Here is a 55,512-nt window from a genome sequence, read left to right as displayed (position 1 = left end):
TCGCGGTGCTGTTCCTGGACAGCCAGCACCGCCTGCTGGTGCTGGACGAGATGTTCCGCGGCACGCTGAACCAGACCAGCGTCTACCCGCGCGAGGTGGTGCGCCGGGCGATGGCGCTGAATGCCGGCGCGGTGATCCTGGCGCACAACCACCCGTCGGGCCTGGCCGAGCCCTCGCGCGCCGACGAATACCTGACGCAGGCGCTGAAGGCGGCGCTGGCGCTGGTGGACGTGCGGGTGCTCGACCACCTGGTGGTGGGCCGCGGGGCGGTGGTGTCGTTCGCGGAGCGGGGCCTGTTGTGAAGGTGCGCAGCCTCGCCGAACTGGGCGCGCTGCGCGAAGCCATGGCCCGCGCACAGCGCGTGGCGGCCGAGCACGCCGCCCGCGAGCGCGAACGCCTGCGGCGCCACAAGGCCGAGCACGATCTGTTCGCCCGCGCGGTGGGCCCCGTGCACCGCCTGCGCGACCGCGGCCTGGCCGACATCGACCGCCCGCGACCCGCCCCGCACCCGCGGCAGCGCGAACTGGACGAACAGGCGGCGATGCGCGAGGCGATGTCCGACGAGGTCAACCTCGAATCGCTGCTGCTCACCGACGACGGCCTGAGCTTCCGCCGCCCGGGCATCGGCCCCGAGGTCGTGACCAAGCTGCGCCGCGGCCACTGGGCACTGCAGGGGCAGGTCGACCTGCACGGGCTGAACCGGGACGAGGCGCGCGAGGCCCTGGGCGGCTACATCCGCGAAGCGCAGCGGCGCGGCATGCGCTGCGTGCGCGTGGTGCATGGCAAGGGCCACGGTTCGCCGGGCAAGCAGCCGGTGCTCAAGGCCAAGGTGCAGCGCTGGCTGGCCCAGCGCGCCGAGGTCATCGCCTTCGCACAGGCCAGCGGGCCGCAGGGCGGTGCTGGCGCGCTGGTGGTGCTACTGGCGGGCTGAGTCAGCCGCCCTTGTTGCGCATCCAGTCGGCGGTGCCGAAGAAGCTCTCGGCCAGGCGCTCGGCCAGGGCCGGGTCGACCGCGCGATCCTGCATCGCCTGGATCATGCAGGCCATCCACTGGTCGCGCTCGCGCAGGCCGATGGCATACGGCAGGTGGCGCGCGCGCAGCATCGGGTGGCCGAAACGCTCGATGTAGTGGTTCGACCCGCCCAGCCAGCCGCAGAGGAACCAGAACAGCTTGTCGCGCGAGCCCTCCAGCGTGCTGGGGTGCAGCGCGCGCAGCTCGGCGAAGGCCGGCTCCAGGTCCATCAGGTCGTAGAAGTGATCGACCAGCGCGCGCACGCCGGTCTCGCCGCCCAGGCGTTCGAAGGGCGTGATCTGCGGCGCTGCGGCGCCCTCGCCTGCCGATGCACTCATCGCGGTCTCAACCGGCCAGCTTGGCGGCCGCCGCCACCAGCGCCTGCGCTGCGGCGCAACCGGGCAAGGCCTCGAGCAGCAGCTGGCGGCGCTGCACGGTTTCGCGCACCGCCTTGTCCAGCGGCACATCGCCGATGTGGTCGAGCTTCACCGGGCTGGCCAGGTTGACGTTGACGAAGCGGTCCACCACCTGCTGCAGCTGTCCGCGCACGGTGCGGCCTTCGCCGGCGCGCTCGGTCTGGTTCACCAGCAGCCGCATCGGCCGCGGCGCCTGGGTCGAGGCCAGCACCTTGATGGTGGCATAGGCATCGGCCAGCGAGGTGGGCTCGGGCGTTGCCACGATCAGCACCTGGTCGGCCAGCGAGATCGTGAACAGCACCACATCGGAGATGCCGGCACCGGTGTCCAGCAGCACATGGTCGTAGCGCGGGCGCACGCGCTGGATCACGTCGAGCAGCTTGTCGCGTACTTCGGGCGTCATGCGCGAATACTCGATCAGCCCCGATCCGGCCAGCAGCACCGAGAAGCCGCCCGGGGCCGGCAGGATCGCGTCGTCCAGCGGCGTGCGGCCGGTGAAAACGTCGTGCAGCGTCAGCCGCGAATACAGGTTCAGCACCACGTCCAGGTTGGCCAGGCCCAGGTCGGCGTCGAGCACCAGCACGCGCTCGCCGCGCCGCGCCAGCGCGGCGGCCAGGTTCGCGGTGACGAAGGTCTTGCCCACCCCGCCCTTGCCGCTGGTGACGGCGGTGATGCGCCCTCCCTTGGGGCTGGCTGCCGCGGTCTCGGTGGCCGCTTGCGCAGAGTCGGTCATGCCAGGTCCTGAAACTGAGAGGTGCCGTACAGCATGCCCTTTTCCTCGGCGGTGACCGACGAGACGGTCGATGCCTCGAGGCACACGCGGTCGCGGCCTTCGGCCTTGGCGCGGTAGAGCTGCCGGTCGGCGCGCTCCATCCACAACTCGGTCGACGAACGTACCCATTGCTGCGCGAATGCGCCACCCACGCTCACGGTCACCGTGAGGGCCCCGTTGTCCTGCAACGGCACCTGCGTGCGCGCTACACGGCGGCGCACCCGCTCGGCCACCTGCGGCCCGAAGGCAGCCGGGCAGTTGGGCAGCATGATCGCGAATTCCTCGCCCCCCACGCGCGCCACCAGGTCCATCGGCCGCACGGTGACGGCCAGTGCCTCGCTGACGGCGCGGATCACCTGGTCGCCGACCGCATGGCCGTGGTTGTCGTTGACACGCTTGAAGTGGTCGATGTCCACCACCAGCAGCAGCGCCGATTCGCCGGAACGCGCGACGCGGTCGATTTCCCGCGCCACCGCCAGCTCGAAATAGCGGCGATTGGCCAGGCCGGTCAGCGGATCGCGGCTGGACAGGTCCACCAGCCGGTCGACCAGCTGCTGCAGCCAGGCCTCCGAGCCGGGCAAGCCTTCCGGTTCACCGTAGCCTGAATGCCGCAGCAAGGCCAGCGCCGACTCCAGCCGCAGGGCGGGTGTCTTGATCAGGCGCGGGTGCAGCGGATGAGCATCCACGGTGGCAGCCGCGTGCCGGGCACGCAGGCGGGCGGTGGGGGTGAGCGGCAGTCTAGCAGTGGGGGTCCGGGGCCCGAGGCGGCGAAATGCGGCCCGAACCGGGCCCACTTCCCTCGCTTGCAAGGAGGGCTTCTCGGTCAGACTTTTTCACATATGCCGGATTCCGTCGTCCAGCACCCACCGCGACCCACCGCGAGCAAGCGCCCATGTCCGAACTGATCACCGCCACCCGCCCGACCACGGCCAGCAGCGAGGCCGTCGAACAGGAGTTCAGCTTCTCGAAGACCGACTTCGACAAGGTGCGCGAGCTGATCTACCAGCGTGCCGGCATCAGCCTGCACGCGGGCAAGCAGGCGATGGTGTACAGCCGCCTGTCGCGCCGCCTGCGCGAAACCGGCCACCGCTCGTTCGCCGAGTACCTGCAGTGGCTGCAGTCGCACATGGGCGCGAACGGCGACGCCGAGTGGCAGGAATTCATCAACTGCCTGACGACCAACCTGACCTCCTTCTTCCGCGAGGAGCACCACTTCCACGCGCTGGCCGAAGACCTGCGCGCGCGCCAGGGCCAGAACCTGCGCATCTGGTGCAGCGCGGCGTCCACCGGCGAGGAGCCGTATTCGATCGCGATGACGGTGGTCGAGGCGCTGGGCAGCAACCCTTCAGCCCGCATCATGGCCAGCGACATCGACACCAAGGTGCTGGCCACCGCGCAGCGCGGGGTGTACGACGCCGAATCGCGCGGCCTCTCGCCGCAGCGTCTGCAGCGCCATTTCCTGCGCGGCAAGGGCAGCAATGCCGGCTTCATCCGCGTCAAGCCCGAGCTGGCGAAGCTGATCGAGTTCCGGCCCTTCAACCTGATGACGCGCGACTGGTCGCTGGGCGAGCCCTTCGACCTCATCTTCTGCCGCAACGTGATGATCTATTTCGATGCGCCGACCCAGCGCGCGGTGCTGCATCAGATGCACCGGGTGCTGCGCCCGGGCGGGCTGCTCTACGTCGGCCATTCGGAAAACTTCACCGATTCGCGTGATCTCTTCAAGCTGCGCGGCAAGACGATCTACCAGAAGGTCTGAACTTCGGCCCGCCAGCTGCCGACATACCGGAACGCACCGTACCAGGACCGCCCATGATCTCTCCCCCCTACTCCGGCGCCGCATTGGCGGCCCGGGCACCGCTGGTCAACAGTGCGCTCAACAGCACGCCGCGGCTGGAAAAGCTGAAGACGGCCTCGCGCAAGCCCGGTGAAGCCTCGTTCTTCTTCTGGGACGCCCACTTCAAGAACGACGCGGTGAAGGTGCTGCCCGGCGAGTACTTCGTGCACGAGGAAGACATCCTGATCACGACCACGCTGGGCTCGTGCATCGCCGCCTGCCTGTGGGACCGCGAGCGCCGCATCGGCGGCATGAACCACTTCATGCTGCCCGACGGCGCCGGCGACTCCGGCCGCTACGGCAGCTACGCGATGGAACTGCTGATCAACGAGATGATGAAGCGTGGCGCCTCGCGGCTGACGATGGAGGCCAAGGTCTTCGGCGGCGGCGCGGTGATCAGCGGCATGAACAGCCTGAACGTCGGCGAGCGCAACACCAAGTTCGTGATCGAGTACCTGCAGACCGAGCGCATCCCGATCGTCAGCAAGGACGTGATGGACGTCTACCCGCGCAAGGTGTGCTTCCTGCCGGCCTCCGGCAAGGCCATGGTCAAGCGCCTGGCGCCGACCAACACCGATGCCCTGCTGGCGCAGGATCGCGCCGCGGCGCAGAAGGTCGTGCCGACGAACAGCGGCGGCGGCTCGGTGGACCTGTTCTGACCATCCTCGACTACGGACCGACAGATCATGCCCAAGACCAAAGTGGTGGTGGTGGACGATTCCGCGCTGGTGCGCGGCCTGCTCGCCGAGATCATCAACAAGCAACCGGACATGGAATGCATCGGCGCGGCCAGCGACCCCTACGTGGCCCGCGAGATGATCCGCAACCTGAACCCGGATGTCATCACGCTGGACGTGGAAATGCCGCGCATGGATGGCATCGACTTCCTCTCGAAGCTGATGCGCCTGCGGCCGATGCCGGTGGTGATGGTGAGCACGCTGACCGAGCGCGGCGCCGACGTGACCCTGCGCGCGCTGGAGCTCGGCGCGATCGACTTCGTGGCCAAGCCCAAGGTCGGCGTGGCCGACGGCCTGCGCCAGCTGGCCGAGGACATCACCGAGAAGGTCCGCACCGCATCCAAGGCCCATGTGCGCCGCCTGCCGCCGGCTGCCACGCCCGCGGGCACGCCGGCCGGTGCCGCCAGCGCCGGCGTGCGCCCGGCAGCGCCCACGGCCCCGCTGGGCCGGCTGTCGACCGAGAAGATCATCTTCATCGGCGCCTCCACCGGCGGCACCGAGGCCACCAAGGAAGTGCTGATGAACCTGCCCGCGGATTCGCCGGCGGTGGTCATCACGCAGCACATGCCGCCGGGCTTCACTCGCAGCTATGCCGCGCGCCTGGACGGGCTGTGCCGCATCCGCGTGAAGGAGGCGGTGGACGGTGAACGCGTGCTGCCGGGCCATGCCTACATCGCGCCCGGTGGCCATCACCTGTCGATCGAGCGTTCGGGCGCGAACTACATCGCCCGCGTGCGCGTCGGCGAGCCCGTGAACCGCCACATGCCTTCGGTCGAGGTGCTGTTCGAATCGGCCGCCCGCGTGGTGGGCCAGAACGCGCTGGGCGTGATGCTCACCGGCATGGGCGCGGACGGCGCCAAGGCGATGAAGCTGATGCGCGATGCCGGCAGCTACAACTACTGCCAGGACGAGGCCAGCTGCGTGGTCTTCGGCATGCCGCGCGAAGCCATCGCCCATGGCGCGGCCGACGAGGTGCTGCCGCTGCAGCGCATTGCGCCGGCCCTGCTGGAGCGGCTGCGCACGACGGTCGGCGCAGCCATCCATCGGGTCTGACCGCGGGCGTTCAGCCCAGCCAGCGCACGCCGCCGCCGGCCAGGTCGGCGCGCGCCGCCCGCAGCACCAGCGCTTCGCGCTCGCGGTGCGCGGCTGCCTGCTCGCGCAGCCATTCGGGTACGCCGATGTCGCGCAAGGTCTGGTCGTTCAGCGCCATCGCGTCCTGCAGGCTCATCGTGGCTTCCGGCGCCATGCGGACCGTGCGCCATGCCTGCCAGGCCTGCAGCGCGGCCTCGGCCCAGCGCTGCCAACGCGGGCGATACAGCGGGATCGGCAGGGGCATCGTGCAGTCGGTGGCGGTGTTCATGGCGAGCTCCGGATCGGGGTTGGACTTCAGTGCTGGTAAGCATAGAGAGCCAATCGCGTGCTGAAAATCGATTTGTTCCGGCCAATTTGGTAAGCCATACTTACCAGCATGCCGCGCCTGCCGCTCAACACCCTGCCCACTTTCCGCACCGTCGCCCGCAAGGCCAGCCTGCGCGCGGCGGCCGAGGAACTGCACCTCACCCACAGCGCCATCAGCCAGCAGATCCGCCTGCTCGAGGAGCAGATCGGCTTCGCGCTGTTCGAGCGCAGCGGCCGGCGCCTGAGCCTGAATGCCGCCGGCGCCGCCCTGCTGCCCGCGGTGGAAGCCGCGCTGGCGCAGCTGGACGAAGGCCTGCGCGCCGCCGGGGCCACCGCATCCGGCGACGAGCAGCGCGTGCGCCTCACCCTGCTGCCCTCGTTCGCGCACCGCTGGCTGCTGCCTCGCATCGGGCGCTGGCGCGAGCGCAACCCGTGCATCGCGCTGGAGCTCGAGACCTCGCAGCAACTCGTCGACCTGCAGCGCGAAGGCTTCCATGCCGGGCTGCGCCAGGGCGCCGGGCCCTGGCGCGGGCTGGTGGCCGAGCGCATGATCGATTCGCCGCGTGTCGCGCTGGCCGCGCCCGACGTCGCGCGGCGCGTGGCCGCGCTGCCGGTGGAAGCGCTGTCGCGCGAGCCGCTGCTCGGCGACGCCGACCAGTGGCAGCAGTGGTTCGCGCTGCGCGGCCTGGCCACGCGCGTGAACCCGGTGGCCAGCTTCAACGATGCCGGGCTGATGCTGCAGGCCTGCGAGCAAGGGCTGGGCCTGGCGCTGGCGCGCGACCTGCTGGCCGCCGATGCGCTGCGCGATGGCCGGCTGATGCGCCTGTCGCCGCTGTCGCTGCCCGGCGAGGGCTTCGACACCTTCTGGCTGGTCTACCCGCCGCAGTGGGCCGAATGGCCGCCACTGCGGGCGCTGAAGGGCTGGCTCAGCGACGAGCTGGCGCAGTCCGCGCGCGAACTGGCGCGCGTGCCGAGCCTGGACCCATCGCTCAGCCCGGCGGCAGGAACAGCGACTGCAGGTCCGACAGGAAGTCGAAGCCTCGCGCGGTCGGCCACACGCGCTCGAAGTCGCGGGCGATGAGTCCCCTCGCCTCGCCTTCGGCCAGCTGCGCGGCAATCGCCGACAGCGGCAGGCCGGTGCGGGCGCTGAAGTCGGCCAGCGCAAAGCCTTCGCGCAGCCGCAGCGCATTGAGCATGAACTCGAACGGCAGCTGCGCGCGCGCCACCTCCTCGTCATTGCTCATCGCCTGGCCGTCCAGCGCCTGGTCCATGTAGCGCTGCGGCTCGCGCCAGCGCACCTGGCGCATCACGCGGTGCGGGTAGCTCAGCTTGCCGTGCGCGCCGGCGCCAATGCCGAGGTAGTCGCCGAACTGCCAGTAGTTCAGGTTGTGCCGGCAGCGATGGCCGGCGCGCGCGAAGGCCGACACCTCATAACGCTGAAGATCAGCGGCCGCCGTGCGCTCGACGATCAGGTCCAGCATGTCGCTGGCCAGGTCGTCGTCGGGCAGCGCGGGCGGCGGGGCCAGCGCGAAGCGCGTGTTCGGCTCGATCGTCAGGTGGTAGATCGACAGGTGCGGCGGCGCGAAGGACAGCGCGGTGTCCACATCCTGCCGCAGCTGCGCCAGGCTCTGCCCCGGCAGCGCGTACATCAGGTCGATGTTGAAGGTGTCGAAGGCCTCGCGCGCTTCCTCGATCGCGGCGCGGGCCTGTGCACCGTCGTGCACGCGGCCCAGGCGCTTGAGCATCTCGTCGTCGAAGCTCTGCACGCCGATCGACAGCCGCGTGACGCCAGCCGCGCGAAAGGCCTTGAAGCGCTCGCGCTCGAAGGTGCCGGGGTTGGCCTCCAGCGTGATCTCGCTGCCCGGCTCCAGCGGCAGGCGCGCGCGCACCGCCGCCAGCAGCCGGTCGATGCCCTCGGGCGAGAACAGGCTGGGCGTGCCGCCGCCGATGAAGATGCTGATGACCGGCCGGCCCCAGACCATCGGCAGCGCGGCTTCCAGATCGGCAATCAATGCGTCGAGGTAGCGCTGCTCCGGCGGCCTGCCGTCCGGCAGGGCATGGGAATTGAAATCGCAATACGGGCACTTGGCCAGGCACCAGGGCAGGTGCACGTACAGCGACAGCGGCGGCGATTCGCCCAGCCGCAGGGTGCCCGGCCGCAGGTAACGTTCGACGACGCTCATCTTGCCGCCTAGGCAGTGAGATGCCAGGCCTCGTGCAGCAGCGCGCGCAGCTGCGCGGCCGAACGCGCACGATGGCTGTGGGCGTTCTTCACCTCGGCCGACAGCTCGGCCACCGTGACGCCCAGGTCGGGGATGAACATCAGCGGGTCGTAGCCGAAGCCCTGGTCGCCGCGCGCCACGCGCAGGATCTCGCCGGGCCAGCGCCCCACCGCCACCAGCGGCTCGGGGTCGTCGGCATGGCGCAGCGCCACCAGGGTGCTGATGAAGTGCCCGCGCCGGTCGGACACGTCGGCCAGCCGCTGCAGCAGCAGCGCGTTGTTCAGCGCGTCCTGCCGGCGACGGCGATCCTCGCGCGCTTCGCCCACCACCGCCGCGACCTCCCCGGCAAAGTGAGCGGAGATGACGCCTGGCGCGCCACCCAGCGCATTGACGCACAGGCCGGAATCGTCGGCGATGGCCGCGCCGCCGCAGGCCGCCGCCGCATGTCGCGCCTTGGCCAGCGCGTTCTCGACGAAGGTGTGGTGCGGCTCCTCGGCCTCGCCGATGCCCAGCTCGCCCTGCGCGACGATCTCCAGCGGCAGCCCGCCGAGCAGCGCGCGCAGCTCGGCGAGCTTCTTCGCGTTGTTCGAGGCCAGCACCAAACGCATGTCGATCACTGCCCGGGGGATGCCGCCAGCGCGGCCCGCTGCGCCGCCACCAGTTCGCGGATGCCCTTGTCGGCCAGCGCCAGCAGGCGGTCCATCTCGGCACGCGTGAAGGCGGCGCCCTCGGCGGTGCCCTGCACTTCCACGAACCCGCCCGAGCCCGTCATCACCACGTTCATGTCGGTGTCGCAGGCCGAATCCTCGGTGTACTCCAGGTCCAGCAAGGGCGTGCCCTGGACGATGCCCACCGACACCGCAGCCACCGCGTCCTTGATCGGGCTCTTGTCGAGCTTGCCCTCGGCGATCAGCCAGTTCACCGCGTCCTGCGCGGCCACGAACGCGCCGGTGATCGCCGCGGTGCGCGTGCCACCATCGGCCTGCAGCACGTCGCAATCGATCAGGATGCTGCGCTCGCCCAGCGCCGCCAGGTCGAACACGCAGCGCAGCGAGCGGCCGATGAGGCGCTGGATTTCCTGCGTGCGGCCGCTCTGCTTGCCACGTGCGGCCTCGCGGTCCCCGCGGGTGTGCGTGGCCCGCGGCAGCATGCCGTACTCGGCCGTGACCCAGCCTTCGCCCGAGCCACGCTTGTGCGGTGGCACCTTCTCTTCGACCGACGCGGTGCACAGCACCTGCGTGTCGCCGAAGCACACCAGCACCGAGCCCTCGGCATGGCGCGTGAAACCACGGCGGATGGAGACGGGGCGCAGCGCATCGGCCGCGCGGCCGCCGGCGCGTTGAAACTCACTCATCGGACAACCTCAGTGCTTTTTTTGTTGGGACGATCGACGGATCGCCTCGTTGATCTCGCGGATCGACCGCTCGATCTCGGCATCGTCCAGCTCGTCGGGCGGCGTCTCGCCGGCCAGGCTGGCCTGGATGGTCGACGCGAAGACCTCGTCGCCCAGCGACTGGGTCGAGACGGCGATCGTCGAATCGTCTTCCTCCGCGGCTTCCCACTCCACCGCCAGCACGGTGACGTTATCGCTCTTCTCGCCGGCGTTGCGCAGCGCCTGCTCCACCAGTTCGGGCACCGCGTCGGAGATCGGGCGCAGCGCCAGCTGCTCGCTGATCACCGCGTCGCTGACGCTGCCCCACAGCCCGTCGGAGCACAGCAGCAGCTTGTCGCCGGCCTGCAACAGCATCGGGCCGGCGGTGTCGACCACCGGCTTGCCGGGCGAGCCCAGGCAGGTGAACAGCACGTTGCGGTTGAAGCGCTGGGCGATCGGCACCACCTGCGACATGGTGTCCTGCAGCTCGGTGTAGGAGTGGTCGCGCGTGCGGGCGATCAGCTTGTCGCCACGCACCATGTACAGCCGCGAATCGCCGCAGTGCGCCCAGTAGGCCGCATTGCCCTGCAGCACGCAGGCGACGATGGTGGTGCGCGGGGTGTCCAGCAGGGCCTTGTCCGTCGCGTAGCGCAGCAGCTGGTGGTGGCCCGCCAGGATGGCGTCGTGCAGGAAGCGCAGCGGATCCTTCAGGCCCGGCTTGGCATCGCGCTGGAACATCGCGGCCAGTGTCTGCAGCGCCATCTGCGAGGCCACTTCACCCTCGGGGTGGCCGCCCATGCCGTCGGCCAGTGCAAACAGCCCGGCGGAGCGGGTGTAGCAATAGCCCATGCGGTCTTCGTTCTTCTCGCGCCCGCCCTTGCGGCTGACCTGGTAGACCGAAAAACGCATGACCATGATGGTGTGCGGCGCCCCGGCCCGATCAGGGCTTTGCGCCGGTCTTCAGATTTTCGATCTGCAGCTTCAGGCGTTCGCTGAAGCTGAGCTTGGTGTAGCGGCGCTCGGTCTCGCGCGAGAGCTCCTTCTGCAGCGCGAACACGCTCTGCGGGCGCGACAGCGGGTCGAGCGACATGCACCACTCGGTGACCTCGATCAGGTTGTCCGAGTAGACATTGCGCAGGCGCGACAGGCTCAGTGCCAGGCGGTCTTTCTCCAGCCGCTGCGGCGCGTCATTCGGCGGGTAGCCCTGCATGCAGGCGTAGATGCAGGCGCCGATGGCGTAGATGTCGGTCCACGGCCCCAGCGTGCCGTCGCGCCGGTACATCTCGGGCGCGGCGAAGCCGGGCGTGTACATCGGGCGGATGAAGTTGCCTTCCTTGCTCAGCACCTCGCGCGCGGCGCCGAAGTCGAGCATCACCGCCTTGTTGTCGTTGGTGATGAAGATGTTGGCCGGCGGAATACCTTGTCGCGCTTCAAATCCCGGGCGGTGACGATGAAATCCTGCAGGGTATCGCCCTGCAGGTAGTTCATCACCATGTAGACGGTTTCGTTCTCGCGGAAGAAATTCAGCACCGAGACGACGCTCGAATGCGAGATCTGCGCGAGCGAGCGGCCTTCTTCGAAGAAGCTCTTCAGGCCCAGGCGGTACAGCGGCTGCTTCTCGGGCTTGACGCGCGGGGTCAATTCGCCCGGTGAGCGTTCGGCCAGCGAAGCAGGGAGGTACTCCTTGACCGCGACGAGATGGCGGTCGGCGTCTTCGGCCAGGTACACGACACCAAAGCCCCCGGCCGCCAGTTTCTTGACGATCGAGTAACCACCAACCACGGTGCCCGCAGGCAACGGGGCGGGTTTCGGCTTTGACATAATCGTCGTTTTCTCGAATGAAAAAGGTCGATGGCAGTTTATAGCATGACCGGTTTTGGCAGCGCCACGGCAAGCGCTGCGAGCCCCGCCAATGCCACCGGCCAGAGCAGCGACAGCGTGCCATCGAATGCCGGCACGGTGGGTGTCGAATTGCGTTCGGTCAACGGCCGCTTCCTGGACTTCAGCCTGCGCCTGCCCGACGAGATGCGCGGCCTCGAACCCGCGCTGCGCGAACTGGTCACCGCCGCGTTCCGCCGCGGCAAGATCGAGCTGCGCCTGTCCACCCAGCGCGAGTCCGACAGCGCCTGGCCGCAGCCGCAACTGGAACAGCTGAGCAAGCTGGCGCGGCTGGAATCCACCGTGCAGACCTGGCTGCCGCACGCACGGCCGTTCAGCGTGAACGAGGCCTTGAACTGGTGCCGCTCCGGCGGCGCGGCCGAGCGCCTGGACGAAGCCGCGATGGACGCCGCGCGGCGCGCGGTCGAAGCGCTGCGCGAAGCGCGGGCACGCGAAGGGGAGCGCCTGGTGGCCATCCTGCTGGAGCGCATCCAGCGCCTGCGCGAACTGGCCATCCAGGCCGCGCCACTGGTGCCGGCCGTCGTCAAGCGCCAGCAGCAACGCTTCCTCGAGCGCTGGCAGGAGGCGCTGGCCAATGCCGGGGCCGGCTCCACCGTCAGCGCCGAGGCGCTGCACGAACGCGCGCTGAACGAAGCCGCGGCCTACGCGCTGCGCATCGACGTGGCCGAGGAACTGGCGCGCCTGCAGGCCCACCTCGACGAGATCGCCCGCCTGCTGCAGGCCGGCGGCGAACTCGGCAAGCGGCTCGACTTCCTGATCCAGGAACTGCACCGCGAGGCCAACACGCTGGGCTCGAAGTCCTCGGCGCTCGAGCTGACCAACATCTCGGTGGAGATGAAGGTCGCGATCGAGCAGATGCGCGAGCAGGTGCAGAACATCGAATAGCGCCTGCGCGCGCGGGCTGCTAGGCTTGCCGCTCCGCGCCCGACGGCGCGCCATCGACGTCGAGGTTCCGTACATGGGCGACATCTCCGCCACCTCCGCCGCCAGCTCGCTGGCCCGTGCGATCGACAGCGCCGCCGCAGCGATCGAGGCCAAGGTCGTCGCCTGGCGGCGCGATCTGCATGCCAACCCCGAGCTCGGCAACCGCGAGTTCCGCACCGCCGGCCTGGTGGCCGAGCACCTGCGGGCTCTGGGCTTCGACGAGGTGACGACCGGCGTCGCGCACACCGGTGTCGTCGGCCTGCTGAAGGGGGCCCTGCCCGGCCCGGTGGTCGCGCTGCGTGCCGACATGGACGGGCTGCCGGTGACCGAGGAGGTCGACATCCCGTTCGCGTCCAAGGTCAAGGCGCAGTGGAATGGCGAGACCGTCGGCGTGATGCATGCCTGCGGGCACGATGCCCACGTGGCCATCCTGATGGGCGTGGCCGAGGTGCTGGCCGGCCTGCGCGCGGGCCTGAAGGGCACCGTGAAGTTCCTGTTCCAGCCGGCCGAGGAAATGCCGCCCGAAGGCGAGGAAGGCGGCGCGAAGCTGATGGTCGAACAGGGCGCGATGGACAACCCCCGGCCCGCCGCGGTGTTCGGCCTGCATGTCACCTCGCGCCTGCCGGTGGGCACCATCGGCTACCGGCCCGGCCCGACGATGGCGAGCTCGGACAAGCTGAAGATCACCGTCAACGGCCGCCAGACGCATGGGGCGATGCCGTGGTTCGGCGTCGACCCCATCGTCACCGCGGCGCAGGTGGTGCTGGGCCTGCAGACGGTGGTCAGCCGAGAGATGGACCTGACGCGCGAGCCCGCGGTGGTGACCATCGGCGCCATCAAGGGCGGCGTGCGCGAGAACATCATCCCCGACAGCGTGGAAATGCGCGGCACCATCCGCACCTTCGACGAAGGCATGCGCGACGAGGTGCACGAACGCGTGACCTACCTGGCGCAGGCCATCAGCCGCGGCGCGCGCGCCGGCTGCGACGTGTGCATCACCAAGAACTACCCGGTGACGGTGAACGACCCCGCGCTCACCGCGCGCATGGCGCCCACGCTGCACCGCGTGGCCGGCGAGCAGCACGCCGTGCTGGTCCCGAAGGTGATGGGCTCGGAAGACTTCTCGTTCTTCCAGCGCGTGGTGCCGGGGCTGTTCTTCTTCGTCGGCGTGGTGCCGCACGGCACCGAGGTGATGAAGGCCGCGCCGAACCACTCGCCGCGCTTCTACATCGACGAAGCCTGCCTGTTGCTGGGCGTGCGCGCGCTGGCCCATGTGGCCTGCGACTTCCTCGAAAGCTGAACTCGCCTAGAAACCGTAGCTCACGCGCGCGCTGAACATCGAGCCGTGCTGGGCGTAGGTGGAGCCCACCAGCCAGGCGGCCTGCCACTGCACCGGCTGGTCGCCCGAGGTTCGGCCACCGATCGGCAGCTTGCCGAAGACGGCCGGGCCGGCGCGGTGCGACTGCTTCTGCCACGCCGGCCAGTGGTCCCAGCGGCCGACCTCGCCGAAACCCTGCAGGCCCACATGCAGCGCCGGCATCCAGCGGTAGCGCGCCTGCCACTGGTACTTCAGCTGCGTCGGCTTGCCGGCCATCGCGCCGAAGGCGCGGGCGAAGAAGAGGTTGAAGTTCAGCTGGGTGCGGCCGACATCGGTCTGCAGCGCCGGGCCGAATTCCAGCGCATGGCCGCCGCTGTAGTCCTTGGTCACCAGGGTGTGCAGCGCCACGTCCACCGGGTAGCGGCCGCCGGTCAGCACCAGGTCGTTCTGCCAGTTCAGCGTGCTCAGGCGCGTGGCCGTGCCCTCGCTGCCGATGTAGCTGGCCAGCACGCCGGTGTACCAGCGCTCGTCCACGTTCCAGCCCAGGCCGAGTTCGGGCCACAGGGTGGCGGGCGCCCGGGGCGTGTCCACGGTCCAGTAGCGCAGGTCCACGGTCCGCAGGCCGGGGTCGCTGTAGGCCGTGACGACGTAGTAGCCGGGGTCGGCGCAGGCCGTGACGCAGGTCAGCGCCAGCAGCGAGGCGGCACACCAAATCGGGGTCTTCGAAAGCGGCATCGGGCGGCGGTGGTCTTGCCCCGCCAGCGTACGCGGCGCGGGCTGCCGGCCAAGGTCGGATAAGCGCCTGTGCAGCAGCCATTCCCGCCACCGCGCTGAAGCCGCCACAATGTTCCGATGAGCACGCACGCCGCTGATTCGCGCTACGCCTGGACCCGCCTGATGGCCACCCTGGCGCTGATGACCATCGGCAGCGCGGCGATGTACGTCGTCTCGGTGGTGCTGCCCACGGTGCAGGCCGAGTTCGGCGCGGCGCGCGCCGATGCGTCGCTGCCCTACACGCTGATGATGGTCGGCTTCGGCCTGGGCGGCGTGATGATGGGCAAGCTGGCCGATCGCCATGGCGTGATGACCGTCGTGCTCATCGGTGCCGTGGGCCTGGGCGCGGGCTTCATCGCCGCGGCTTACAGCAGCAGCCTGTGGCTGTTCGCGCTGGCGCATGGCGTGCTGCTGGGCGCCTTCGGCAGCTCGGCCACCTTCGCGCCACTGGTGGCGGACACCTCGCTGTGGTTCGTGCGCCGGCGTGGCATTGCGGTGGCCATCTGCGCCAGCGGCAACTACCTGGCCGGCGCGCTGTGGCCCCCGATCGTGCAGCGCCTGGTCGAGGCCCAGGGCTGGCGCCACACCTACCTCGCCCTGGGCCTGCTGTGCCTGCTGACGATGCCGCTGCTGGCGCTGAGGCTGCGCACACGACCACCGGTCGGGCAGCCCGCGGCGGCCAGCGTGCGCCCGGGCGGTCCGCCGCCGGTGCAGCCCTCCAACCGGCCGTTCGGCCTGAGCCTGGCGCAGGCGCAGGTGCTGCTGTGCGTGGCCGGCGTGGCCTGCTGCGTGGCGATGGCGATGCCGCAGGTGCACATCGTCGCCTACTGCGGTGACCTGGGCTATGGCGTCGCGCGCGGGGCCGAGATGCTGTCGCTGATGCTGGCCTGCGGCATCGTCAGCCGCCTGGTCAGCGGCATGATCTGCGACCGCATCGGCGGCCTGCGCACGCTGCTGCTGGGCTCGGTGCTGCAGGGCGTGGCGCTGCTGCTGTTCATCCCCTTCGACGGGCTGCTGTCGCTGTACCTGATCTCGGCGCTGTTCGGCCTGTTCCAGGGTGGCATCGTGCCCAGCTACGCGATCATCGTGCGCGAACACTTTCCGCCGGCCGAGGCCGGTGCGCGCGTGGGCACCGTGATCATGGCCACGCTGTTCGGCATGGCGCTGGGCGGCTGGATGTCGGGCGTGGTGTTCGACCTCACCGGCTCCTACCACGCGGCCTTCATCAACGGAGTGGCCTGGAACCTGCTGAACCTGACGATCGCCTCAACGCTGTTCCTGCGCTTCCAGCGCAGCCTTCATCGCCGCCAGCCCTTGCTCGATCATGCCGGCGATGGCGGGGGCCATCCCGTGCGGTAGCAGGTCGGCCGTCCACAGTGCGCGGCAGCGCTGCGGGCCATCGGCCAGCACCTGCAGCGAGGCGTTGTGGTGCGATAGCCGGCCGCCCACCGCGGTCCACGCGATGCGCCGGCGCGCGTCATCGCAATCGATGATCAGCTCCTTCACGCTCAGGCCGTTGGCGAAGCTGACGACGCGCCGCGCCCTCGTCTTCCAGCCGGCAGTCGCTGACGAAGCCGGGCACCAGCCGCGTATGCAACGCGCCGATGTCGCGTGCGGCCTGCCAGAGCCGGTCGGCCGGGGTGTCGATCGAGATCTCGCGGTGGATGCTGGCCATGGTGGATTTGCACTCGGTGAGGACATGGCCTGCAGGGTAGGCCGTCCGCAGCGGGCTCGCGCGCCGTTTTCGGACACCTTCATCCGGCTTCAGCGCGGCGCAGGCAGCGGGATGAACTCGGTCTCGCCGGGCACCTGGCCGATGCGCTGTGCCTGCCAGTCGTCCTGCGCCTGCGCGATGCGCTCCTTGCGGCTGGAGACGAAGTTCCACACCATGAAGCGGTGGCCCAGCGGCGCGCCGCCGATCATCACGACGCGGCTCTCCCTAGCGGCTGAAAGACGCGGCGTGCTGCCGGGCGCGAGCACCACCATCTCGAACGGCGGCACCGCCTCGCCGTCGAGCGCGAAGCCGGCATCGACGCCGTAGAGCGCGCGTTCCTCGGCGGCATCGGGCAGCTGCAGCGAAGCCCCGGCCTGCAGCTGGAAGTCGACGTACAGCGTGGGCGACAGGGTCTTCACCGGGGACTGCAGCCCGAAGGCGTCGCCGACCAGCACGCGCAGCTGCACGCCCGGCAGCGCCAGCGCGGGCATCGCCTCGGCGGGTGTGTGGGCGAAGCTCGGCGCGTCTTCCTCGTGCGCGGCCGGCACCGCGGTCCACAGCTGCAGGCCGTGGCTGCGGCGCACCTGGCCGCGCAGGTCGTCGGGCGTGCGCTCGGAATGCACGATGCCGCGGCCGGCCGTCATCCAGTTGATCGCACCGGGCTCGATGCGCTGCACCACGCCGGTGGAGTCGCGGTGCATCATCGCGCCCTCGAACAGGTAGGTCACCGTCGCCAGGCCGATGTGCGGATGCGGGCGCACGTCGTGGTCGTCGTCGGGTCCGGCCGTCACCGGGCCGAAGTGATCGAAGAACAGGAACGGTCCCACCGCCTGGCGGCGGGCCGAGGGCAGCACACGGCGAACGGTGAAACCGCCGCCCAGGTCGTGGCTGCGCGGCAGCAATCGGTCCAGTGCAGGCATGGCGATGCGGGGCGGCATGCCCCGTCGAAGGGGTGGTGAAGCACCGAGTCTAGGCCCCGCGCTGCCGCGCCAGTGCGGCGTCGACCCAGCGCTTGAAGGTGGCGTCGCGGTAGTGGCGGCTCTGCGTCAGGGCCTGCAGCCTAGCCCGGTCCAGGGCGCTGCCGGGCCAGCCCTCGGGCATGCGGGCCAGCGTCATCGCGATGTAGAGGTTGCGGCGGTAGCTCAGTGCCTCGTCCTCGTCGAGCAGGGCATCGATCAGCGCGCGCACCACCGCCGGCTGCTCGGCCGCGGGCCGCGCGACGAGCTCGGCGCTGGCCTGGCGCCGTTCGCTGCCGGTGAGCCGCAGGATCTGGTCGCGGTAGGCCGCATCGGCCGGCGACGGCAAGGGCAGCGGCGCCTGCGAAGGCGAGACCCAGACCTCGATGGTGCCGGGCGTGGCCGTGTACTGCGAGGACAGCGGCTCGACCACCCAGCCGCCGAAGCCCAGGCTGGGCCCCAGCAGGCGGGCGCAAGCCAACGCGTCTTTCGTGTGATAGCGAACCGCGGTGGGGTCGACCGGTACCGGCCGCGCACGACCGGCGCTGCGCGCGGTGGCGAGCACGTCCTCGACGCCCGGCACCTTGACGCCCAGCGCACGCCAGCGCTCACGATAGGCCTCGGCCGCGTCGGCCTGGGCCGGTCCGTAGATCTGCAGATACACGGTGTGGCCCTCGCACTCGCCGGCGGCCTGGCGGGCGCTGGCCTGGACCGATGCGCTGGCGGATGCGGGCGACGGAGCGGGCGACGCGGCAGGTGTCGGGACGGGTGTCGTTGCAGGGGCGGATGCCGGCGCCGCAGTGCGGGCCGTGCCGGGCGCACTCGGCAGCGCCGTGCGCGGCGGGCCGAGGACCGGCTTCGGCAACGCCATCGGCGCCTGGGCCACGATGCTCTCCGCCGCGGCGCGTGCCGCCGCGACGTCCCGCGCCACGCAGGCCTCGGGCACCGCCGCGCCGGCCCGTGCGGCGGCCGCCGCGTCGCAGGGATGGGCCTGCGCATACAGCGCATCGGCCGAATAGTCGTAGACCCCATAACGCGGCAAAGGCACGGCCACCGAAGCGTGGCTGATCGGCTTCAGGCAGCCCGGCACCGCCTCGGGCCGGCGCAGCTCCACCGCGTCGAGCAGCGCATCGCAGGGCGCCGGCAGCGGCTGAGGCAGGCGCTTGCACTCGGCCACGGCATCTTCGAGGATCCGCTGCGCCAGCCGCGAGCGCTGGAACCAGCCGGCCTCGTGGCCCGGGCACAGCGTGTCGGCCGTGCGCACGATGGCCGCGGCCAGCGCGCCCGCGGCCGCCGCCCCCGACGCCGGCAGGCCCGGCGTGGCCGAAGGCAGTGGCCGCGCCCACAGCGTCGACAACTCGGCCAGCGCCGCGCGTTCGTCGGTCACCTGCCGCGTGGCGCTGCTGCGCAGGCTGTCCAGGGCCTGCCAGGCCGAGACGCCGAAGGTGGCCGCGGCACCCAGGCCCAGCGTGGTCCGCACGGCGGTGCTGCCGATGCGTGCCGGCAGCCGGCTGGCCGGCGCTGCGGCGGCCGCCGCGGCGGCCTGCGCCTCACCCGCCCGGCGGGCCGCCGCCGCGCTGTCGAAGGGCGAGCGGTCGTCCTTCTCGAAGAAGTCTTCCGGCCGTTCGACCAGGCGCTCGATGAACGCGCGGCCCAGCTTGCCGCCGAGGAACTGGCCGAGCTGGAAGTAGCTTTCCCACTGCGCCTCGGAGAAGAACTGGTCGGCGGTGGACTGCTGCGGGAAGTCGGGGTTCTCGGCCTTGAAGTTGACCAGGTCCACCGGCAGCCCGTCGCAGACATTCGGCTTCACGACGATCAGGATGCCGCGCCCCGGCCGGCCGCCGTTGTAGCGCACGGTGGCGAAGGCCAGGCAGGCGGTGCTGGTGCTGGAGGCCAGGTCGTTCAGCGACCCGAAGGCCTTCATCGGCTCGGGCCAGTCGAGCGCGTGCTCGCCGCCCGGCACCGCCCGGCGGAAGCGGCCCGGTGGCGACGGTGGCGGCGGCGCGGGCGGCTGCCGCGGGCGCTGGAACAGCACCTCGGCCTGCAGATCGATGCGCGCCTTGCGCACCAGGTTCTCCAGGTCGCCGAAGGCATAGCGCGGATCGGCGCCGCAATCGGCCAGCACGATGACCTCGGCGCGCTCGGCCAGCAGCGCGTAGGCGCCGGTGTTCTCGAGGTGGCCGCCGTCGGTCAGGAACCAGTCGGGCCTTTCGGTGCCGCGGAAGATGCCGAAGGTCTCGCGCAGCAGGCCGAGCGACTTGGCCGTGACCGGCGATGCGCGCGTGGCCAGGCCTTCGCGCGTGGCCTTGTCCCACCAGAAGCCCAGCCGCAGCCCGGCAAAGGTGGCCAGCGCGCTGATGCCGCCGCGCGTCAGGCTGCCCAGGCCGGGCGCCACCGCGGCGCCGGAAATGGCCACCCAGCTGCCCAGCGTGAGCCCGCCGCGGGCCGCCAACGGCTTCCAGCCTTCGCGCCCCACCTGCATCAGCCCGCCCGAGGCGATGGTCAGCGGCAGGCCGCGCCGGTCCTGGTTGAACAGGCCGCCGCGCGGATCGCGCGTCTGGTTGATGCAGACGTTGACCAGGTGCACCGGTCCGCCCTGGCGCTGCGGCAGGTAGTCGGCCATCGCCAGGTCGTCGTCGGCCTGCAGCTCGCCGATGCTCACGCCCTGTGGCACCGAAGGCATGTGCGGCGGCACCACGCCCAGGGCGCCCAGCGCGCCGGCCTGGCCGAAACGCCGCGCATTGGCCGCCCCCAGGTAGCTGCGGACCAGCCGCGCCTTGTAGAACACGTGCAGCGACGACAGGTTCAGGAAATCGAGGTTGCGGCCCGACAGCCAGAGGTAGCCCAGCACCGGCAGGCCGATGGTCAGCAGCACGCCCAGCGCATCGCCGAAATCGGGCCCGCGCTGGAACAGGGCGCCCAGCCCCGCGCGGTAGACCAGCGCCACCCACCAGGCGCCCAGCAGGAAGGTCAGCGCATAACCGAACAGACGCCCGACCAGCAGGATGCCGCGCACCGAGCCGCTGCCGGGCATCAGGCTCGAGACGGCCGGCAGCAGCGCGCGCACCAGCGCAGCCGCGACGCCCAGCAGCACGCCGGTGGAGGCAATCGCTTCGTACTCGAAGGCCAGGTACCAGGCCGCGCGGTCGACCGCGCCCAGCAGCAGCAGCAGCGCCGCGGTGCGCAGCGCATTGGCCAGCCAGCGGGTCAGGCGGCTGCGCGCGATGTCGGCCCGCTGCGCGGTGGACAAGCCAGCCGGCGTGACCTGCAGCACCCGTGCGCACAGCGGCAAGGCCAGCACCCAGGCCGCCAGCAGCGAGCAGCCCACCGCCCACAGCAGGCCGCGCTGCAGCTGGCCGACATCGGTCTGCGGCCAGGGCTGGCGCGCATGCACCCAGAGCCCGCCCACCAGCAGGCCGATGGCCCCCAGCCAGTACGGCGCGAAGCCCTTCACGTCGATGCGGCCCGTGGCCGTGAGCCAGGGCACCGACCAGTAGGCCAGCCCGGCCAGCACGCCGGCCAGCCCCACCAGCGGCAGCAGCAGCCAGATCACCGGCAGCCAGGGGCTCAGGTAGCGCGCGGCGCTGAAGGTGAAGCCCTGCTGCGCATAGCCCAGCTCGACCAGCGCGGCCCAGCCCGCCAGGTCCACCAGTGCCAGCAGCGTGCCCAGCAGCATCGCCATCAGGCCGAGCTCGAAGTGCACGCCGATCAGGTTGCGCACGAAGGCCGCGATCGCAAAGCTGCGGTCCTTCGCGCCGCGCGGGATCAGGTAGCGGCCATTGGCCCGCAGCCACCAGGTGAACCAGCGCGAATCGGCGTGCTTCATCGCATCGGCCACCGCCAGCACGTCGGCGGGGCTGGCCGCGCGGCTGAACAGCCGGCCCAGCAGCGCGCCGATGTAGCCGCCGCCCGAGACGGTGGACAACAGGTCGAAGCGCAGCAGCAGGCCCTGGCGCGCCAGCGCGCGCAGCAGCCCGAAACAGAAGGTGGCGCTGCGGATGCCGCCGCCGGACCGGGCCCGGCCCCAGAGGCGGCCGCTGCCCTGCGGCAGCCCCTGCCCCGCCAGCCGGGCACGGCGCGCCTGGACCTGCGCTTCGAGGAGATCGGGCGGCTGCGGCATCACGGCACTCCGGGCTGTGCCGTGCATTTTGGGCGCCAGTGCGGCGCCTGTTCATCCCTAGTCGAAGCGAGATCGTTTCAGGATGAGGCCACCGGCGCCGCGTCGGCCGCGGGCGCTGCGGCCGACGCCGCCGGCGTCCGCAGCAGGCTGGCGCCCAGCAACGCGGCCAGCGCGGCGAACAGCGCGCCGACCCAAAACGCGGCGTGATAACCCGCATTCAGCGCGGCCACCGCGCTGGCGCCGCCGGCCTGCGCGGCGGCCGTCTGCGCCGCGGCCAGGCTGGCCAGCGCCGCCAGGCCGAGCGCGCCGCCCATCATGAACGCGGTGTTGACGATGCCCGAGGCCAGGCCCGAGTCCCGCGGCGCCACGTCGCCCATTGCCGCCAGCAGCAGCGGGTTGAAGGCGATGCCGGCGCCCAGGCCCAGCAGCAGCATGCCCGGCAGCACGTCGGCCACGAAGCTGCCGCCCACCGGCGCGCGGGCGAACAGCGCCAGCCCCAGCGCGGCCAGGCCCAGGCCCGCACCCAGCGGCCGGCGCAGGCCCCAGCGCATCACGATGCGGGCCGACAGGCCCAGCGAGAAGGCCGCCATGATCAGGTTCGAGGGCAGGAAGGCCAGGCCGACCTGCATGGCGCTCCAGCCCAGCACCAGCTGCATGTACAGCGCCGACAGGAAGAACCACGCGAACATCGCCGCCGCCCACAGCACGCCCACCATGTTCGAGGTGGCCAGGTTGCGCAGCCTGAACAGGCCCAGCGGCATCAGCGGCGCGACCACACGGCGCTCGATGCCGATGAACAGCGCCAGCAGCAGCACCGCCAGGCCGAGCAGCCCCAAGGTGCGCGCCGATTGCCAGCCGGCCTCGTTGCCGTTGACGATGGCATACACCGCCAGCATCAGCGCCAGCGTGACCACCAGCGCGCCGGCCACGTCCAGCCGCGCGGTAGCCGCGGCCACGCGCGCCGGTGGCAGCAGCGCCATGCCCAGCGCCAGCACTGCCACGCCGATCGGCAGGTTGACCAGGAAGATCCAGTGCCAGCCCACCGCATCGGTCAGCAGCCCACCGAGCAGCACGCCGATGCTGCCGCCGCTGGCGCAGACGAAGCCGTAGACGCCCATGGCCTTGGCACGGTCCGCCGGCGCGGTGAACAGGTTCATGATCAAGGACAGCGCCACCGCCGACACCACCGCGCCGCCCACGCCCTGCACCGCCCGCGCCGCGATCAGCAGGCCCTGCGAGCCGGCCAGGCCGCAGCCGGCCGAGGCCAGCGTGAACAGCGCGATGCCGGCCATGAACAGGCGCCGGTGGCCGTACAGGTCGCCCAGCCGCCCGCCCAGCAGCAGCAGGCCGCCGAAGGTGAGCATGTAGGCATTGACCACCCACACCAGCGTGGTCTCGGTGAACTGCAGGTCGGCCCGGATCGAGGGCAGCGCGACGTTCACGATCGTGGTGTCGAGCACGATCATCAGCACGCCCAGGCACAGCACGCCCAGCGCCCACCAGCGGCGGCGCGGGTCGGCGTGTTCCGCTTCGGTGCCGCGCATCACGGCTGGCCCGGGATGCCGACCATCCAGCACAGGCCGAAGCGGTCGACCACCCTGCCGCAGCACGGCGACCGGAAGGCTTCGCCCAGCGGCATGTCGATGCAGCCCTTGAACGACAGATAAGCCTGGACCAGCATGGAATGCTCCTGTGATCGTGAACCGGGAACGGCGCCGCATGCGCCCGCCCGTGTTTGTACGACGTTCGAGCGGCGCGGATTTCGACAGGCGCGCTTCAGCCGCGGCGCGGGTGCCGCCGGCGCCAGGCCTCCCACAGCGGCAGCGCCGCGCAGGCGCCGAAGAACAGCAGGCCGAACCAGCCGGTCCAGCGCTCGCGCAGCGTGCGTGCGGTCAAGCCCATCCACAAGCCGCCGCCGGCCAGCACCGATGAACCAAGCAGCATGAAGCCATCGGACAGCCGGGCCCGCAGACCGCGCGGCCGCCGCCAGCGTTGCGCGGCCGCCGCGGCGTCCTCGGGCGTCTGGGCGTCCAGCAGCAGTGGCAGCTCGGACAGCGGCTGCGGCTCGTCGTGCGGGTGCGTGACGAAGCTGCCGGCCACCAGGTCGACGCGCAGGCGCCACGGCTGCAAACGGCGGTCCGGCATCAGAAGCTCTACCAGGCCCGGCCCGGGGAAGAGCGGCGCCTGGTGAGGCTCGCGGTCGGACAGGCGCACCAGCAAGCGGCGCTCGGGCAACGCCAGCAGGTTCAGGTGGCCGTAGGGCCCGCCGCGATCGTCCCAGAAGCGAACGCGCTCGACCAGGAAGCGGCCGTCGGGCGATGGAAATTCGTGGCGTTCCTCGTCGATCATCCGTGCCGCCTAACGGTCATTGTCCGCGTCCATGGCCTGGCCACCGGCCGCCTGCACGATCAGCCCGGCCAGCAGGCGCGCCGGCTCGCTCAGCTGGCGGCTGGCACGGTGCACCAGCCCGATGTCGCGGTGGAAGGTGTGGTGGCCCAGGTCGATGGCCCGCACCGCCGCCGGCCAGCGGCGCAGCGCGGCCGTCTGCGGCACCAGCGCCACGCCGACGCCATGGCCCACCAGCCGGACGATGGCGTCCAGCTCGTCGGCCTCGCAGACCTCGCGCACGCGGATGTGCCCCGAGCGCAGGAAGCGATCCACCTGCCGCCCGCCGAACGAGGCGCGGTCATAACGTACGAACGGAAGGGTGGCGAGCAGCGCGGCCCAGTCGTCGCCCGCTTCGTGGCGCGGCACCAGCAGCCGGAAGGGCTCGCGCGCCAGGGTGGTCCAGCGCAGGTCGCTGTGCAGCGAGAACGGCGGCCGGATGATCACGGCCAGCTCGATCTCGCCCTGGTCGACCAGGTCGAGCAGTCCCATCGACAGCCCCGGCAGCACCCGCGTGCGGCAGCCCGGGCATTGCCTGTGGAAGCGCGCCAGCGCCTCGGGCAGGATGGCGCGCTGCATCGACGCGATGGCGCCGACCGTGACCAGCGCGGTCGCCGGCCTGCCGCCGCTGCGGCGCGAGCCGAGGTCGTCGTGCAGCCGGATCAGCTCCTGCGCACGCACCAGGGTCTGCTGGCCCATCGCATTGAGCCGGGCCGCGCGGCCGCTGCGGTCGAACAGCGCGAAACCCAGCTCGGATTCCAGACGCTGCATCTGCGCGCTGACGGCTGCCTGCGTCAGCCCCATGGCCTGGCCGGCGGCGGCGAAGGTGCCTTCGCGCGCCACCGCCACCAGCGTCTTCAGCTCGCGGATCATGCCGCGCGCGGCTGCAGGCTACTTGGCGAACAGCTTGCCGATGTCGGCAAAGGCCTTGACCTCGATCGCGTTGCCCGAGGGGTCGAGGAAGAACATCGTCGCCTGCTCGCCCGGCTCACCCTGGAAGCGGATGTAGGGCTCGATCACGAAGGCGGTGCCGTGGCTTTTCAGGCGCTGCGCCAGCGCTTCCCACTCGGCCATCGGCAGCACGATGCCGAAGTGCCGCACCGGCACGCCATGGCCGTCGACCGCATTGCGCTGCGACGGCCCGGTCTCGCCCGGCGCCAGGTGGGCCACGATCTGGTGGCCGTAGAAATTGAAGTCCACCCACTCGGGCGAGCTGCGGCCTTCCGGGCAGCCGAGCAGCCCGCCGTAGAAGGCGCGCGCCTGCGCCAGGTCGTGCACCGGAAACGCCAGGTGGAAGGGCGACAGCAGATCGGGGTTGCGCGTAGGGGCATGCATGGCAGGAGCGGACATCGAAGCGGCGATGGCATCATCCTAGCGATTGCCGAGCACGATGAAAATCAATTTGTCGTTGCACCACTCATCAGGACTTTTTGTGAATCCGCACTTCCAGCCCGTGGCGCCGGAACATGCCAGCCGGCTCGTCAACCATGGTCCCACGGTGCTGGTGACCAGTGCCCACCAGGGCCGGCGCAACGTGATGGCGGCGGCCTGGTCGATGCCGGTGGAGTTCACGCCGCCGCGCATTGCCGTCGTGATCGACAAGAAGACCTTCACGCGCGAGCTGGTCAGCGCCAGCGGCGCGTTCGCGCTGTGCATCCCCGGCGCCGCGCTGGCCGACCTGACCTACGCGGTAGGCAACTGCAGCGGACGGGACATCGACAAGTTCGCGCGCTACGGCATCGAAGCCCGCCCCGGCCCGGCCCTGGGCATGCCGCTCGTCGAAGCCGGCTGCGTGGCCTGGCTCGAATGCCGCCTGCTGCCCGAGCCGCACACCGAGGAGGCCTACGACACCAGCTTCGGCGAGGTGCTGGCCGCGGCGGCCGACAGCCGCGTGTTCGCCAACGGGCGATGGTCCTTCCGCGACGACAACCCGCTGCTGCACACCCTGCACCACCTGGGCGCCGGCCACTTCGTGGTCGCCAGCCAGACCATCCGGGCACGCCCGCTGTAGGGCCGCGCCGCCGCGCCGCAGAATCGAGGCCCGCCCCTCTCCACGCTGCCACGATGAACCCGACCTCCGAATTCGAGCTGCTGCCCCGCGACCTCACGCCCTATCGCCGCGGCAACACCGGCATCGACTACGTGCACCGCTTCGAATCCGGCCGCCCCGGCCCGCATGTGCTGGTGAACGCGCTGACGCATGGCAACGAGTTCTGCGGCATGGTCGCCGCCACGCACCTGCTGGACACCGGCGTGCGGCCGCGCATCGGCACCCTGACGGTGAGCTTCGCCAACGTGGCCGCGTACGAAAGCTTCGACCCCGCGAAGCCGCTGGAAAGCCGCCAGCTGGTGCACAACATGAACCGCATCTGGTCGGCCGCCTGGCTGGACGGCGCGGAAGACAGCCCCGAGCTGTCCCGCGCCCGCGCGATGCGGCCCGCAGTGGCCGCAGCCGACCACATCCTCGACCTCCACTCCACCAGCACCGATGTGCAGCCGTTCTGGGTCTACCCGCAGTTCGCGCGCAATGCAGACACCGCGCTGGCCATCGGCCGGCCCGCCGTGCACCTGGTGATGCCACAGGGCCTGGGCTCCGGCACGCCGCTGATCCAGCATGGCCGCCATGGCCAGGCCGAAGGCGCCGGCGTCGCGCTGGTGGCCGAGTGCGGCGGCCACTTCCGGCGCGCCAGCGGCGAGCTGGCCACCGAGGTGGCGCTGGACTTCCTGGCGCACTTCGGCCTGATCGAGCGTGCGCCGCTGGCACCCAAGCCGCCGCAGCAGCGCTTCGAGCTGCTGCAGACCTGGGTCATCAAGACGCCGGAGTTCCGCTTCAGCCGGCCGCTGGTCGGCTTCGAGACCTTCGACGACGGCGCGCTGATCGCCACCGACGGTGCCGAGGAAGTGCGCGCGCTGTGCGAGCGCTGCACCGTGCTGATGCCCACGCGCCGGCCGATCGTCGGCCGCGAAGGCGTGTACCTCGCGCGGCCGCTGGACTGACGAGGCCCTAGCGCTCGAAATACACGGCCGAGCGGCGGTAGTCGAAGCTGACCACCCGTTGGCGCAGCAGCGCGCCACCGATGTTGCCGGCCACCTGCCCGATCGCGGTGACGCCTTCATCGGCGCAGGGCAGTGTCAGCGCCGGCACGTCGAGCACCAGCGCGCCCAGCGCCAGGGGCCGGCCCGGTGCCACCCGGCCGCCCACCGCGCCACCGATGCCATGGCCGATGACGGTCTCGGCGCCGGCGCCGTCGGCCAGCTGCGGATGCGCGGCGACGAAGGGCTTGAACAAGGTCAGCGCGTTGCGGTTGCCGGTGTCGAGCCAGAACTCGCCCTCGATGCCGTCGACCCGGGCGCGCACCGCCGGCACATGGGCATAGAAGCGCAGGTCCAGCCGCTGCGCGCCGGGCGGCGGCACAAAGGCCTGCGGGTCGATCAGCTGCAGCCGGCCGGCGTTGCCGTCAAGCCGCAGCACCAGGCGGCTGAACAGCTCGAAGCCGAGCAGCCCGTCGATTGCGGTGCCCTCCACCACACTCAGGCCGGCCAGCGGCAGCACACGCAGCAGGCTGTCCTGCAGCCGCAGCGCCCCATCGCCCAGCACCAGTTCGCGGGCCCGCGCGAAGCCGGCCGACACCGGCTGACGGCCAGGCCCGCGCACCTCCGTCGCGCCCTCGATCGCCAGCCCGGCGCGCGCGGCCGCCTCGGGCGTGAGCAGGTTGACGCCGCCGCTGTCCAGCATCAGCCGCATCGGCGCGCCGTTGATGCGCGCATCGAGGTAGGCGTGGTTCTGGTGCCATGCCACCGGCAGCTCGCAGGCAACGGTGCCGGCGGCCAGCCCGGTGGGCGGCGGCGCCGCATCCGGCCGCTCGAAAGCCGCGGCGGGCAGCGGCGGGTTCACCCGCGCCACATCCAGCTGCACCAGCACCTCGTGGCGCGGATCCCCGCCGCCGCTGACGGTGCGCATCGGCAGCAGCAGCCCGTCGATCCAACGATGGTCCTCGTAGCGCTTGACGCTCACTTTGCCGTGCAGCACCTGCTCGCTGGACAGCAGGCGCCCGCTGGCAGCGTCGAAGCCCAGCAGCAGCTCGTCGCCGCCGGCGGGCCTGCAGCGCAGCAGGCTGAGCCGGCCCTCGGGCGCCTCGCGCTCGCCGGCCGGCGTGAACATCGCCGCTGCATCGCGCCCGGGCTGCAGCCAGGCGCGCGACAGCAGCCAGGCCTCGGTCACCAGGGCCTGAAGCGCCGCCACGCTCTGCTGCACCACCACCGCGCCATCGGCGCCCCGGTGCCAGCCCGCCGTGCCATCGAAGCCGCGCGCCAGCGCAGCCGGGCCGAGCCGGTAGTCGATGACGAAGCGGCCATCGCCCAGCGCGATGCGCTGGCTGTACGGCCCCTGCAGCCCGCCGGCGCTGATGCGGCCTTCGAACTGCAGCGCGTGCGCCTGCTGCCAGGCGGGGCCGCCGGCCGCGGCGCGTGCGGCGGCAAGCAAGGGCGGGATCGCGGGGTCGGTCGATGGATGGGACAAGGGGCCTGCCTCCGGCTGCAAAAGAAGCGCGCGATTCTGGCGAGCGCGACGACCCGTGGCGCGTGCATCCGAGCGCGGCGCCCGGCCATCGCCGCAGCTTCATCTGGCGGCAACCCAGGGTGCCTACAATCTTGTCATCGGGTCTGGCTCGACGGCGCGCCGCGGGTCGCCTGCGCGACATCCGCACACTGCGAAAACCCGCATCCTGTGCCGGCCGGCCGCGCCGCATACTGGCGTCCTCGCCGATCCCGCCCGTACCCGATGAAGCCCACCATCGTCTTCGAGCAGCAGACCATCGCCCCTGACGCGTTCTTCGAACGTTATCAGCGCTCGGCCGCCGCGCTGCAGGCGCTGGGCGTCGGCGAGGGCGACGTGGTGGCGCTGATGCTGCACAACACGCCGCTGAACCTGGAGCTGATGCTGGCCACGCGCTGGCTGGGCGCGGCCTGGTGCCCGGTGAACTGGCACTTCAAGCACGACGAGGTGCAATACATCCTGCGCGACAGCGGCGCGCGGCTGTTCATCGCCGAACCCGAGCTGCTGCAGGCGCTGGGCGACGTCGCGCCGGCCGGCCTGCCGGTGTTCGACACCACCGCCTGGACAGCGCGGCGCGACGGCACGCCGCCCATCGCCACGCCGGCGGCCGCGCCGCGCGGCGCGATGCTCTACACCTCCGGCACCACCGGCCGGCCCAAGGGTATCCGCCGCGCACCCTCCACGCCCGAGCAGGTGGTCACCTCGCTGGCCCGCTCGCGGCTGGCCTACGGCCTGGAGCCCGGCATGCGTGCGCTGCTGAGTGCGCCGATGTACCACAGCGCGCCGAATGCCTACGCGCTGGGCGTCGCGCAGCAGAGCGGCACGCTGTTCCTCGAGCGGCGCTTCGACGCCGAGGACACGCTGCGCCTGATCGCCGAGCACCGCATCAGCCACGCCTACCTGGTGCCCACGATGTACGTGCGCCTGTTGCGCCTGCCGGCGGCCGTGCGCGAGCGCCACGACCTGTCGAGCATGCGCTTCGTCGGCTCCACCGGATCCCCCTGCCCGCCGGACGTGAAGCGCGCGATGATCGAGTGGTGGGGTCCGGTGATCCACGAGGCCTACGGCTCCAGCGAACTCGGCTACATGAGCTTCCTGCGGCCCGATGAAGCTTTGCGCAAGCCCGGGTCCGCCGGGCGGCCGATCGAGGGTGTGGACATGCGCATCCTCGACGACGCGGGCCGCGCGGTGCCGCAGGGCCAGGCCGGCCTGATCTACGTGCGGCCCTCGAACCTGCCCGACTTCACCTACCAGGGCAACGATGGCGCGCGCCGGGGCATGGAACGCGAGGGCTTCCTGACGATGGGCGACGTGGGCTACCTCGACGAGGACGGCTATCTGTTCATCGTCGACCGGTCGGCCGACATGGTGATCTCCGGCGGCGTGAACATCTACCCGGCCGAGATCGAGGCCTGCCTGCAGGCGATGCCGGGCGTGGCCGATTGCGCGGTGTTCGGCATTCCCGACCCGGAGTTCGGCGAAGCGCTGGCCGCCGCGGTGCAGCCCAGCGCCGACGAGGCCGGCCGGGCGCTAACACCCGAAAACGTACGGGCCTGGCTGCAGCCGCGGCTGGCGAACTACAAGCTGCCGCGCATCGTGACGCTGCACGACGCGCTGCCGCGCGAGGACACCGGCAAGATCTTCAAGCGCAGGCTGCGCGAGCCGTACTGGGCCGGCCAGAGCCGGCGCATCTGACTTCGCCTCAGGCCTTGCGCGCGGGCGCCAGCCGGCCCAGCAGCGCACGCGCCTGCAGCTCGGCCTCGGCCGCTGCTTCCAGCGGCGAGCGCACCAGCCCGGCCTGCGCGTAGTTCAGGTTCTCGTACAGCTGCGCCATGGCCGGGAACACGCCCAGCAGGCCCTTCAGGTGATCGTCCACCGGCACGGCCTGCAACTCCGCCGCGAGGCGCTGCGCCACGCTGCGGTACTGATCGGCCGCCACCTGGCCGGCGCGGTCCAGCTGTTCGAACAATTGCGCCAGCAGCACCAGCACTTCCAGGCGCTGCGGCACTTCGATCCGTCGGGTTGCTTGCATCATCGTCGCCCGGCTTCCCGTGGCTCCGAAAGGTCTCGATGCAGCCGATCTGGGGCCGGCGCCGCGCAATACAAGGGCCGTCGCCCGAAGCTGTCAGGGCTTTAGCCAGATGGTCGTGCCCTGCGCGCTGGCCGGCTGCGGCGCCGGCGTCTGCAGGTAGTACGGGTCCGGAATGGCCCGGCCATAGCTCTGCGCGCTGACCTTGCCGCTCTTCCACACCTGCACCAGCGTGTAGCCGAAGTAGCCGTGGTCCTTGTCCCACTTCCCTTCCGGCGGGCTGCCGCCGTTGCCGGCAATGATCTGCGGCACGGTGCCGCTGCCGAAGCTGCTGCTCAGGTTCGGCTGGTAGTTCCACTCGTGGGCATGGGCGGCCAGGTAGGCCCGCACCTTGGTGGCTTCGGTCGGCTGCTTCGGGTCCGGCGTGTTCAGCAGCCCGTACACGGCGCCGCCTTCGCTCTGCCGGATGTTGGACTGGCCGCTGTCGGGCGTCTTGCCCGGCACGACCAGCGGCTTGTGGCCCATCACGAAGATGTGGTCGATCTTCTTGTCCTGCTGCGCGGCGGCCAGCTTGCCGGCGAGCCAGTTCGTCGGCACGTCGCCGGCGGTGGTGGCGTCGATCATCGTGTCGGTGTTCAGCACCACGAACAGCACGCCGTGCTGTGCAAAGGTGTAGGACAGGCGCTGTTCGTCGTCGGCCAGCGCGTCGGCACCGCCCTTCTTCGGCCCGTCCTTGCCGGCGATGAAGGGCTTCATCGTCTGCTGCCAGTAGGCATAGGCCGGCGGGTTGGGCACCTCGTCGTCCGCGTCTTCGGTGCCGGACATCAGCAGCTCGTGGTTGCCGGTGAAGGCCACCAGATGCGTCTTGTGCTTGAGCTGACCCTTCACCAGCTTCGTCCAGTCGGCCAGCTGCTGCTGCAGCACCTTGGTGCCGCTCTTCTTGGCCTTCACCACGTCGCCGGCCAGGATCAGGTAGTCGGGCGGCGGGTTGGTGGCATTCAGGTCCCTGATCGTCTGCAGCAGCTGACCGACGTTTGCGCTGCTGGCCGAGCCGGTGGCCTTGACGCCGGCCTTGTCCAGCCGGTTGCAGCCGACGAAGGCGAAGGAAAACACCACCTTGTCCTCGTCGGCCGCCCGTGCGGCAGACGGCAGCAGCAGCTCGGCGGACAGCGCCAGCGTGAGTGTCGTGGCACGCATCGCGAAGGTCATGGCAGCGGTCTCCCTGTGCTTCAGGCCGCGGAGTATCAGCCGCACCTTGACCAGCGTCAGCCCGCAGTGGCTTATTGCGCTGTGTCGAAGGGCGACGCGGGCCGCGCCGCGACCAGCAAGGCGCGCGGCCGAGCGGCAGAGAGCGGCGTGCCGTCGAAGCCGCCGTACACCTGCTGCAGCGCGAAACCCTGCGCGGCCAGCAGCGCCCGCAGCTCGGTGAAGGCGTACAGCCGCACCGAGAACTCGGTGTCGCGCCGCTGCGGGCCGCGCAGGCAGGTGCGGCGGTCGAGCATGCGGCCGCTGGCCAGGTCGAACTGGAAGCGGTCGATCATCAGGTCGCCGTTGTCGCGCTCCACCACCTGCACCGGCGGGCTGCGCAGCATGTGCTCGCGGTTGCGCACGTCCAGCAGCAGCCGGCCACCCGGGCGCAGCGCAGCCCAGGTCTGCGCCAGGATGCGGGCGTGGTCTTCGTCGTCATGGAAGCCGAAGGCGTCGAACAGGCAGATCGCCGCATCGAAGGCCGCCGGCGCCTGGAAGGCGCGGATGTCGCCGAGCATGAATTCGCAGGGCAGGCCCTCGCGTGCCGCGTCGGCCTGCGCGTGCGAGATGAAGCCGGGCACCAGGTCGATGCCCACCGGCGCATGGCCGCGCCGGGCCAGTTCCAGGCTGTGGCGGCCATGGCCGCAACCCAGGTCCAGCACGCGGCTGCCGGGCGCCAGGCCCAGCGCCTGCTCGATGAACGCGCACTGCGCCGGCGTATCTTCCTCGGCCAGCGTGGGCGCCATGAAGTACAGGTACTCCTCGGCGTCGAAGAGCGCGGCGATGTCGAAGTGGCGGCTGTCGGCTGCGGTCATCCGCCGACGATAGCCGAGTTCAGGGCAGGTGCAAGCGCAGCACGGCCGGCAGGTGGCGGATGCGCAGCTCGCGGCCCTGCCACACCGCCGGGCGGCCATCGAGCGTGGCGGGCGGCAGGGCGCCTTCGCCCGGCCATGGCAGCACCAGGCCGCCGGGCGGCAGGCGCAGGCCGCTGTCGGCCACGTCCAGCTGCACCTCGCCGGCCGCTTTTTTCAGGCGATAGCTCAACAGACCATGGGGCGTGGCCAGCCCCTGCACCGCAACGCCCTCGTCCAGCCACCCGGCTGGCACGCCGGCGGCGATGACCAGCGACTGGTCGGACTCGCGCTCGTAGGCCAGCAGGTCCAGCACCGCGCGGATGAAGTCCGACGAGATCCAGGCATGCGGCATGTCGCCGATGAAGCGCGGCTCGCGCGCCTCGCGGCCCACCACCTCGGCCCACTGGTTCCAGGCCGCGGGCCGGCGGTCGGCCATGAAGAAGGCCAGGGCCTCGTGTGCGCGCTCGGGCCAGCCCAGTCGCAGCAGCGCGCCCACGTTGCGCAGCTCGTAGGGTGTGTAGTCAGACCAGGGCTTGGCACCCCCGCGCCGCTCGACGAAGCCCTGCCAGTAGCGCTCGAAGGTGCCCAGCAGCAGCCCCTGCGGCAGCGTGGCCTGCTCGCCGCCCGGCGCCAGCGCGATGGTCGTCGAGGTGGCATCGAAGTCGCCCAGCTCGGCCGCACCGGGGATGAAGCCGATGCCATGCTGCGCGGCCGAGGCCTCGATCGAGGCCAGCAGGTCATGGCGGAACTCGTCGCGCGAAGCCGCGATGCGCCGCGCCGCTGGCTCGTCGCCCAGCGCCTGGGCCAGCATCACCGCGTCCTTGTAGCCGCGCAGCGCCCAGAAGTCGTCCCAGTACGCGTGCATCGGCTTGGCAGAGTAGCCTTCGTGGCTGATCGAGGCCGGCAGCAGCCCATAGTTCACGCGCTGCGGGCCGCCCTGGTGGGCGGGCCCGCGCTCGCTGGCGCGCAGCGTGTCCAGGTGGCGCACCGCAGCGTCCACATGCGGCCACAGCATGCGCAGCAGTCCCAGGTCACCGCCGTAGCGGTACAGCTCGGCGATGGCGAACACCAGCTCGCCATGGCTGTCATGTTCGGCCACCGGATCGGCACCGCGCCGGTCCACGCAGCAGGGCACCTTGCCGCTGGCGAACTGGTGCGGCGCGAACCACTGCACGAACTCGCGCGCCGCGCCGGTTTCGCCCAGGCGCAGCAGGCCCTCGGCCATCATCGCGCCGTCGCGCACCCAGCTGCGGGCGTACGAGCGGGTGCCGGGCTGCAGCGCCGGACCTTCGCGCGAGACCAGGATCTGCGCCAGCGCGCTGCGCAGCGTGTCGTGCAGCGGCCGGGCCGCGGCGGGCAGCTGCAGCGTGACGCGGTTCAGGCGCTGGCGCCAGGCCTCGGCCAGGGCCTGCTGCTGACGCTCAGACCAGGCGTTATCGGCTCGGGCCTCGGGCGGCGGCCCGTCGAACGGCCCGCTCAACGGCGCCAGCCACGCGATCTCGCGGCTTTCACCGGGCGCCAGGTCCAGCTCATAGCGCAGCGCCGCGCTCGCCATGCCGAATGCGTCCTGCAGCTCCAGCGGCTGCGTCGCGCGCGGCGCGGCCAGCCGTTCGACGATGGCGCCGGCGTCGAAGGCGCTGCCGATGGCGTCGCTCGGCGGCTGCAGCGGCCACAGCCGCGGCTGGCCCTCGACCTCGAGCGTCGGTCCCGGCATCGCCAGGCGGTGCACCGGCGCGTCGCCACCGGGGCGGTTCAGGAACTGCGTTGGCGGGTTCACCTGCCAGGGCCGCAGCACCAGCGCCAGGGTCAGGCGCTGGCGCGTCTCGCTCGGGTTGCCCACGCGGTAGCGCATCAGCAGCTGCGAGCGCTCGCGCGTGCCCAATGCCAACGCGGTGATGTCCAGCGTCGCGCGGCGCAGCCGCCACTGCACGCCGGGCATCGGCAGGTAGCCCTCGGCCAGCGACTGGCTGACCACCGCGTCGGCCCAGGTCTGCACGCCGTCGGCGTCGACGAGAAAGGGCTCGACCGAGAAGCCGCCGGGCTGCAGTTCGACCGCCCCGTCCTCCGACAGCAGCGCACTGTGCGCCGCACCGCCATCGACACCGACCACGGTCCAGTACGGCTGCTCGCCACGGAAGCCGCGCGGGTAGTGGCCCCGCGGCGCCTCGCGCGCCTCGGCCTGCAGCAGCGCATTCCGGCTGGCGCCCCAGGCCAGGTCCTTCACCTCGACTTCCGCCAGCGCGTACTGCGGACCGGCGCCCTGCTGCAGCGTCAGCCGCACGAAGCGCGCTTCGGCGTCGGTCAGCAGCAGCGGCTGCACGCGGCGCTGGCCGTCGACCACGCGCCGCACGGTCTGCCAGCGCCGGCCATCGTCGGACAGCTGCACGTCATAGCGCGTGGCCTGGGCGCCTTCCGCCCAATGCAGCACCAGACCGCCGAATTCACGCGGCCGGCCGAAGTCGAGCTGCAGCCATTGCGGGCGGCGCGCATCGCTGCGCCAGGCGGTGTCGGCATCGCCGTCCAGCGCCAGCGCGGCGCCGGGCTTCGCCTGCAGCGACGAGGACGCGCTGAGCCGCGGCGCCGGCAGCGGTGCTTCGGCATCGGGCAGCGTGTGCAGCGCCAGCGCGTCGACGCACACCTGGCCGCGCCCGCCGCCCTGCCCGCTGGCCACCACCAGCTCGATGGCCGCGGCCTGGCGCAGCGTCTTGTCGGCGGCCGGGCCCCAGGCGAATTCGATCTGCCGCTGGCGGATCTTCAACGGCTGCCAGGCCGCCGGCGGCGTGAAGTCGGGCCGCTGGTACCACCAGACGTTGTCGCCGCTGGCATCCACCAGCTTGAGCTGGAACTGGTTCGACGCGCCCTCGCCGCGCACCTGCAGCGTGAAGGCATAGCGCGCCGGCAACGGCAGCGCCAGCCGGCGCCGCGCCACCGCATAGCCCGAGACGCCGTTGAAGTCGTAGTGCAGGCACAGCGCCCGGCCCTGCGGCCCCGCCGCGGGCTCGATGCGCGCGCTGACCTGTTCGCTGGCGCTGGCGGCCCAGGGCAACAGGTCCTCGAAGCCGTCGAGCAGGCGCGTGCCGGGCGCCGCGGCCGCCGCCATCGCGGCCGCCATGGCCGCGTACTTCAGGATCCAGCACCTCATCCCTTGACGCTCCCGACCATCAGGCCCTGGATGTAGTAGCGCTGCAGTGCCAGGAACAGCGCCAGCACGGGCAGCACGGTCACCACCGAGCCGGCCATCATCAGCTCGTTGTCCTGCACCCGTTCGCGCGACAGCGCCGCCAGCGCCACCGGCAGCGTGTGGCGCTCGCCGTCGGTCAGCACGATCAGCGGCCACATGAAGTCGTTCCAGCTGCCGAGGAAGGTGAAGATCGCCAGCGTCACGATGATGGGCTTGAGCAGCGGCACCACCACGCTGGCGAAGATGCGCCACTCGCTGGCGCCGTCGATGCGCGCGGCCTCGAGCAGGTCGTCCGGCAGGTTCATCGCGTACTGCCGCACCAGGAAGATGCCGAACACGCCGGCCAGGCCCGGCACCAGCACGCCGCCGTAGGTATTGACCAGCCCCATCGTCTTGAGCAGCAGGAACAGCGGCATCATCGCCACCTGCGCCGGGATCACCAGCGTCGTCAGCAGCGCGGCGAACACCCGCTCGCGGCCGCCGAAGCGCAGCTTGGCGAAGGCATAGCCGGCCATCACGTTGAACAGGCCCGACAGCAGCGTCAGCGCCGCGGCCAGCCCCAGGCTGTTGGCGAAGTAGCGGCCCATGCCGGCCCGCGCGAACAGCGTGTGGAAGTTCGCCAGCGTCGGCTGTGCCGGCAGCAGCGGTGGCGGCTGCGTGCTGGCCTCGCCCGGCTGCATCAGCGACACCGACAGCATCCACAGCAGCGGCGCCAGGGTCGACAGCGCGATGAAGGCCAGCGCCGCATTGACCGCCAGCGCGGCCAGCGGCTCGTTCGACCGGCGCGGCCCTGCCCTCATGCCAACGCCCCGCCCCGCCGCGCGCCGCGCAGCAGCAGCTGCGTGCAGGCCGCCATCAGCACGAACAGCACGAAGGCCACGGCCGAGGCCGAGCCCAGGTTCCACCACTTGAAGCCTTCCTCGTACATCAGGTACAGCACGCTGACGGTCGATTGCAGCGGCCCGCCCTGCGTCATCACGTAGGGCTCGGCGAAGAGCTGGAAGTAGCCGGCCATCGTCAGCACGCCCACCATCAGCAGGGTAGGCCCCAGCAGCGGCAAGGTGATATGGCGCAGCTGCGCGGCGGCACCGGCGCCGTCGAGGCGCGAAGCCTCGTACAGGTCCTCGGGAATCGCCTGCAGCGCGGCCAGCAGGATGATCATGTTGTAGCCGAAGTTCTTCCACACCGCGAACAGGATGATGGTCGGCATCGACCACGCGGGGTCGCCCAGCCAGTCCGGCCCGGTGATGCCGAGCGCGCCGAGCGCTGCATTCACCAGCCCGTAGCGGTCGTGGAACAGGTAGCGCCAGATCACCGCCACCGCGACCACGGTGGTGACCACCGGCGCGAACAGCGCGGTGCGATAAAGCGGCTTGAAGCGTGCCAGCCGCGAATGCAGCAGCAGCGCGCAGACCAGCGACACGCCGATCGACAGCGGCACGCCGACGACGACGAAATACACCGTGTTGCCCAGCGCCTTCCAGAACAGCGGCAGCTGCAGCACGTGGGCGTAGTTGGCCAGGCCGACGAAGCGCAGGTTGTGCCAGTCGGCCAGCGCGTAGAGGTCGAAGTCGGTCAGGCTCAAGGCCAGGCCGGCGGCCACCGGGCCGACGAAGAACAGCACGATCACGGCCAGCGCCGGCGCGACGAAGGTCCAGGCGGCGAGCTCGCGCTTCATCCCGCGGCTCCGGCCCGCGCGGCCGCGCGGTCGAGCAGCCAGCGGCGCTTCTCGAGAAAGCTGTCGACACGCGCATCGATCTCGCGGCCGACAGCGGCCGCCGGCGTGCCCTGGGCCACGCCGCGTGCGGCCACGTGCTGCATCTCGTTGGCAATGCGTTCCCACTCGGGCACGGCGGGCGCGGCGCGCACGCGCTCGAGCTGCTCGCGGAAGGCGCGCGCATGCACGTCGTCGCGCAGGGCTGGCGCGGCCCAGCTGCTGCGGCGCGGCGGCAGGTCGCCGGTCAGTTCGCGAAAGCGCTGCTGCTGCGCGGGCTGCGACAGGTACTCGATGAGCTGCCAGGCCGCGGCCTGGCGCGCCGAGTGCCGGAACAGCACCAGGCTCGAGCCGCCCGCGGTGGAGGCGCCCGGCCCGGCGGGCCCGGGCAGCGGCGCAGTCATCCAGTCGCCCTGCTGCGCGGCCGGCAGGCGCGCCTTGAATTCCTGGATGTTCCACGGGCCCGAGATGTAGAAGACGAAGGTGCCGCGGCCGATTTCCTGCCAGACGTTGCCGATCTGCATCTCGCTGGCGATGGGCGCCCAGCCCTGCGCGAACATCTCGGCATAGAAGGCGAAGGCGCGCTGGAAGCCGGCGCCGCTGAAGTTGCCGCGCCGGCCGCCGTCGCGCAGCAACTCGTCGGGCTGCTGCAGCGCCAGTGCCAGCAAGGGCTCGAACTCGTTGAGCGGCAGCACGATGGCGCGACGCCCCGGCGCGCTGGCGGCGATGGCACGCATCATCGTGCGCCACTCGGCCCAGTCGCGCGGCGGGTGGTCGAAGCCCAGCGTAGCCAGCAGGTCGCGGCGGTAGAACAGCAGCCGCGTGTCGACGTACCAGGGCACGCCATAGCTGCGGCCCTCGACCACGTTGGTCTGCCACAGGCCGGCGAAGTAGTCGTCGCGCTGGACGATGGCCGAGGCCTGCACGCGTTCGTCCACCGGCTGCAGCGCGTTCAGCGCCACGAACTCGGGCACCCAGGTGTTGCCCAGCTGCGCAAGGTCGGGCAAGGCATCGCCGGCAAAGGCGGTCAGCAGCTTCTCGTGCGCCGAGGTCCAGGGCAACTGCTGCACCTTCACGTGGATGCCGGGATGGGCGCGTTCGAACGCCGGCATCAGCTGCGCGACGACCTCGCCCTCGCGGCCCATGGCCCAGAAGCGCAGGGTCTGCGCGTCGCCTGCGCGCTGGCGGCCGCAGCCGGCAAGCCCGCCCAGCGCGGCAGCGCCGCACAGCGAGCGCCGGCGCATCGAGACACCGGTCATGTCATCCAGCCGCCCTGGAACCCGGCGCGTTGCAGGCCGCGCCGCAGATGCGGGTTCTTGCGCATCGTCTGCCACACCAGTCGGTTGCGATGGTTCGCGATCATCGCCAGGATCGGGCCCTGGTCAATGCCGAGGTAGTCCGTATCCACCCAGCCGAAGTCCGGCAGCACGCGGCCATTGCTGAGCTTCTCGCCCTGCGCCACGAAGCTGGTGTTGAAGGCGTCGAGAAAGCCGTAGCGGCCGTAGACCGTGTCGCCGAAACGACTGCGCAGCTCGCGCAGCGCGGGCAGCACCACTTCGGGCGCGAACGGCAACGAGCCGAGCGCCGCGGTGGGCGCCAGCGTGCCGTCGTCGTTGAGGCCTTCGATGCTGGCGCCGCGCGCGCTGTAGTCGCGGAACTGCTGCAGGCGGCCGCGGAAGTCGCGTACGCGCAGCATGCCGGGGCCGTCGCAGGCGGTGAGGCCCCACACGTTCTCGCCGTAATCCTTCCAGCCGCCGGGGTTGGCCATGGCGTAGGCGCGCTGGGCCAGCGTGGCGCGACGGCTGTTCTCGAAGTAGTCCAGCCCGCGTTCGCGCATGTAGGCATCGGCGATGCCCTGGAAGTCGACCCACACGTGCGAATACTGGTGCCAGAACAGCGGGCCGCCGCCCAGGTGTTGCTGGCCCATGAACGTGCCCCAGCTGCGGGCGTAGGTGCGGGTGAAGCCGGCCCAGGTGCCCGCATCGGCCGGATGGGTCGGCGAGCCCATCGCCAGCAGCATCAGCAGCATGGCCTCGTCGTAGCCGGTGTAGTCGATGAAGCGGGCGAAGCCCTGCTCGGGCGCCCAGCCCATGCTGATGAGGCCGGGGCGCTGCTGCATCCAGGGCCAGTCGATGCGGGCGTAGATGCGTTCGACGCGCTGGCGCAGCTCGGCCTCGACTGGCGTGTCGCGGTCGAAGAAGGCCTGCGCGCACAGCAGGCCGGCCACCAGCAGCGCGGTGTCGATGGTCGACAGCTCGACGCCCGCATCGAAGCGCGTGCCCCGCTCCAGGTGCAGGAAGTGGTAGAAGAAGCCGCGGTGGCCGGCGGTGCCGCTGGCCTGCGGGCCCTGCGGCGCCTCGTCGAAGAAGCGGGCGGTGATCAGGCAGCGCTGCAGCGCTTCGGCGCGCGTCACGTAGCCGCGGTCGACGCCGATCACATAAGCCGTTAGCGCGAAGCCCACCGCGGCCACGCTGGCCATCGGCGCGGTGCCCGGCCAGCGGTCCGGGCTCAGGCCGTTGGCCGGGTTGGCAGTCTCCCAGAAGTAGCGGAAGGTGCGCAGCGACAGGTCGTCGAGCAAGGCATCGTCGCTGCCCAGGTTGGTGCCACCAGGCTGCGGCGTGGTCTGCATCGGCACCGGGGCGGCGCCGCTGCCCCCGCCCGCGCCACTGCAGGCCGCCAGTGCGGCGGCCGGCAGCAGCGCCAGGCAGTCACGCCGAGAGGGCCCGGGGCGTCGGCTCACCACGCGAAGGACAGGCCCAGCTTGTAGGTGCGCATCGGCGCGCCGCGGCTGTTGGGCGTGCCGAGGTTGGCGTTGTCGCCGCCCAGGTAGTTCTGCGGGTTGCCCGGGCCACCGCCCCAGTCGTCGTAGCCGCCGTAGGTGATGGTGTTGAACAGGTTCAGCACGTCGAGCCGGATCGTCAGCTTGCCGATCGGCAGGCTGAAGCCCTTGGCCAGGGTCAGGTCGAACTGCGTCAGATCGTCCTTGTCGCCGACGCGGTAGACGCAGCTGGACCAGCCGGCCGAGCAATCGGTGATCTGGCGGATGCGACCCGACGCATAGGTGAGTTTGCCGGACAGCGCGATGCCCCAGGGCAGCACCTTGTCGGTGAGGCCGGTGGCCACCAGGCGGTGCTTGTCGACGTCGAGCGACGGGTTCCAGCCGCCCTGCCCCGGCTTGCCATAGGTCCAGTTGAAGATGTCGTTGGTCCAGCTGCGGTGCGTGGTCTTCGCATCGCTGTAGGCATAGGCCACCGACACCGACCAGCCCGAATCGCTGGTGTAGGGCTTCTCGGCCTTGATCGACAGCACGTCGGTCTTGGCCTGCGTGACGAAGTCGCCCAGCACCAGCGAGCCATAGCCGGACGGCCCGCCCCACAGCGGATCGATCGAGCTCTGCGTGCCGTAGCCGCCGTTCGGGTCGCGGTTGCCGTGGAACCAGTTGAACTGGTTCTTCGCATGGCTGCGCGTGATGGCCACCTCGGTGTTCCACACGCCCACCGCCTGGCGCAGGCCGAGCGAGAACTGGTCGGTGAACGGCATCTTGTGGTCGTTCTTGATCAGCCAGATCTCGCCGCCCGGCTGCGCGTTCTTCTGCATCTCGTCCAGCGCGTGGTTGGCCATCGCGCGGTCGTACGCGCGGCCGAAACCGCCGAAGATCACCGACGCCCGGTCGCCCTTCAGGTCGTAGCTGAAGCCGATGCGCGGCTGCCACGCGCCGGTGAAGGCCTTGCGGCTGCGCCCATTGGCGATGTACTGCTCGATGTCGATGCCGCCCTTGGCCAGCGACTGCGCGTAGGTCTGGCCCGGCGCCGGCTTGATGCCCGAGCGCTCGACGTCCAGCGCCCGCAGCGCGGCCACGCGGTCGGCGGGCGTGGCGTAGTCGTCGTTCAGCGCGTTGGTCTCGTAGTCCCAGCGCAGGCCGAGGTTCAGCTCGAGCTGCTTGTTGAGCTTCCAGTCGTCCTGGAAGTACAGGCCGAGCTGCTGGTTCTTGAAGCTCACGCCGGCCGGCGCCACCGCCAGGTCGATCTGGCACTGGTCGGTCTTGGTGACCCGGCCGCCGGTGGTCTCGGGCGAGGTGCCCAGGCAGTTGCCGTTGCTGCTGTTGTAGTAGGGCTGGCCGGTGGTCTTGTCGATGATGGTGCGGACCGAATCGACCCCGCGGAAGGTACCCGAGAGGTCGAACTTCAGGTCCTTGACCTTCACGCCACCCTTCATCGTGTGGCCGGCCAGGCCCGTGTAGCTCAGGTCCTCCGAGACGAACACGCCCGACTGCTTGCGCCGTTGCATGTTGGGCGAGCCGCCATCGAGCAGCACGTCGACGACGTTGTTGATGTTCGTCGTCGGCGAGGCGAGGTAGCGGATCAGCGGCGTGTCGGCGGCCGAATGCGGGTTCCAGGTGTAGTCCTCGTAGCCCAGGCGCGCCTCGCTGAGGAAGTCGCCACGGCTCCACTCGTGCTTCAGCGTCACGCGGTTCTCGGTGTTCGCGCGGTCGAGTTCATTGCCGGGCAGGCTGATGAGCTTGTCCTCCGGGATGTGGTCGGATTCGTCCCGGTAGCGCGCCGAGAGCTCGAACTTCTGGTCGGCATCGATCTGCGCATCCAGCTTGGCCAGCAGCAGGTTCTCCTTGAAGCTCGACTTGGTCGCGCCCTGCCGCGCCAGCAGGCCCGGCACGATGCCGGCATTGGCCGGGATCTGGTCGACATGCTGGGCCACCACCTGGCGCGGCTCTTCGATGTTCTTGCCGTCGTAGGCAATGAAGAAGTGCAGCACGTCCTGCTTGATCGGCCCGCCGAGCGTGAAGCCGTACTGATCCTGGCTGGTGTTCGGCCGCTTGATGCCGCTGGCTTCCGCCTTCTTCTCGAACGGGTCCTTGGCGGTCCAGTTGGTGCCGGTGCGGTCGAAGAACACGTCGCCGTGGAAGTCGTTGGTGCCGGACTTGGTGATGGCCGAGATCGCGACGCTGGAGACCTGGTCGAACTCGGCCTTGTAGTTCTGCGTGATGACCTTGTACTCGGCGATGGCCGACTGCGGGAAGGCATTGCCGCGCGTCGAATCGAGACCGGAGATGCCGCCGCGCAGGATGTAGTTCTTCTGGCCCACGCCGTCGATGAAGACGTTGACGTTGTCCTGGTTCTGCGCGCCGCTCTGCAGCTTGACCTGGCCGCTGCCCTGGTCGACGTCGAAGCGCACGCCGGGCGCCAGGTCGGCGAACGACAGGAAGTTGCGCGTCACCTGCGGCAGCAGCTCGATCTGCTTGCGCGAGATGGTGGTGCCGACCTCGCTGGTGCGCACGTCCTTGCGCTGGAGCGTGCCGATGATCGTGACCTGCTGGCCGCTGCCGCCCAGCGCGAGGTCGAGCGTGGCGGTCTCGCCGACCTGCACGGTGACGACCTGGGTCTTCTGCGAACCACCCGGGCCTTCGACGCGGATCTCGTACGAGCCCGGTGCCAGCCCCACCAGCACGTAGCTGCCGTCGGCCCGCGTGGTCGTGCGGTAGGTGTTGCCGTTGGCGGTGTTCTTCGCGGTCACCTGCAGGCCGGCCTGCGCGGCGGCGGTGCCGCTGCTGATCTGGCCCTGGATCGTGGAGGTGCTGAGCTGCGCCTGCGCGGTACCGGCCAGCGCGAGAAAGGCCGCCGCCGCCAACGCATGGCGACTGAAGGCCCGGATCTTGGTGTTCATCTGGTGTGTCTCCTCTTGGATGTGGGTGCGATGTGTCTGGCGAGAAACCGGCGCAGGATCTGGTGCTGCGGCGCGCCCTGCGCGGGGTCTTCGATGCACGAGGCCAGGCGCTCCAGCGCCAGCCCGCCGAGCTCGGTGATGCGGGCCCGCACCGTGGTGAGCGACGGGTTGATGAAGCGGCTGATCGGGATGTCGTCGAAGCCGGCCAGCGCAATGTCCTGCGGCACCTGCAGCCCGGCCTCGTTCAGCGCGGCCATGCAGCCGATGGCCATCATGTCGTTGGCGGCGAAGACCGCGGTCGGCCGCTCGGCCAGCGCGACGATCTGGTTGCCGACGCGGTAGCCGGACTCCTGCGTGAAGTCGCCCTGCAGCACCTGCTCCACTGCCTCGGGCCGCAGTTCGGCCAGCGCCGAGCGATAGCCGCGCAGGCGCTCGTGGGCTTCGAAGTTGCTCTCCGGGCCGGCGACGAAGGCGATGCGCTGGTGGCCGCGCTCGACCAGGTGCCGCACCATCGCGAACGCGCCGCTGTAGTTGTCGACCGCGAAGCTCGAATGCCGCCCGCCCTGGGCCTGCGTGTTCATCAGCACCGCGGGCAGGCCTTCGGGCACGTTGCCCCACAGGAAATCGGCGTTCGCATGCGGGCTCATCACCAGCAGGCCATCGACACGGCCATTCATCGCGCGCAGCGCGGCGGCCGCTTCGCTGGCATCGCCGTGCGAGCTGGACACCAGCAGGTGCAGGCCGCGCGCGCGGGCGGCGAGGTCGATGCCGCGGATCAGCTCGGAGAAATACTCGCCGTGCAGGTCCGGCAGCAGCGCGCCCACCGTGTGGGTGCGGCGCGAGATCATCGAGCGCGCCGCCTGCGACGGGATGAAGCGCAGCGCCGTGGCGATGCTCAGCACATGCTCGCGCGTCTGCGGCGTGACGTTCGAATGGCCGTTCAGCGCCCGCGACACCGTGGCCACCGACACCCCGGCTTCGCGCGCAACGTCCTTGATGGTGACCGCCATGGTGCCGGCTTCCTAGCGCCTCAAGGCAGCGGCTGCGCGAGCAGCTCGCCATGCGAGGCGATCACGCGGCTGTAGTAGCGCGCGCTGTCCTTCGGCGTGCGCTCGAGCGTCTCGAAGTTCACGTGCACGATGCCGAAACGCTTGGAATAGCCGAGCGACCATTCCAGGTTGTCCATCAGGGACCAGGCGAAGTAGCCGCGCACGTCCACGCCCTGGCCGATGGCCGCGTGCACGGCCTTCAGGTGCTGCTGGAAGTAGTCGACGCGCAAGGGGTCGCGCACGCGGCCGTCCGGCGCGGCCGGCGGGTCGAAGAAGGCGGCGCCGTTCTCGGTGACGTACTGCGGGATGCTGCCGTAGCGGTCGCGCGCCCACACCAGCGTGTCGGTTAGGCCCTGCGGGTAGACCTCCCAGCCGGTCTCGGTGTAGGTGGCCTGGGTCTGGCGTACCGGCGCGGCCTTCAGCGGCGGCCACGGAGCGTCGTCGTGCCGCACGACGTTGCGGGTGTACCAGTTGATGCCGAGGAAATCGATCGGCTGGCGGATCAGCGCCATGTCCTCCTGCGGCCACTCGGGCCAGGCTTCGCCGAAGATCTCGCGCAGCTCGTCGGGGTAGCGGCCGAGGAACACCGGGTCCAGGTACTGCCGGTTCATGTAGGCATCGGCACGGCGCGTGGCGGCCAGGTCGGCCTCGCTCTGGCTGGCCGGGTACTTGGGCTCGATGTTGACCACCAGGCCGACCTGGTGCTTGCCAATAGCGCGGTAGGCCTGCACCGCCTTGCCATGCGAACGCAGCAGGTGGTGCGAGGCAATGGGCGCCTCGAAGCGGTTGCGGTGGCCGGGCGCCAGCGCCCCGTGCAGGTAGCCGCCGTCGGTCACCACCCAGGGCTCGTTCAGCGTGGCCCACAACTTCACGCGGTCGTCCAGTCGCCGGTACATCACGCTGGCGTAGTCGGCAAACCAGTCGGCCACGTCGGGGTTCAGCCAGCCGCCGCGGTCGTCCAGCGCCGCGGGCAGGTCCCAGTGGTAGAGCGTGATCATCGGCTGGATGTCGTGCGCCAGCAGCGTGTCGACCAGGCGCTCGTAGAAGCCCAGGCCGCCCTCGTTCACGCGGCCGCGGCCCTCCGGCATCACCCGGGCCCAGGCCACGCTGAAGCGGTAGGCGGTGAGGCCGAGCGACTTCATCAGCTGCACGTCGCTTTCCATGCGGCGGTAGTGGTCGCAGGCCACGTCGCCGGTGTCGCCGTCCTTCACCAGCCCGGGCGTGCGCACGAAGCGGTGCCAGATGCTGGGTCCCGCGCCGTCGGCCAGCGGCGAGCCTTCCACCTGGTACGCGGAGGTGGCCGCGCCCCACAGGAACGGGCTTGGGAAACGGAAGGTCGCGGACATGGGCACGGTGCGGTCGGTGAACGTGATGTAAACGTTATCACGCGGACATCAGCGCAGTAAAACGTTTTCATTGCGGGGTTTACCCGTGTTTGCCGTCAGTGCCGGGCCATTCAAGCTGACCCGCCCCGGCGCCGATATGCCGGCATGGAGTTCCTGCGCCAGCTGCTCGTGCCGGCCGACCCGCAGCAGCAGGGTCGGCTCAAGGTGTGGGCCGTCGGCGCCGCCAGCTATGCGCTGTGCGGCAGCGTGCAGGTGATCGAGGTGGCGCTCGGCCTGCTGGAGCGCCGCCTGTCGGACCCGCTGCTGGTGGCCATGGCCTGCGCGGCGCTGGTCTTCTTCGGGCTGATCCGCAGCGGCCTGAACCAGCGCATCGCCAGCGACCCGACCCTGACGCTGGTGCAGCTGGCGTTCGGCCTGGGCTTCAGCATCTGGTCGTACACGATCACCGGTGCGGCCCGCGGTGCGATCCTGATGGTGCTGATCAGCAACCTGGTGTTCGGCGCGGTCTCGCTTGCGCCGCGCCAGCTGCGGCGCCTGGCGCTGGCGGCGCTGGCGGTGCTGGGTGCGGCGATGCTTGCCTGCGCGCTGCACGATCCGCTGCACCACCCGTGGCGGCTGGAACTGGTGCACTTCCTGTTCACCGGCATCGTGATGGGCACCGTCACCTGGCTCTCCGGCCACCTGAGCGAGCTGCGCTCCCGGCTCGGCCGCCAGACCAAGGACCTGAAGGCGGCGCTGGCGCAGCTGCAGCAGGTGGCCACGCGCGACGAGCTGACGCAGATCCACAACCGCCGCCACCTCGGCGAGTTGATGGCCGCCGAATTGCGCCGCCACGAACGCAGCGACGCGCCGCTGTGCCTGGCGCTGCTGGACATCGACTGGTTCAAGAGCATCAACGACCGCTTCGGCCATGCCGTCGGCGACAAGGTGCTGCAACGTTTCGCGGCCGCCGCGCAAGGCGTGCTGCGCGCCACCGACCTGCTGGGCCGCTGGGGTGGCGAGGAGTTCCTGGTGCTGCTGCCGGACACGCCGATCGAGCAGGCACCGGCCGCCCTGGAGCGGCTGCGCCAGCGCCTGGCTCACGAGGACTTCGGCGCCATGGCGCCCGGCCTGCAGGTCACCTTCTCCTGCGGGCTGACGCTGTGCGCGCCAGGCGAATCGATCGAAGCCGCAACCGAGCGCGCCGACCAGGCCATGTACGCAGCCAAGACCCAGGGCCGCAATCGCACGACGGTGCTGCTGCCCGGCGACGCCGCGGACTCACGGCCCGCCATGCAAGCGCCAGCGGCCCCTGCCGAGGCCGCCGCGGCACCACCGGCTGCTAGACTTCGGCCGCTCGAAGCCTCCGCCTGACGATGTCCGAGCCCATGCCCCACCCCGCCCCGGTCGACGCCCTCGGCAACCTCTTCGTGGTGGCCGCGCCCAGCGGCGCCGGCAAGTCCAGCCTGGTGAAGGCGCTGCTCGAACTCGATTCGCACCTGACCGTCTCGGTCTCGCACACCACGCGTGCGCCGCGCGGGCAGGAGCAGCATGGCCGCGAGTACTGGTTCGTCGATGCCGCAACCTTCCGCACCATGGTCGAACGCGGCGAATTCTTCGAGTGGGCCGAGGTGCATGGCAACCACTACGGCACCTCGCGCGCCGCGGTCGAGGAACGCCTGGCCAGGGGCGAGGACGTGGTGCTGGAAATCGACTTCCAGGGCGCGCTGCAGATCAAGCAGCTGTTCGCGCATGCGGTGCTTATCTTCATCCTGCCGCCGAGCTGGACCGAACTGCGCCAGCGCCTGATGCGCCGTGGCGAAGACAAGCCCGAGGTCATCGAGCAGCGCATGGTCAATGCGCGCGAGGAAGTGGCCCAGGCCCGGTACTTCGACTTCGTTATAATCAACGCTTTGTTCGAAACGGCACTCTTCGATCTGAAGACCGTGGTTCATTCCCAGCGTTTGCGGTATGCCGCGCAGTTGCGCAACCGGTCCCAGGTGTTCGCCGCGCTGGACCTGAACTGAGTACCGTCGTTTCGCCCCGAAAACAACCTTCGCTACAAGGCAAGACCATGGCCCGCATCACCGTCGAAGACTGCCTGCAGAAGATTCCGAACCGCTTCCAGCTCGTGCTGGCCGCCACCTACCGCGCCCGCATGCTGAGCCAGGGCCACGCCCCCAAGATCGAAACCAAGAACAAGCCCGGCGTCACGGCGCTGCGCGAAATCGCCGAAGGCGAAGTCGGCATCGAGATGCTGCGCCGCGTGCCGCTGTAAGCCACGCCAGCCTTCGCGTTTCGCACAAGGGCACCCTCGGGTGCCCTTTGTCTTTTCGGGCCCGTGACAGACCCGTGTCACAAAGCAGGCTAAATTCGGGCCATGGGGATTCGATCGTTCGCTGCCGAGTTGCTGTTGCCTGCCGCGCTGCAACCGCGCTTGCGACCCCCGGCCGACACCACCCCGAAGGCCGAGGCGGCCTCCTTCGCCGCGCTGTCCGACAAGCTGTCCTACCTGGGCAAGGCGGAGATCAAGCAGATCCGCGAGGCCTACAAGTTCGCTGACGAAGCGCACCTGGGCCAGTTCCGCGCCAGCGGCGAACCCTACATCACGCACCCGATCGCGGTGGCCGGCCTGGTTGCCGACTGGCGGCTCGACGCGCAGGCCGTGATGGCCGCGCTGATGCACGACGCGATGGAAGACTGCGGCGTCACCAAGGTCGAGCTGATCGAGCGCTTCGGCGCCCCCACCGCCGAACTGGTCGATGGCCTGACCAAGCTGGACAAGCTGCAGTTCTCGACGCGCGAGGAAACCCAGGCCGAGTCCTTCCGCAAGATGCTGCTGGCGATGGCGCGCGATGTACGCGTCATCCTGATCAAGCTGGCCGACCGGCTGCACAACATGCGCACGATGGCCGCGATGGCGCCCAACAAGCGCCAGCGCATCGCGCGGGAAACGCTGGACATCTACGCGCCGATCGCCCACCGCCTGGGCCTGAACCAGATCTACCGCGAACTGCAGGAACTCTCGTTCGAGCACCTCAATCCCTGGCGCTACGCGGCGCTGGCCAAGGCGGTGAAGCGCTCGCGCGGCTACCGCCGCGACATCGTCGAACGCGTGCACGGCGAGGTCGAGAAGGCCTTCGCCACCGCGAAGATGAAGGTGCTGGTCTACGGTCGCGAGAAGACCGTCTACAGCATCTACCGCAAGATGCGCGAGAAGCACGCCGGCTTCGCGCAGGTGAGCGACATCTTCGGCTTCCGCATCGTCACCGGCTCGCTGCCCGATTGCTACCTGGCGCTGGGCGTGCTGCACCAGCTGTACAAGCCGGTGCCGGGGCGCTTCAAGGACTACGTGGCGATCCCCAAGCCCAACGGCTACCAGTCGCTGCACACCACGCTGGTCAGCCCGCTGGGCACCGCCGTGGAGTTCCAGATCCGCACCGACGAGATGCACGCCATCGCCGAGAGCGGCATCGCCGCGCACTGGCTCTACAAGCAGGAGCGCAAGGGCAGCGGCGAAGCGCAGCCGATGGGCGCGATGTGGCTGCAGTCGCTGCTGGACATCCAGGACGAGACGCGCGACTCGGCCGAATTCCTCGAGCACGTCAAGATCGACCTGGTGCCCGAAGCGGTGTACGTCTTCACGCCGATGAGCAAGATCATGGCCTTGCCGCGCGGTGCCACTGCGGTCGATTTCGCCTACGCGATCCACTCCGACGTCGGCGACCACTGCGTGGCCGCCAAGGTCAACGGCGAGCCGGTGGCGCTGCGCACCGAGCTGAAGAGCGGCGACGTCGTCGAGGTCATCACCGCGCCCGGCGCGCGGCCGAACCCGGCCTGGCTGAACTTCGTGCGCACCGGCCGGGCGCGCTCGAAGATCCGCCACTTCCTGAAGACCATGGAGCAGGAAGAGTCGCGCGGCCTGGGCGAGAAGCTGCTGGCGCAGGCGCTGCGGGCCGAAGGCCTCACCCTGCCCTCCACCGACCCCACCGACAGCGAAGCCAACGCCGTGTGGCAGCAGCTCACGCGCTGGAGCGGCAACCGCGGCCGGGGCGAACTGCTCACCGACATCGGCCTGGGCCGCAAGATCGCCACCATCGTCGCCAAGCGCCTGGCGCAGCTGATGACCGAGCGTGGCGCCCGCCCCGACGCGGTGACCCTGACACTGGGCCGCTATGGTGCCGACGACAACACGCCTTCACAGGGCGGCGTGGTCATCGACGGCAGCGAAGGCGCTTCGGTGCAGCTGGCCACCTGCTGCCGGCCGATCCCGGGCGACGAGATCGTCGGCTACCTCGGCCGCGGCGAAGGCCTGCTGGTGCACACCGCCGACTGCCACAACGGCAAGCGCCTGGCCGAGCGCGACCCCGAGCGCTGGATGGCGGTGGAATGGGCCGAGCAGCCGACCCGGCCCTTCGAGACCATGGTGCAGGTGCTGGTGCGTAACGGCAAGGGCGCGCTGGCCCAGGTGGCGGCCTCGGTGTCGTCGGCCGAGGCCGACATCACCCATATCGACATGGACAACGAGCAGGACCCCGACGTGGCCGAACTGCGGCTGCTGGTCTCGGTGCGCGACCGCCTGCACCTGGCCGACCTGCTGCGCACCTTGAAGCGCTCGCCGCCGGTGATGCGGGCTTCGCGCGTCAAGCCGTAGGCCCCCGGGCCCGCTGCGAAGGACATCGACGGCTCAGACCGGTCGCAATTCGTTCAGTGCCCGCTTAACGAACCCAAACGCGCGCTGTTTAGGATTTTCTTAAGGCGCGTTTACGCAAGACTTAGCGGCGGGGCCCGGCCGGCGTTCGTAGGATGTGACAACACTCCCGTCAACGCCTACCTGAGCGAACTATGTCACTCGCCGGCATCCGAATTGTTCATGCGCCGTTTTAGGGCGCCCTCCGTACAGTGGGCCCATCGACTCGAAGATGACGCCCATGATGACCTCTGGCTTCCAGCGCAGCACCTTCGCCGCCCCGGCTGCTCAGCAGCTGTGCCGGATTCCAGCTGACCTGAGCGCGAGCTGGCGCATGCCCGATGGCACGCCGGTGCTGCTGCGCCCGGTGCTGCCCAAGGACAGGCCGGCGCTGGCCCGCTTCGTGGGCGGCCTGTCGCGCACCAGCCGCCAGGCGCGCTTTCCCGGCTCGGGCGAAGCGCTGTCACCGGCCCAGCTGGCCCAGCTGACCGAACTGGACTTCGACCATCACGTCGGCTGCGTGATCACGGTGCCCGATGAGGGCGGCGAACGCATCATCGGCGAGGCCTGCTTCATGGTCGACGGCAACAGCGGCAGCGCCGACATCGCGCTGGTGGTGGCCGACGGCTGGCAGCGTCACGGCATCGGCACCCAGGCCCTGCTGGCGCTGGCCCGCGCTGCCGCACGCCGCGGCCTGCGCTGGCTGCGCGCCGATGTGCCGGCCAGCCACCGCGCCTGCCTGAGCCTGCTGCACCACTGCGGCTTCACCCGCACGCCGCATCCCGAAGAGGACGATCTGGTCCAGCTGCACCTGCTGCTGCTGCCGCCCTTTCCGGGCTGATCTGACCCACCCCCGCAGCGCCTGCGGCGCTTCCCCCTCGAAGGGGGCCACGCCAGCGGACCGGCCGCGCCGGATCCGCGGCGTGTGCTGGGATGGCGTTGGCTTGCCTATACTTTCGCGCCATCGGGCCGGCACCTCCGGCCCTTGGTCTGAAGCCAAGGCGGCGCGGCGGTGCGATTCGAACAGATCCTCGATGCGGCTAGCGAGCTGCTGCAACGGCGCCAACGTGTCTCCGGCCGGGCCCTGCAGCGCGAGTACGGGCTCGACGAGGCCGCGCTGTCGGACCTGGTCCACGAACTCGTCACGGTGCTGCGCGTGGCGCGCCTCGATGACGACGGCGTGCTCAACGCGGTGCCCGCGGCGACGCCGGCCCCGGCCAGCCCGGCCCTGGCGCCCGGCCCCGCGGCGACCGGGACCAACCCGGCCCCCAGCCCGGAGGCCGAGCGGCGGCTGATCACCGTGCTGTTCTGCGACGTGGTCGGCTCCACCCGACTGTCGGGCCGCATGGACCCCGAGGACTGGCGCGACCTGCTGCGCCTGTACCAGCAGGAATGCGCGCAGGTGCTGCTGCCGGCCGGCGGCCACATCGCCCAGTACCTGGGCGACGGGCTGCTCGCCTACTTCGGCTGGCCGCAGGCGCATGAGGACGATGCCGAGCGCGCGGTGCGCGCCGGCCTGGCCCTGCAACCCGCGGTCCAGCGTGCCACCGCGGTGGCCTTGGCCTCCTTGCTGCCGGGCGGGCTACGCCTGCGCACCGGCATCCACACCGGTGTCGTGGTGGTCGGCCAGGTGGGCAGCGGCGACCGCCGCGAGGCCCTGGCGCTGGGCGAGGTGCCCAACCTCGCCTCGCACATCCAGCACCGCGCCGCGCCGGGCACGGTGGTGGTCAGCGACACCACGCTGCGGCTGCTGCACGACGTCTTCATCACCGAAGACCTGGGCCTGCACCGGCTGAAGGACAGCGCGCAGCCGATGCGCCTGGCCTGGGTGCAGGGCGAGCGCGATGCCTCCGAGCGCCAGGGCGGCCGCCACGCGCCGCTGATCGACATCGACGGGCGGCTGACCCAGCTGCACCAGGCCTGGGCCGCGGCACGCCAGGGCGCCGGGCGCGTCGTCACGCTGCGCGGCGAAGCCGGCCTGGGCAAGACCCGATTGGCCGGCGAGTTGCGCGCGGCGCTGCAGGCGGCCGGCGCCAGCGCCATCGTGCTGCGCTGCTCGCCCTTCCACCGCCACAGCGCGCTGTATCCGCTGGCCCAGCACCTGGCGCGGCGCAGCGGCCTGCATCCGCAATCGGCCGAAGACGAGGTGCAGGAACGCCTGTCGGCGCTGTTGACCGAAGCCGGCATCGCGCGCGACGATGGTGTGCCGCTGCTGGCGGCGCTGCTGGCCCCGGCTTCGGCGGCCGCGCAATCGGTGGTCGGCTGGAGCCCGGCCGAACTGATGCAGGGCACCCAGGCGCTGCTGCTGGACTGGCTCACTGCCACCTCGCTGCGATCGCCAATGCTGCTGGTGTGCGAAGACCTGCACTGGGCCGACCCCTCGACGCTGAGACTGATCGAACGCCTGGTCGAGCGCACACCGCAGACCCAGGGCCTGCTGCTGCTGCTGACCCAGCGACCCGACTTCGACCCGCCCTGGCTGCAGCAACCCGACCAGGACCGCATCGAGCTGCAGCGCCTGCCCGCCGACGTGATGCGCATGCTGGTGCGCGGCCTGGCCACCGAGGCCGGCGCCGGCGAGCTGCCGCCGGCCCTGGTCGAACGCCTGGTCGACACCGCCGACGGCGTGCCGCTGTACGCCGAGGAAATCCTGCGGGCCGTGCTCGACGGCCAGGACCGTGGCCGCGGCCTCGACACGCCGTGGCCGGCGCAGATGCCGACCACGCTGCACGCCTCGCTGATGGCGCGGCTGGACCGGCTGGGCACTGCCAAGTCGCTGGCGCAGACGGCCGCGCTGCTGGGCCGCGAGTTCAGCTTCGAGCTGCTGGCCGCGGTGAGCGAACGGCCGGCGCCCGAGCTGAGCCACGGCCTGCACCAGCTGGTGAGCGCCGGGCTGCTGCGCCGCCGCGGCATCGCGCCCCAGGCGCGCTATGTGTTCCGCCATGCGCTGCTGCAGGCGGCGGCCGAGGAATCGCTGCTGCGCAGCACGCGCAAGCAGCTGCACCAGCGCATCGCCGGCGTGCTGGCCAGCCAGTTTCCGGCGGTGCTCGAGCTCGAACCCGAAACGGTGGCGCGCCACTTCACCGAGGGCGGCGAGCCGCTGCGCGCCTTGCCGCTGTGGCGCCGCGCCGGTGAACGCGCGCTGAACCGCTCGGCGGTGATCGAAGCGCTGGCCGACCTGGACCAGGGCATGGCCCTGCTCGAAGCGCTGCCCACCGGCGAGCAGCGCGACCGGGCCGAACTGGGCCTGCAGGTGCTGCGGCTGGCGGCGCTGCGCGCCTCGCAGGGCGTGGCCGCCGCCGCCACCGGCGCGGCCAGCGAGCGTGCGGTGGAACTGGCCCGCGCGCTGTACGACGAGGGCGCGATGATCACCGCGCTGAACGGCCTGTATGCGTATCACATGGTGCGGGGCCAGTGCGCTGCGGCGCTGGCGCCCGCGCGCCAGCTGCTGAGCGTGGCGCGCACCAATGCCGACCCGACGATCGAGATGATCAGCCACCGCGCGCTGGGCGCCGTGGCCTTTCACGTCGGCGACCCGGTCACCGCCCGCGCGCACCTGCAGCGCGCGCTGGCGATGTACGACCACCAGCGCCATGCGGGCCTGGCCCATGCCCAGGGCATCGACCACAAGGTGATGGCCGGCAACTTCCAGGCCCTGACGCTGTTCGTCCTGGGTGAGGAAGAGAGTGCGCAGGCGCTGCAGGACGAGCTGATCGCGCATGCCGAGGCCACCGGCCATGCGCACAGCCTGGCGCAGTCGCTGATCTTCGGCTGCCTGCTGCTGTCACTGCGCGAACAGGGCCCGAGCCTGGCCGCGCTGGCCGAGCGCACCGAGCAGGTGGGCCGCGAGCACGGCTTTGCCCTGATGGCCGGCGGCGGCATGTTCTTCCGCGGCGCCGCGCTGCTGCACCAGGGCCAGGCCGAAGCCGCGCTACCGCTGATGCGCGACGGCGCCGCTGCCTGGTGGGGCACCGGTGCGCGCAACTACCGCGCGCATGGCGAGATGCTGATGGCCCAGGCCGAAGCGGCGCTCGGCCGGCTCGACGATGCACGCACCCTGCTGCTGGCCGCGCACGAAGGCATCGCGCTCACCGGCGAGGTCTGGGCCGAGCCCGAACTGCGCCGCATCGAAGCGCTGCTGCTGCGCCCCGCCGAAGGCCGCGCCGCCAGCCAGCGCCGGCTGACCGAAGCTCTGGCGCTGGCCGAGCGCCAGGGCGCGCGCATGTGGCAGCAGCGCATCGCGGCGGCAGTCGCCGCCCTGGGCTGCGGGCGGACCGGTCAGCGGTAGGCCTGCGGGTCCGGCGAATCGGTCGGCCGCGCGATGACGCGCAGCAGCGAATCGCTCATCGGCAGCTTCAGGTTGATGTCCTGCGGCGGGATCGGGCTCTCGAACCACCTCTTGTAGATCGCGTGGATCTGGCCGCGGCGGAACAGGTCGACGATCACGCCGTCCACCAGCTGCTTGAAGGCCGGATCGTCGCGGCTGAGGCCGATCGCGTAGGGCTCGACCGTCAGGGCCTCGGTCGAGATGCTGTATTCGCGCGCATCCGGCGCGGTGGCCAGCAGGCCGCGCAGCAGCACGTCGTCCATCGCGAACGCGGCGGCCCGGCCGGCGCGCACCATCTGGAAGGCATCGGCATCGTCGGCGCCGGCGAGGATCTTCATGTCCAGCCCGCGCGCCTGGTTGGCCGCCGTGAGGAACTGGATGCTGGTGGTGGACACCGTGGTCGCCACCGGCTGGCCACGCAGGTCGTCCAGGCCGCGGATGTTCGCGCTGCTGCGCGTCAGCAGCCGGCTCGCGGCCACGAAGGTGGTGATCGAGAAGGCCACCGACTTCTGCCGCTCCGCGGTGTTGGTGGTGACGCCGCATTCGAGGTCGATGGTGCCGTTGGCCAGCATCGGCACGCGCGTGGCCGAGGTCACCATCACCAGCCGCGTCTCGATCGTCGGCTGGTTCAGGCGCAGGCGGATCGCATCGACCACGCGCTCGCAGATGTCGATCGAGTAGCCGACCGGCCGGCGCTTGGCATCGAGGTACGAGAACGGCATCGAGCTGACGCGGTAGCCCAGCGTCACGACACCGGTGTCGCGGATGCGGCGCAGGGTCGGCGACTCCTGGGCCGCGGCGGGCAGCGCCAGCGCCGCCATCAGCAGCGGCAGCAGCAATGCGCGGGCGGAAGCAAGGCACGCGGCCAGGGACATCGATGCGGCGAGCGAGGGGTTCATCGGCGGCTTGCCGAAGCAATACGCGCGCCCAGTGGACCGACCGGCGGCAGCGCGGCGCGAGTGTAGCGCCAGAACGGTGCACGCCTGCCCGTGGTGAACCCGGGGCT

48 protein-coding genes and 1 pseudogene (1 of these 49 only partly in view) are annotated in these 55,512 nt (G+C 70.9%); 18 read left to right on the top strand and 31 right to left on the bottom strand.

The features are described from left to right. Together radC and ACILR4_RS11130 are read left to right on the top strand one after the other, a co-directional pair. On the top strand, positions 1–302 hold the end of the coding sequence (gene radC / locus ACILR4_RS11135; protein ID WP_395700918.1) for a DNA repair protein RadC. 373 nt of this gene lie to the left of the window's left edge; the window shows 302 of its 675 coding nt (coding positions 374–675); its start codon lies off the left edge, out of view; the stop codon is at positions 300–302. Continuing rightward, a complete protein-coding gene (locus ACILR4_RS11130) occupies positions 299–931 on the top strand; it encodes a Smr/MutS family protein (RefSeq protein WP_395700917.1) in 633 nt (210 codons plus the stop codon). Before radC ends, ACILR4_RS11130 begins: the two co-directional genes overlap by 4 nt. A gap of 1 nt (position 932) precedes the next feature. Here ACILR4_RS11130 and ACILR4_RS11125 read toward each other — a convergent pair whose 3' ends face one another. The 3 genes from ACILR4_RS11125 to ACILR4_RS11115 are packed head-to-tail and all read right to left on the bottom strand — an operon-like array spanning position 933 to position 2,885. Continuing rightward, the gene (locus ACILR4_RS11125; protein ID WP_395700916.1) at positions 933–1,349 is read right to left on the bottom strand and encodes a group II truncated hemoglobin; all 417 of its coding nucleotides are present in this window, start codon (positions 1,347–1,349) and stop codon (positions 933–935) included. A gap of 7 nt (positions 1,350–1,356) precedes the next feature. Beyond that, entirely contained in the window at positions 1,357–2,160 is an 804-nt protein-coding gene (locus ACILR4_RS11120; RefSeq protein WP_395700915.1) for a MinD/ParA family protein, read from the bottom strand. Then, positions 2,157–2,885, bottom strand: a complete 729-nt coding sequence (locus tag ACILR4_RS11115) for a GGDEF domain-containing protein (RefSeq protein ID WP_395700914.1) — start codon at positions 2,883–2,885, stop codon at positions 2,157–2,159. The genes ACILR4_RS11120 and ACILR4_RS11115 overlap by 4 nt, the downstream gene beginning before the upstream one ends. Before the next feature lie 206 nt (positions 2,886–3,091). Here ACILR4_RS11115 and ACILR4_RS11110 point away from each other — a divergent pair, with 206 nt between their 5' ends. From ACILR4_RS11110 to ACILR4_RS11100, 3 genes are read left to right on the top strand one after another with little or no spacing between them, the layout of a single operon-like run. Beyond that, a complete protein-coding gene (locus ACILR4_RS11110; protein ID WP_395700913.1) occupies positions 3,092–3,958 on the top strand; it encodes a CheR family methyltransferase in 867 nt (288 codons plus the stop codon). A 53-nt stretch (positions 3,959–4,011) separates the two neighbouring features. Further along, a complete protein-coding gene (gene cheD, locus ACILR4_RS11105; RefSeq protein ID WP_395700912.1) occupies positions 4,012–4,695 on the top strand; it encodes a chemoreceptor glutamine deamidase CheD in 684 nt (227 codons plus the stop codon). A 27-nt stretch (positions 4,696–4,722) separates the two neighbouring features. Then, a complete protein-coding gene (locus tag ACILR4_RS11100; protein ID WP_395700911.1) occupies positions 4,723–5,826 on the top strand; it encodes a chemotaxis response regulator protein-glutamate methylesterase in 1,104 nt (367 codons plus the stop codon). A 10-nt stretch (positions 5,827–5,836) separates the two neighbouring features. On the opposite strand, the gene ACILR4_RS11095 is transcribed toward ACILR4_RS11100, so the two are convergent. Continuing rightward, positions 5,837–6,133 (bottom strand): hypothetical protein, encoded by a 297-nt coding sequence (locus ACILR4_RS11095; protein WP_395700910.1) that lies wholly within the window; start codon positions 6,131–6,133, stop codon positions 5,837–5,839. Between the two features lie 96 nt (positions 6,134–6,229). Between ACILR4_RS11095 and ACILR4_RS11090 the strand changes: the two genes are divergently transcribed. Further along, the gene (locus ACILR4_RS11090; RefSeq protein WP_395700953.1) at positions 6,230–7,252 is read left to right on the top strand and encodes a LysR substrate-binding domain-containing protein; all 1,023 of its coding nucleotides are present in this window, start codon (positions 6,230–6,232) and stop codon (positions 7,250–7,252) included. On the opposite strand, the gene hemW is transcribed toward ACILR4_RS11090, so the two are convergent. The 5 genes and pseudogenes from hemW to ACILR4_RS11065 all read right to left on the bottom strand — a co-directional run bounded on the left by hemW (position 7,161) and on the right by ACILR4_RS11065 (position 11,586). Next, a complete protein-coding gene (gene hemW / locus ACILR4_RS11085; RefSeq protein WP_395700909.1) occupies positions 7,161–8,354 on the bottom strand; it encodes a radical SAM family heme chaperone HemW in 1,194 nt (397 codons plus the stop codon). The two genes, ACILR4_RS11090 and hemW, sit on opposite strands and share 92 nt — an antisense overlap. Positions 8,355–8,362: 8 nt before the next feature. Then, positions 8,363–9,001 (bottom strand): RdgB/HAM1 family non-canonical purine NTP pyrophosphatase, encoded by a 639-nt coding sequence (gene rdgB, locus ACILR4_RS11080; protein ID WP_395700908.1) that lies wholly within the window; start codon positions 8,999–9,001, stop codon positions 8,363–8,365. A 5-nt stretch (positions 9,002–9,006) separates the two neighbouring features. Continuing rightward, positions 9,007–9,747, bottom strand: a complete 741-nt coding sequence (gene rph / locus ACILR4_RS11075; protein ID WP_395700907.1) for a ribonuclease PH — start codon at positions 9,745–9,747, stop codon at positions 9,007–9,009. A 9-nt stretch (positions 9,748–9,756) separates the two neighbouring features. Then, complete coding sequence (locus ACILR4_RS11070) at positions 9,757–10,674, bottom strand: PP2C family protein-serine/threonine phosphatase (protein ID WP_395700952.1); 918 nt, start codon at positions 10,672–10,674, stop codon at positions 9,757–9,759. Positions 10,675–10,705: 31 nt separating this feature from the next. Further along, a pseudogene (locus ACILR4_RS11065) lies at positions 10,706–11,586 on the bottom strand (serine/threonine protein kinase). A gap of 30 nt (positions 11,587–11,616) precedes the next feature. Between ACILR4_RS11065 and ACILR4_RS11060 the strand changes: the two are divergent. Together ACILR4_RS11060 and ACILR4_RS11055 are read left to right on the top strand one after the other, a co-directional pair. After that, positions 11,617–12,549, top strand: coding sequence for a YicC/YloC family endoribonuclease (locus tag ACILR4_RS11060; RefSeq protein WP_395700906.1), 933 nt, complete (start codon positions 11,617–11,619; stop codon positions 12,547–12,549). Positions 12,550–12,622: 73 nt separating this feature from the next. Continuing rightward, positions 12,623–13,888, top strand: a complete 1,266-nt coding sequence (locus ACILR4_RS11055) for an amidohydrolase (protein ID WP_395700905.1) — start codon at positions 12,623–12,625, stop codon at positions 13,886–13,888. A gap of 6 nt (positions 13,889–13,894) precedes the next feature. On the opposite strand, the gene ACILR4_RS11050 is transcribed toward ACILR4_RS11055, so the two are convergent. After that, positions 13,895–14,641, bottom strand: a complete 747-nt coding sequence (locus ACILR4_RS11050; protein ID WP_395700904.1) for a hypothetical protein — start codon at positions 14,639–14,641, stop codon at positions 13,895–13,897. A gap of 117 nt (positions 14,642–14,758) precedes the next feature. Here ACILR4_RS11050 and ACILR4_RS11045 point away from each other — a divergent pair, with 117 nt between their 5' ends. After that, entirely contained in the window at positions 14,759–16,039 is a 1,281-nt protein-coding gene (locus ACILR4_RS11045) for an MFS transporter (RefSeq protein ID WP_395700903.1), read from the top strand. Positions 16,040–16,157: 118 nt separating this feature from the next. Here the strand turns inward: ACILR4_RS11045 and ACILR4_RS11040 are convergent, their stop codons facing one another. The 8 genes from ACILR4_RS11040 to ACILR4_RS11005 all read right to left on the bottom strand — a co-directional run bounded on the left by ACILR4_RS11040 (position 16,158) and on the right by ACILR4_RS11005 (position 25,190). Beyond that, positions 16,158–16,355, bottom strand: coding sequence for a hypothetical protein (locus ACILR4_RS11040; protein WP_395700902.1), 198 nt, complete (start codon positions 16,353–16,355; stop codon positions 16,158–16,160). 89 nt (positions 16,356–16,444) lie between these two features. Next, a complete protein-coding gene (locus ACILR4_RS11035; protein WP_395700901.1) occupies positions 16,445–17,314 on the bottom strand; it encodes a pirin family protein in 870 nt (289 codons plus the stop codon). A gap of 49 nt (positions 17,315–17,363) precedes the next feature. Further along, positions 17,364–21,470, bottom strand: a complete 4,107-nt coding sequence (locus ACILR4_RS11030; RefSeq protein WP_395700900.1) for a patatin-like phospholipase family protein — start codon at positions 21,468–21,470, stop codon at positions 17,364–17,366. A gap of 77 nt (positions 21,471–21,547) precedes the next feature. Beyond that, positions 21,548–23,014 (bottom strand): MFS transporter, encoded by a 1,467-nt coding sequence (locus tag ACILR4_RS11025; protein ID WP_395700899.1) that lies wholly within the window; start codon positions 23,012–23,014, stop codon positions 21,548–21,550. Continuing rightward, positions 23,014–23,151, bottom strand: coding sequence for a hypothetical protein (locus ACILR4_RS11020; RefSeq protein WP_395700898.1), 138 nt, complete (start codon positions 23,149–23,151; stop codon positions 23,014–23,016). The genes ACILR4_RS11025 and ACILR4_RS11020 overlap by 1 nt, the downstream gene beginning before the upstream one ends. Before the next feature lie 95 nt (positions 23,152–23,246). Further along, on the bottom strand, positions 23,247–23,819 hold the full coding sequence (locus tag ACILR4_RS11015) for a hypothetical protein (RefSeq protein ID WP_395700897.1): 573 nt from the start codon (positions 23,817–23,819) through the stop codon (positions 23,247–23,249). A gap of 9 nt (positions 23,820–23,828) precedes the next feature. Beyond that, positions 23,829–24,728, bottom strand: coding sequence for a LysR substrate-binding domain-containing protein (locus ACILR4_RS11010; RefSeq protein ID WP_395700896.1), 900 nt, complete (start codon positions 24,726–24,728; stop codon positions 23,829–23,831). 18 nt (positions 24,729–24,746) lie between these two features. Next, positions 24,747–25,190: a VOC family protein gene (locus tag ACILR4_RS11005; RefSeq protein ID WP_395700895.1), complete on the bottom strand. Its 444-nt coding sequence runs from the start codon at positions 25,188–25,190 to the stop codon at positions 24,747–24,749. A 97-nt stretch (positions 25,191–25,287) separates the two neighbouring features. Here ACILR4_RS11005 and ACILR4_RS11000 point away from each other — a divergent pair, with 97 nt between their 5' ends. Both ACILR4_RS11000 and ACILR4_RS10995 read left to right on the top strand, forming a co-directional pair. After that, entirely contained in the window at positions 25,288–25,866 is a 579-nt protein-coding gene (locus ACILR4_RS11000) for a flavin reductase family protein (protein ID WP_395700894.1), read from the top strand. Positions 25,867–25,919: 53 nt separating this feature from the next. Beyond that, positions 25,920–26,852 (top strand): succinylglutamate desuccinylase/aspartoacylase family protein, encoded by a 933-nt coding sequence (locus ACILR4_RS10995; RefSeq protein ID WP_395700893.1) that lies wholly within the window; start codon positions 25,920–25,922, stop codon positions 26,850–26,852. Positions 26,853–26,859: 7 nt separating this feature from the next. Here the strand turns inward: ACILR4_RS10995 and ACILR4_RS10990 are convergent, their stop codons facing one another. Further along, a complete protein-coding gene (locus ACILR4_RS10990) occupies positions 26,860–28,374 on the bottom strand; it encodes an aspartyl protease family protein (protein WP_395700892.1) in 1,515 nt (504 codons plus the stop codon). Here ACILR4_RS10990 and ACILR4_RS10985 point away from each other — a divergent pair. Further along, a complete protein-coding gene (locus tag ACILR4_RS10985; RefSeq protein WP_395700891.1) occupies positions 28,366–30,105 on the top strand; it encodes an AMP-binding protein in 1,740 nt (579 codons plus the stop codon). The genes ACILR4_RS10990 and ACILR4_RS10985 overlap by 9 nt on opposite strands. A 7-nt stretch (positions 30,106–30,112) precedes the next feature. On the opposite strand, the gene ACILR4_RS10980 is transcribed toward ACILR4_RS10985, so the two are convergent. The 11 genes from ACILR4_RS10980 to ACILR4_RS10930 form a co-directional block, all read right to left on the bottom strand. Continuing rightward, entirely contained in the window at positions 30,113–30,445 is a 333-nt protein-coding gene (locus ACILR4_RS10980; protein ID WP_395700890.1) for a hypothetical protein, read from the bottom strand. 90 nt (positions 30,446–30,535) lie between these two features. Further along, on the bottom strand, positions 30,536–31,648 hold the full coding sequence (locus ACILR4_RS10975; protein WP_395700889.1) for a metallophosphoesterase family protein: 1,113 nt from the start codon (positions 31,646–31,648) through the stop codon (positions 30,536–30,538). 71 nt (positions 31,649–31,719) lie between these two features. Further along, a complete protein-coding gene (locus ACILR4_RS10970; RefSeq protein WP_395700888.1) occupies positions 31,720–32,502 on the bottom strand; it encodes an SAM-dependent methyltransferase in 783 nt (260 codons plus the stop codon). 19 nt (positions 32,503–32,521) lie between these two features. Continuing rightward, a complete protein-coding gene (locus ACILR4_RS10965) occupies positions 32,522–35,683 on the bottom strand; it encodes a discoidin domain-containing protein (RefSeq protein ID WP_395700887.1) in 3,162 nt (1,053 codons plus the stop codon). Beyond that, on the bottom strand, positions 35,680–36,522 hold the full coding sequence (locus ACILR4_RS10960) for a carbohydrate ABC transporter permease (protein ID WP_395700886.1): 843 nt from the start codon (positions 36,520–36,522) through the stop codon (positions 35,680–35,682). The genes ACILR4_RS10965 and ACILR4_RS10960 overlap by 4 nt, the downstream gene beginning before the upstream one ends. Then, a complete protein-coding gene (locus ACILR4_RS10955) occupies positions 36,519–37,400 on the bottom strand; it encodes a carbohydrate ABC transporter permease (protein WP_395700885.1) in 882 nt (293 codons plus the stop codon). Before ACILR4_RS10955 ends, ACILR4_RS10960 begins: the two co-directional genes overlap by 4 nt. Next, positions 37,397–38,695, bottom strand: a complete 1,299-nt coding sequence (locus ACILR4_RS10950) for a sugar ABC transporter substrate-binding protein (RefSeq protein ID WP_395700884.1) — start codon at positions 38,693–38,695, stop codon at positions 37,397–37,399. Before ACILR4_RS10950 ends, ACILR4_RS10955 begins: the two co-directional genes overlap by 4 nt. Further along, on the bottom strand, positions 38,692–40,176 hold the full coding sequence (locus tag ACILR4_RS10945) for a glucoamylase family protein (protein WP_395700883.1): 1,485 nt from the start codon (positions 40,174–40,176) through the stop codon (positions 38,692–38,694). The genes ACILR4_RS10950 and ACILR4_RS10945 overlap by 4 nt, the downstream gene beginning before the upstream one ends. Beyond that, positions 40,173–43,115: a TonB-dependent receptor domain-containing protein gene (locus tag ACILR4_RS10940; RefSeq protein ID WP_395700882.1), complete on the bottom strand. Its 2,943-nt coding sequence runs from the start codon at positions 43,113–43,115 to the stop codon at positions 40,173–40,175. The genes ACILR4_RS10945 and ACILR4_RS10940 overlap by 4 nt, the downstream gene beginning before the upstream one ends. Then, on the bottom strand, positions 43,112–44,125 hold the full coding sequence (locus ACILR4_RS10935) for a LacI family DNA-binding transcriptional regulator (RefSeq protein WP_395700881.1): 1,014 nt from the start codon (positions 44,123–44,125) through the stop codon (positions 43,112–43,114). The genes ACILR4_RS10940 and ACILR4_RS10935 overlap by 4 nt, the downstream gene beginning before the upstream one ends. Positions 44,126–44,145: 20 nt before the next feature. Continuing rightward, the gene (locus tag ACILR4_RS10930) at positions 44,146–45,510 is read right to left on the bottom strand and encodes a GH1 family beta-glucosidase (RefSeq protein ID WP_395700880.1); all 1,365 of its coding nucleotides are present in this window, start codon (positions 45,508–45,510) and stop codon (positions 44,146–44,148) included. 144 nt (positions 45,511–45,654) lie between these two features. Here ACILR4_RS10930 and ACILR4_RS10925 point away from each other — a divergent pair, with 144 nt between their 5' ends. The 6 genes from ACILR4_RS10925 (at position 45,655) to ACILR4_RS10900 (ending at position 54,467) form a co-directional block, all read left to right on the top strand. Further along, complete coding sequence (locus tag ACILR4_RS10925) at positions 45,655–46,863, top strand: GGDEF domain-containing protein (protein ID WP_395700879.1); 1,209 nt, start codon at positions 45,655–45,657, stop codon at positions 46,861–46,863. A gap of 14 nt (positions 46,864–46,877) precedes the next feature. Then, positions 46,878–47,516 carry a guanylate kinase gene (gene gmk / locus ACILR4_RS10920; protein ID WP_395700878.1) on the top strand — a complete coding sequence of 213 codons (639 nt, stop codon included), beginning with the start codon at positions 46,878–46,880 and terminating at the stop codon, positions 47,514–47,516. A gap of 47 nt (positions 47,517–47,563) precedes the next feature. Then, positions 47,564–47,767, top strand: coding sequence for a DNA-directed RNA polymerase subunit omega (gene rpoZ, locus ACILR4_RS10915; protein ID WP_395700877.1), 204 nt, complete (start codon positions 47,564–47,566; stop codon positions 47,765–47,767). A gap of 102 nt (positions 47,768–47,869) precedes the next feature. Beyond that, entirely contained in the window at positions 47,870–50,143 is a 2,274-nt protein-coding gene (locus ACILR4_RS10910) for a RelA/SpoT family protein (protein WP_395700876.1), read from the top strand. Between the two features lie 277 nt (positions 50,144–50,420). Further along, complete coding sequence (locus tag ACILR4_RS10905) at positions 50,421–51,020, top strand: GNAT family N-acetyltransferase (protein ID WP_395700875.1); 600 nt, start codon at positions 50,421–50,423, stop codon at positions 51,018–51,020. Between the two features lie 171 nt (positions 51,021–51,191). Further along, the gene (locus tag ACILR4_RS10900; protein ID WP_395700874.1) at positions 51,192–54,467 is read left to right on the top strand and encodes an AAA family ATPase; all 3,276 of its coding nucleotides are present in this window, start codon (positions 51,192–51,194) and stop codon (positions 54,465–54,467) included. Here the strand turns inward: ACILR4_RS10900 and ACILR4_RS10895 are convergent. Next, positions 54,458–55,405 carry an amino acid ABC transporter substrate-binding protein gene (locus ACILR4_RS10895; protein WP_395700873.1) on the bottom strand — a complete coding sequence of 316 codons (948 nt, stop codon included), beginning with the start codon at positions 55,403–55,405 and terminating at the stop codon, positions 54,458–54,460. The two genes, ACILR4_RS10900 and ACILR4_RS10895, sit on opposite strands and share 10 nt — an antisense overlap. Positions 55,406–55,512: the final 107 nt, after the last annotated feature.

The organism is Aquabacterium sp. (genome assembly GCF_044226965.1).
Classification (GTDB): Bacteria; Pseudomonadota; Gammaproteobacteria; order Burkholderiales; family Burkholderiaceae_C; genus Pseudaquabacterium.
The sequence above is the reverse complement of the archived record's forward strand: the minus strand, read 5'-3'. Positions and strand labels throughout refer to the sequence as shown.

Excerpts from the sequence above, each read along its gene's own strand:
- ACILR4_RS11045 (WP_395700903.1), top strand. The coding sequence starts at position 14,759 with ATGAGCACGCACGCCGCTGATTCGCGCTACGCCTGGACCCGCCTGATG.
- ACILR4_RS11110 (WP_395700913.1), top strand. The coding sequence starts at position 3,092 with ATGTCCGAACTGATCACCGCCACCCGCCCGACCACGGCCAGCAGCGAG.
- ACILR4_RS11070 (WP_395700952.1), bottom strand. The coding sequence starts at position 10,674 with ATGCGTTTTTCGGTCTACCAGGTCAGCCGCAAGGGCGGGCGCGAGAAG.
- ACILR4_RS11050 (WP_395700904.1), bottom strand. The coding sequence starts at position 14,641 with ATGCCGCTTTCGAAGACCCCGATTTGGTGTGCCGCCTCGCTGCTGGCG.
- ACILR4_RS11100 (WP_395700911.1), top strand. The coding sequence starts at position 4,723 with ATGCCCAAGACCAAAGTGGTGGTGGTGGACGATTCCGCGCTGGTGCGC.
- rpoZ (WP_395700877.1), top strand. The coding sequence starts at position 47,564 with ATGGCCCGCATCACCGTCGAAGACTGCCTGCAGAAGATTCCGAACCGC.
- ACILR4_RS10980 (WP_395700890.1), bottom strand. The coding sequence starts at position 30,445 with ATGATGCAAGCAACCCGACGGATCGAAGTGCCGCAGCGCCTGGAAGTG.
- ACILR4_RS10930 (WP_395700880.1), bottom strand. The coding sequence starts at position 45,510 with ATGTCCGCGACCTTCCGTTTCCCAAGCCCGTTCCTGTGGGGCGCGGCC.
- ACILR4_RS10935 (WP_395700881.1), bottom strand. The coding sequence starts at position 44,125 with ATGGCGGTCACCATCAAGGACGTTGCGCGCGAAGCCGGGGTGTCGGTG.
- ACILR4_RS10960 (WP_395700886.1), bottom strand. The coding sequence starts at position 36,522 with ATGAGGGCAGGGCCGCGCCGGTCGAACGAGCCGCTGGCCGCGCTGGCG.
- ACILR4_RS10975 (WP_395700889.1), bottom strand. The coding sequence starts at position 31,648 with ATGACCTTCGCGATGCGTGCCACGACACTCACGCTGGCGCTGTCCGCC.
- ACILR4_RS11120 (WP_395700915.1), bottom strand. The coding sequence starts at position 2,160 with ATGACCGACTCTGCGCAAGCGGCCACCGAGACCGCGGCAGCCAGCCCC.
- ACILR4_RS10910 (WP_395700876.1), top strand. The coding sequence starts at position 47,870 with ATGGGGATTCGATCGTTCGCTGCCGAGTTGCTGTTGCCTGCCGCGCTG.
- ACILR4_RS10905 (WP_395700875.1), top strand. The coding sequence starts at position 50,421 with ATGATGACCTCTGGCTTCCAGCGCAGCACCTTCGCCGCCCCGGCTGCT.
- ACILR4_RS11035 (WP_395700901.1), bottom strand. The coding sequence starts at position 17,314 with ATGCCTGCACTGGACCGATTGCTGCCGCGCAGCCACGACCTGGGCGGC.
- ACILR4_RS10970 (WP_395700888.1), bottom strand. The coding sequence starts at position 32,502 with ATGACCGCAGCCGACAGCCGCCACTTCGACATCGCCGCGCTCTTCGAC.
- ACILR4_RS10895 (WP_395700873.1), bottom strand. The coding sequence starts at position 55,405 with ATGAACCCCTCGCTCGCCGCATCGATGTCCCTGGCCGCGTGCCTTGCT.
- ACILR4_RS10940 (WP_395700882.1), bottom strand. The coding sequence starts at position 43,115 with ATGAACACCAAGATCCGGGCCTTCAGTCGCCATGCGTTGGCGGCGGCG.
- ACILR4_RS11060 (WP_395700906.1), top strand. The coding sequence starts at position 11,617 with ATGGCAGTTTATAGCATGACCGGTTTTGGCAGCGCCACGGCAAGCGCT.
- rph (WP_395700907.1), bottom strand. The coding sequence starts at position 9,747 with ATGAGTGAGTTTCAACGCGCCGGCGGCCGCGCGGCCGATGCGCTGCGC.
- ACILR4_RS11055 (WP_395700905.1), top strand. The coding sequence starts at position 12,623 with ATGGGCGACATCTCCGCCACCTCCGCCGCCAGCTCGCTGGCCCGTGCG.
- cheD (WP_395700912.1), top strand. The coding sequence starts at position 4,012 with ATGATCTCTCCCCCCTACTCCGGCGCCGCATTGGCGGCCCGGGCACCG.
- ACILR4_RS11095 (WP_395700910.1), bottom strand. The coding sequence starts at position 6,133 with ATGAACACCGCCACCGACTGCACGATGCCCCTGCCGATCCCGCTGTAT.
- hemW (WP_395700909.1), bottom strand. The coding sequence starts at position 8,354 with ATGAGCGTCGTCGAACGTTACCTGCGGCCGGGCACCCTGCGGCTGGGC.
- ACILR4_RS11020 (WP_395700898.1), bottom strand. The coding sequence starts at position 23,151 with ATGCTGGTCCAGGCTTATCTGTCGTTCAAGGGCTGCATCGACATGCCG.
- ACILR4_RS11025 (WP_395700899.1), bottom strand. The coding sequence starts at position 23,014 with ATGCGCGGCACCGAAGCGGAACACGCCGACCCGCGCCGCCGCTGGTGG.
- ACILR4_RS11005 (WP_395700895.1), bottom strand. The coding sequence starts at position 25,190 with ATGCATGCCCCTACGCGCAACCCCGATCTGCTGTCGCCCTTCCACCTG.
- ACILR4_RS11030 (WP_395700900.1), bottom strand. The coding sequence starts at position 21,470 with ATGCCGCAGCCGCCCGATCTCCTCGAAGCGCAGGTCCAGGCGCGCCGT.
- ACILR4_RS10925 (WP_395700879.1), top strand. The coding sequence starts at position 45,655 with ATGGAGTTCCTGCGCCAGCTGCTCGTGCCGGCCGACCCGCAGCAGCAG.
- ACILR4_RS10950 (WP_395700884.1), bottom strand. The coding sequence starts at position 38,695 with ATGACCGGTGTCTCGATGCGCCGGCGCTCGCTGTGCGGCGCTGCCGCG.
- ACILR4_RS11125 (WP_395700916.1), bottom strand. The coding sequence starts at position 1,349 with ATGAGTGCATCGGCAGGCGAGGGCGCCGCAGCGCCGCAGATCACGCCC.
- ACILR4_RS11040 (WP_395700902.1), bottom strand. The coding sequence starts at position 16,355 with ATGGCCAGCATCCACCGCGAGATCTCGATCGACACCCCGGCCGACCGG.
- ACILR4_RS11015 (WP_395700897.1), bottom strand. The coding sequence starts at position 23,819 with ATGATCGACGAGGAACGCCACGAATTTCCATCGCCCGACGGCCGCTTC.
- ACILR4_RS10985 (WP_395700891.1), top strand. The coding sequence starts at position 28,366 with ATGGGACAAGGGGCCTGCCTCCGGCTGCAAAAGAAGCGCGCGATTCTG.
- ACILR4_RS10955 (WP_395700885.1), bottom strand. The coding sequence starts at position 37,400 with ATGAAGCGCGAGCTCGCCGCCTGGACCTTCGTCGCGCCGGCGCTGGCC.
- gmk (WP_395700878.1), top strand. The coding sequence starts at position 46,878 with ATGCCCCACCCCGCCCCGGTCGACGCCCTCGGCAACCTCTTCGTGGTG.
- ACILR4_RS11010 (WP_395700896.1), bottom strand. The coding sequence starts at position 24,728 with ATGATCCGCGAGCTGAAGACGCTGGTGGCGGTGGCGCGCGAAGGCACC.
- ACILR4_RS10995 (WP_395700893.1), top strand. The coding sequence starts at position 25,920 with ATGAACCCGACCTCCGAATTCGAGCTGCTGCCCCGCGACCTCACGCCC.
- rdgB (WP_395700908.1), bottom strand. The coding sequence starts at position 9,001 with ATGCGTTTGGTGCTGGCCTCGAACAACGCGAAGAAGCTCGCCGAGCTG.
- ACILR4_RS10965 (WP_395700887.1), bottom strand. The coding sequence starts at position 35,683 with ATGAGGTGCTGGATCCTGAAGTACGCGGCCATGGCGGCCGCGATGGCG.